Origin of the sequence: Leisingera sp. MMG026 (assembly GCF_021654205.1) — a bacterium.
Lineage (GTDB): Bacteria > Pseudomonadota > Alphaproteobacteria > Rhodobacterales > Rhodobacteraceae > Leisingera.
In genome coordinates this window covers 1-57,671 of sequence record NZ_JAKFZM010000023.1, presented here as the reverse complement: position 1 = coordinate 57,671, position 57,671 = coordinate 1, and the positions used below count along the sequence as shown (strand labels likewise).

Here is a 57,671-nt window from a genome sequence, read left to right as displayed (position 1 = left end):
AACTGGCCGAATAGCTGGAAAACTTGAGTGTTGACAAAGGCTTCGCTTGTCGCAGCTAGAGGTGGCAATAAAGCTCCGGAAGGGCGCGGGCAGCGGGAATTGTTAAACGTGGTAAAGGCATCATTAACGCCCCGGTAAGATTTTCGGCGGTAGGGTGCCGAAGAGGCGGCAATGCTATGCCGATGCCAAGGGGCGGATGCCGGGTAGTATCCGGGGCGGATGCCCGGCAGAATCCGGGGCAGGCTGCCCCGCAAAAAACAGCCGGACCTAACCGGCGCAAAGACATAATGCGGGCCTGTTCCAGGCTCCCAGAAACAGGGGCGCAAAGCCCCGCATGTATTGAGGCGCTTCGTGGTGAGTAAGTCGAGCAGGACACTCCCGAAAGTCGCGGTGCTGATGGGTGGCCCGTCAGCCGAACGCGACGTATCGCTGTCCAGCGGCCGTGAATGCACGGTTGCTTTGCGCGGTGAGGGGTTCGAGGTCATTGAGATTGATGCAGGCCGGGACCTGCACGCGCGTCTGGCGGATATCAAACCGGATGTGGTGTTCAACGCGTTGCACGGGCGCTGGGGCGAGGACGGCTGCGTGCAGGGCGTGCTGGAATGGCTGGGGCTGCCCTATACCCATTCCGGGGTGCTGGCCTCGGCGCTGGCAATGGACAAGCAGCGCTCCAAGGAAGTGTACCGCGCCGCCGGCCTGCCGGTCGTCGAAAGCGGGCTGTTTGCCAAGGCCGACGTGATGGCGGGCCACGTGATGGCGCCGCCTTATGTGGTGAAGCCCAACAATGAAGGCTCCAGCGTCGGCATCTATATCGTGCATGAGGCCGCCAACGGCCCGCCGCAGCTGTCGGAGCAGATGCCTGCCGAAGTGATGGTTGAAACCTACGCGCCGGGCCGCGAGCTGACCACCACCGTGGTGGGGGACAAGGCGCTGACCGTGACCGACATTCTAACCGACGGCTGGTATGATTACGACGCCAAATACAAGCCGGGCGGATCGCGCCATGTGCTGCCCGCCGACCTGCCGCGGGAAATCCATGACCTGTGCCTGGAATATGCGCTGAAGGCGCATGAGGTGCTGGGCTGCCGCGGCGTGAGCCGCACCGATTTCCGCTGGGATGAGGCGTGCGGCGCCGGCGGGCTGATCCTGTTGGAGACCAACACCCAGCCCGGAATGACGCCCACCTCGCTGGTGCCGGAGCAGGCAGCACATCTGGGCATGACATTCGGCGAACTCTGCGCCTGGATGGTGGAGGATGCCTCATGCAACCGCTGAAGGGGCGCTTGCGCCGCAGCAGCGGCGGCGAGGGACGGGCGGATCCGGCGCCGTCGCGGCTGAAGTACCGGCTGCAGCGCTGGATGCTGACGCCGGGTATCCGGTTCGGCCTGCGCGTCGGGGTACCGTTCTGCCTGATTTTTGCAGCCGGCAGCGCCTATCTTGCGGATGAGAGCCGTCGGGCCGCGCTGCAGGGGCTGGTCAGCGATGCCCGCGCCGCAATCGAGGAGCGGCCCGAGTTTATGGTCAATGTGATGGCGGTGGACGGGGCGGGCCCCAGCGTGGCACAGGACATCCGCGTGGTGGTGCCGGCAGATTTTCCCGTCAGCTCCTTTGATCTGGATCTGGAGCAGATCCGCGATGTGATCACCGGACTGGACCCGGTCAAGACTGCAAGCGTGCGGATCCGCCCGGGCGGCATCCTGCAGGTGGACGTCGAGGAGCGCACGCCGGCGCTGATCTGGCGCAGCCGCGAGGGGCTGGCGCTGCTGGATGAGAACGGCATTCACGTGGCCGAGCTGGGCCGCCGCAACCTGCACCCGGACCTGCCGCTGATCGCGGGCAAGGGGGCCGGGCAACACGCGTCACAGGCGCTGCAGCTGTTTGTGGCGGCCAAGCCGCTGGGGCCGCGGCTGCGCGGACTGGTCCGGGTGGGCGAGCGGCGCTGGGACGTGGTGCTCGACCGCAAGCAGCGTATCATGCTGCCGGCAGAGCAGCCGGTGCGGGCGCTGGAGCGGGTGCTGGCGGTAAGTGAAGTGCAGGATTTGCTGGAACGCGATGTGGCAGCGGTGGATATGCGCCTGGCTGGGCGCCCGACCGTGCGTATGACCGAAAACTCAGTGGAAAACTGGTGGCGGATCCGGCAGCTGAATGGGGGCGGGCAGTAGCATGACAGATCTCTATCAATCGCAGCGGGCGATGCGGCAGATGCGGCGCCAGGCGATGCAGCGCGGCGTGGTGGCCATTCTGGATGTGGGCAGCTCTAAAATCGCTTGCCTGGTGCTGCGCTTTGACGGCACCGGCCGCTTAAGCGAGGACGGGTCCATCGGTGCGCTGGCCGGGCAGTCGGGGTTCCGGGTGATCGGGGCGGCGACCACGCGGTCGCGCGGGGTCCAGTTCGGCGAAATCAATGCCATGCAGGAAACCGAACGCGCCATCCGAACCGCAGTGCAGGCGGCGCAGAAGATGGCAGAAGTGCGGGTTGACCACGTGATCGCCTGTTTCTCGGGCGCCAATCCGCGCTCATACGGGCTGGATGCCAAGCTGGATCTTGAAGGTCAGGTGGTCTCGGAGCATGAGGTGGCGCAGGTGCTGGCGTCCTGCGAGGTGCCGGAATACGGCGCGGGCCGCGAGGTGATACATGCGCAGCCGGTGAACTTTGCGCTGGATAACCGGTCCGGCCTGGGGGATCCGCGCGGTCAGATGGGGCAGACGCTGGCGGTCGACATGCATATGCTGACGGTGGATGCCATCGCGGTGCAAAACCTGGTGCGCTGCATCCAGCGCTGCGATCTGGAGCTGGCGGGGATTGCCTCCTCGGCTTATGCCTCGGGGTTTTCGGCGCTGGTCGAGGACGAGCAGGAGCTGGGAGCGGCCTGTATCGATATGGGCGGCGGCTCAACCTCGATCTCGGTCTTTATGAAGAAACATATGATCTATGCCGATGCGGTGCGTCTGGGCGGCGATCACATCACCAGCGATATTTCGATGGGGCTGGGGGTGCCGCTGACCAACGCGGAGCGGATCAAGACCTTTTGCGGCGGGGTGCATGCCACCGGTGCCGACGACCGTGATATGATCGACATCGGCGGTGATACCGGCGATTGGGAGCATGACCGGCGCACTGTCAGCCGGGCCGAGCTGATCGGCATCATGCGGCCCCGCGTCGAAGAAATCCTGGAAGAGGTGCGGGCACGGCTGGATGCGGCGGGTTTCGAATACCTCCCCAGCCAGCAGATCGTGCTGACCGGCGGCTCCAGCCAGATCATGGGGCTGGACGGGCTGGCCAGCCGTATCCTGGGCCAGCAGGTGCGTCTGGGGCGGCCCTTGCGCGTTCACGGCCTGCCGCAATCGGCGACCGGTCCGGGCTTTGCCTCAGCCGTGGGTCTGTGCCTGTTTGCGGCGCATCCGCAGGACGAATGGTGGGACTTCGAGATGCCCGCCAGCCGCCATCCGGCGGGCACTTTGGGCCGTGCCGTGCGCTGGTTCCGGGACAACTGGTAAGCCGCTTTTCAATTCTGCCTGACGGGTCAAAGAGGGCGTGACAGCGCCGGCAGGACCCGTTAGGTTGTTCTTAACGTCCGCGGCAAACGCGGCGATTCAGCAGGCCGGGCAGTGGCCAGCCACGTATCAGGAAAGATGTCTTCTGCAGAAGTGATTTTGCGGATGCGACAGCTGTGTTGTGTGTGGCTTGTGTTGAATCCCCCATATCTGCTAGGGACGGCGAAATACCGCGGTTTAGACCTCAGAATGAGGCCGTATTTTGTGGCACATTGTGCTTTTTGGGATGACGAAACTCCCTCTGCGCGGTAGGATTATGGTGAATAGCACAGGAAAAAGCCCTTTGCGGGAAGGGCGGGTAACACAGGCGGTATGAGCATGACGTTGAATCTTTCGATGCCCGGGCAAGAAGAGTTAAAGCCGAAGATCACGGTATTTGGTGTCGGCGGGGCCGGCGGCAACGCCGTCAACAACATGATTGCCAAGGAGTTGGACGGCGTTGAATTCGTCGTGGCCAACACCGACGCGCAGGCGCTGCAGCAGGCCTCGGCCAAGAGCCGCATCCAGCTGGGTGTAAAGGTCACCGAAGGCCTGGGCGCAGGCGCCCGTCCGCAGGTGGGCTCGGCTGCGGCTGAGGAAAGCATTGAGCAGATCGTCGACCATCTGGCCGGCGCGCATATGTGCTTTATCACTGCCGGCATGGGCGGCGGCACCGGCACTGGCGCGGCGCCGATCATCGCACAGGCCGCGCGCGAATTGGGCGTGCTGACAGTCGGAGTTGTCACCAAGCCGTTCCAGTTCGAGGGTCTAAAGCGGATGCGCCAGGCTGAGGCGGGTGTCGAAAGCCTGCAAAAGGTTGTCGATACGCTGATCATCATTCCGAACCAGAACCTGTTCCGTCTGGCCAATGAGAAGACCACCTTCACCGAAGCGTTCTCGATGGCGGATGATGTGCTGTATCAGGGCGTCAAAGGCGTGACTGACCTGATGGTGCGCCCGGGCCTGATCAACCTCGACTTTGCCGACGTGCGCGCGGTGATGGACGAGATGGGCAAGGCGATGATGGGCACCGGCGAAGGCGAGGGCGAGGACCGCGCGGTCCAGGCCGCCGAAAAGGCGATTGCCAACCCGCTGCTGGACGAAATCAGCCTGCGCGGTGCGCGCGGCGTGCTGATCAACATCACCGGCTCGCATGATTTGACCCTGTTTGAACTGGATGAAGCCGCCAACCGCATCCGCGAGGAAGTGGACCCGGACGCCAACATCATCGTCGGCTCGACCCTGGATACCGGTATGGAAGGCAAGATGCGGGTCTCCGTTGTTGCCACCGGAATCGACGCTGTGGATGTGAACACCGAAATGCCGGTGCCGCGCCGTCCGATGTCGGCACCGCTGCGCCAGACCGTCAGTGTCGAAGACACCCGTCCGGCGCCGCTGGAGCTGGAAACCCCGGTTGCCCAGCCCGCCGCTGCGGCCGCCCCGGCCCCGGAGCCTGTTCAGCCCGAAGCTGCCGCGCAGTTGGAAGAGCCTTCGCTGTTCGAAGAGATGAACGCGCAGCAGGCCGCCGCGCAGGAGCAGGCTGAAGACATCTTTGAGGAGCCGGAACTGGTGGACAATGACGGTCTGCCGCCGCCGGCCTATCAGCCGCAGGTTCCGGAGTTCCGCCCGCAGGCAACAACACCCGAGCCGCAGCCCGATGCTTTTGTGGCGCCGCGGGCACCCGCTCCGGGCACCCCGTCGCCGCAAGCGCTGGAGCGCCTGCAGGCGGCAGCGCAGCGGGTCCAGCAGCCGCGTGCTGCTGCGGCCCCTGCCGCGCCGGCACCGCAGCAGCAACAGCAGCAGAATGCACAGCAGCAGCCCGACGGGCAGCGCCGCTTCGGGCTGAATTCGCTGATCCACCGGATGACCGGCACAGCCGATGCTCCGGCAGGCAAACAACCGCCGCAGGCCGCACGCCAGCAGCCGGCCATGCAGGCCCCGGCCGCCGCAGCCCAGCAGCAGCCGGTGCAGACGCAGCAGCATGACCCGGACCAGGAACGCATCGAAATCCCCGCTTTCCTGCGCCGCCAGGCAAACTGACGGATCACAAAACAGTTTTAAAAAGCCGCCTTCGGGCGGCTTTTTATTTTTGAATTTCAGCTAATTAGGCTGTTTTGAGCGGTGTTTTGCTTATCTGTTACAGCCATGTTTCAATCCGTTACAAAGATTGAGTTGTAGGTTTTTTTGCAAAACCTTAACTCTCGTTCGCAACACGGTCCCATGAGGCCGGAAACAGTGAAACGAGGCTCAACGTGCAGAATACGCTCAAAGCATCGGTAGCATTTGAAGGGCCCGGCCTGCATTCCGGCCAGCCTGCACGTATGGTCCTGATCCCGGCTCCGGCAGGGCATGGCATCGTCTTCAAGCGCACCGACATTGCATTGGGCAACACTCTGGTTCCGGCGCGCTGGGATCTGGTTGAGCGCAGCCCGCTGTGCACCCGGCTGATCAACACTTCCGGTGTCAGCGTTTCCACCGTCGAACATATCATGGCCGCATTGGCCGGTTGCGGCGTGCACAACGCGCTGATTGAAATCGACGGGCCGGAAGTGCCGATCGTTGACGGCTCCTCGGCGCCGTTTGTGCGCGGCATCATGCAATACGGCGTGCGCCGGCTGGGTGTGCCGATCATGGCATATGAAGTACTGAAGCCGGTGACGGTGGAGAAGGACGGCGCCCGTGCCACCCTGCTGCCCAGCGACCGGCTGAGCATTGAATTCCATATCGACTTTGCCGAGGCCGCCATCGGCCGTCAGAGCAAAACCTTGGATATGCGCAATGGCAGCTTTGCACGCGAGCTGTGCGACAGCCGCACCTTCTGCCGTCAGGCAGACGTGGAAGCGATGCAGGCCAATGGCCTTGCTCTGGGCGGTGTGCCGGGTGAAAACGCGGTTGTGTTTGACGGAGAACGGGTTGAGAGCGGCGCGGGTCTGCGCCATTCGGATGAGCCTGTGCGCCACAAGATGCTGGATGCCCTTGGGGATCTGGCGCTGGCTGGGGGGCCGATCTTGGGGCGGTATGTTGGCGAGCGCGCGGGGCATGCGCTGACCAACACATTGCTGCGTGCCTTGTTTGCGGAGCCGGGCGCGGTCCGGGCCGTCGCCTGCGATGCGGCGATGACTGCGCGGCTGCCGGGGCAGGGTCTGATCTGGTCGGAAATTCCGGCCGAACAGCGGCGCGTGGCATAAGGCAAAAAACCAGGAACGAGCGGCAGACTGGCCCGGGGCGTGAGCGTCCCGGGTCTTTTCCTGTGCTGAGGGCGGCAGAAGGGAGCGGGAACAGCAGGGCGGACTTGACCATTGCCCGCTTTCTCTGCCATGTGAACGCGGAAGTGGCGAAAGGCGTTTTGCACGCCATTTGAATGTGCTAGAGACGGCATAACCGGGGCGGACACCCGTAAGTAAAGACGGTGAGGTTAGGCACTATGAACGGCATCAGGGCGGGAGCCAAAACCCTCGGCGCGGTCCTTCTGATGGCGGCCCTTGCGGGCTGCGGCGGAGACGGCGGCGCGGTCAAGAAAGGCGAGTCGCTGGAAGCCTTCACGCCCGAGCAGATCTATGGGCGCGGCGAGTTTGAGCTGGCCCAGAAACAGCCCAAGGACGCGGCCTATTACTTCTCCGAGATTGAGCGCCTGTACCCCTATTCCGAATGGGCCAAGCAAGCGGTGATCATGCAGGCCTTTGCCTATCACAGCACCAAGGATTACGAGAACAGCCGCGCCGCTGCGCAGCGGTTCATCGACTTTTACCCGGCGGATGAAGATGCGGCTTATGCCCAGTATCTGCTTGCCCTCAGCTATTACGATCAGATCGACGAGGTTGGCCGCGACCAGGGCCTGACCTTCCAGGCGCTGCAGGCGCTGCGCACGGTGATCGAGGTCTATCCCGACAGTGAATATGCCACTTCGGCGATTCTGAAATTCGACCTGGCCTTTGACCATCTGGCGGGCAAGGAAATGGAGATCGGCCGCTATTATCTGCGCCGGGGCCATTACACCTCTGCAATCAACCGGTTCCGGGTGGTGGTCGAGGATTTCCAGACCACCAGCCACACAGCCGAAGCGCTGCACCGGCTGGTTGAGGGGTATTTGTCGCTGGGCCTGACCGGCGAGGCGCAGACCGCGGGTGCCATTCTGGGTCATAACTTCCAGTCCACCGAATGGTATGACAGCAGCTATAAGCTGCTGACTGCAAACGGGCTTAAAATGCGGGACCGCGGCAATAACTGGCTGAGCCAGATCTACCGTCAGACGGTCAAAGGGCAGTGGCTGTAACGGCTGCTGCTGCACGGAGGCGGGGCTATGCTGCGCGCGCTTGATATCCGGGATATCCTGATCATTGATCATCTGGAGCTGAATTTTCAGCCCGGTCTCAATGTGCTGACCGGCGAGACCGGCGCCGGCAAATCCATTCTTCTGGACAGTCTGGGGTTTGTGCTGGGCTGGCGCGGCCGCGCCGAACTGGTGCGCCAGGGCGCCGCGCAGGGCGAGGTTCTGGCTGAGTTTGATCTGGCCGAGGGTCATCCGGCGCATGCGATCCTGGAAGAGGCCGGGCTGCCCGGCGGCGAGACACTGATCCTGCGCCGGGTGAACACGGCAGAGGGGCGCAAGACCGCTTGGGTCAACGACCGGCGCTGCTCGGGCGAGGTGCTTCGGGCCTTGTCGGAAACTCTGGTGGAGCTGCACGGCCAGCATGACGACCGGGGGCTGCTGAACCCGCGCGGGCATATGGCGCTGCTGGACCAATATGCCAATGTGCAGGGATTGCTGGCCTTGGTGCGGGCGGCCTGGACCGGCGCGGCCAAGGCGCGCAAGACCGTCGGGGCCACGCGGGCGGCACTGGATGCGGTGCGGGCCGAGGAGGAATTCCTGCGCCATGCGGTGGGCGAGCTGGACAAGCTGGACCCGCAGCCGGGCGAAGACGATGCGTTGGATACCCGCCGCCGCCAGATGCAGGCGGCAGAGCGCATCCGCGGCGACATCACCCGCGCCCATGCCCTGCTGAGCGAGGGTGCCGAGGGCGCCATGGGCGAGGCACAGCGCTGGCTTGAGGGTGTTGCAAGCCAGGAGAGCGATACCGGGCTGGAGGAACCGCTGGCGGCCCTTAGCCGCGCGATGATCGAACTGGGTGATGCCCAGGACGGGGTTGAGCGGGTGCTGGGCTATCTGGAATTCAATCCGGGCGAGCTGGAAGACTGTGAAGAACGGCTTTTTGCGATCCGCGGGCTGGCGCGCAAGCATGATGTGCAAGCGGACGAACTGGCGGGCTATGCCGAAACCCTGCGCAGCAAGCTGGCCGCACTGGATGCCGGCGATCAGGACCTGGCCGATCAGGAGGCCGCTTTGAAGGCCGCCGAGGCCGCCTATACCCAAGCCGCAGAACAGCTGAGCGCCGCCCGCCGGGAAAGTGCTGCGGCGCTGGATCAGGCGGTGATGGCGGAACTGGCGCCGCTCAAGATGGAACGGGCGGTGTTTGAAACCCGCATTTCCAGCTGCGCACCGGGGCCCGAGGGCATTGACGCGGTGGCCTTTACCGTCGCCACCAATCCGGGCGCCCCGGCAGGGGCCTTGAACAAGATCGCCTCGGGCGGCGAGCTTAGCCGGTTTTTGCTGGCGCTGAAGGTCTGCCTGCGCGGCGAAGATGCCAGCAAGACCTTGATTTTCGATGAAATCGACCGCGGTGTCGGCGGTGCGACTGCGGATGCCGTGGGCCGCCGCCTGCGCAGTCTGGCGGCCAGCGGCCAGGTGCTGGTGGTGACCCATTCGCCGCAGGTGGCAGCGCTTGGCGGCCATCACTGGCAGGTGCGCAAACAGGTTGTGGACGGCATGACCCTGTCGCAGGTGGTGCCGCTGGCCGATACTGCGCGGGTGGATGAGCTGGCCCGCATGGTGTCGGGTGATACTATCACCGAAGAAGCCCGCGCTGCGGCCCGTGCCTTGCTGGCCGGGTAACCAGCCGGAATACTGCGACCGGAAAACTGTTGCGGGTGAGGGTTCTTTAACTGGCTTATGACAGTTGTAGGCTATTAAATAAGAAAAGACCCGCTGACAGGTTATGGTAGAAGAAATCCGTTCATCGCTTTCCTCAATTTCTGTGCAATGGCTGGCTGGCCTGAAAGACATCTGGCGGGTGCTGCGCCATCGCGGCCCCAGCCAGTTCCAGTTCTGGCTGATCGCCCTGCTGATCGGCGTCGCTGCCGGTTTTGCCGCGCTGTTCTTCCGCAAGGGGATCTCGGCATTGCAGGCCTGGATCTATGGTGCGCCGGATCTTGATTATCTGCATTCCCATGCGCAAGAGCTTCCCTGGTATGTTCTGGTTGCCATTGCCGCCGGCGGCGGGCTGGTGGTCGGCCTGATCCTGGACCGCTTTACGCCGGACGGGCGGGTGCGCTCGGTTGCGGATGTGATCGAAGGCGCCGCACTGCATGACGGCAGGGTCGAGCACAAAGAGGGGCTGGCCTCGGCGCTGGCGTCTTTCATTACGCTGTCCACCGGCGGATCCACGGGCCGGGAAGGGCCGGTGGTGCATATGGCGGGGGTGATTTCGGCCTGGGTCAGCAACCGGATCAACGCTGATGGCATTACCGGGCGCGACCTGTTGGGCTGTGCAGTTGCGGCGGGTGTTTCGGCCAGTTTCAACGCGCCGATTGCTGGCGCGCTGTTTGCGATGGAGGTGGTGCTGCGGCATTTCTCGGTCAACGCCTTTGCGCCGATCGTGGTGGCCTCGGTTGCTGGAACAGTCATCAACCGGCTGGAATACGGCGATGTTACAGAATTCACCCTGAACACCCCCGGTGCGTTGCAGTTCTATGTGGAGCTGCCGGCCTTTCTGATCCTGGGCCTGATCTGCGGCCTGGTGGCGGTGGCGCTGATGCGGGCGATCTTCTTTGCCGACAAGGTGGGCAACACTGTGCAAGAGCGGCTGGGCCTGCCGCGCTGGCTGCGGCCTGCGGTCTCCGGCGCGATGCTGGGGGTGATCGCTGTCTGGTATCCGCATATCATCGGTGTCGGTTATGAAACCACCGTGCTGGCGCTGACCGGCGGGCTGCTGCTGGGGCAGGCGGTGATTTTCACCGCAGTCAAAACCGCCGCCGTGGCGATCACCATGGGCGGGCGTATGGGCGGCGGGGTGTTTTCGCCGTCGCTGATGATCGGCGCGCTGACCGGGCTGGCCTTTGGCCTGATCGCGACTGCGGTGCTGCCGGATGTGTCCGGCACCCACACGCTTTATGCCTTTGCCGGCATGGGGGCTGTTGCCGCTGCGGTGCTGGGGGCGCCGATCTCCACCACCTTGATTGTGTTTGAACTGACCGGCGACTGGCAGATCGGCCTGGCGGTGATGGTGTCGGTGTCGATGTCCACGGCTCTGGCCTCGCGGCTGGTGGACCGCTCTTTCTTCCTGACCCAGCTGGAAAAGCGCAATATTCATTGCGCCGCCGGACCGCAGGCCTATTTGCTGGCACTGATCCGCGCCGGTGCGGTGATGCGGCCGATGGGCGACAGCCGCTGTGCGCCGCTGGAGGACTGCCAAGCGCTGGTTGAGGAAGGGCTGTGCATCCGTGCTTCGGCGTCGCTGGAGGCTGCAATGCCGGTGTTCGACCGGGCCGAAGCGGCCTTTCTCCCAGTGATGATGGAGGAGGGGGGGACGGAGGAAATCATCGGCGCGCTGTATCATGTGGACGCGTTAAAGGCCTACAACCGTGCCTTGGCTGCAACCGCAGCGGAGGAGCACAGATAGGCGGGACCGGGCTGCTGTGTATCTGATCACCGCATCCCGACCGGTGCATCCCTCGCCTAATACGGGGAAAAACACAGATTCCGTCCCCAAAGCTGTGCGATATCGGTGACACGTAAAGGTAAAGTTAAATACCCCATTGCCCTACAGCGGAGCCTGAACCAACACTGTAAGCGGATTATTGCTTAGCTTACTCAAACGGTAGGGAATCATGCGCAATTTCGAAATCGGCTCGCAAGAGGCTGGTGCGAACAACAAGGCAGACGAACGGGCAAACGAACGGGCAGCGCTGGAAGCAGTGATCAACTATGCGATCCAATGCGCCCGCGAAACCGACATTCTAGGCGCAGGTGATGCGCTGGAGGAAGCCAGGCTGAACCTCAGCCGCGCCGTTTTGGCTTGAACCCCGGCCTTTGCGGTACAATAGCCGCCCCAGCGGCGCCGGCTCCCGTTGCGGAACCGGGCCGGCTGTTGCTGCAGCGGGCATCTGGCCGCGGGAACGGGTTCCCCGCAAATGAAAAACACCGGCGCTGGTGCACCGGTGGGGGATCTTTTTTACGGGACGTTCTGCTCCTGCGGCCCGGGTGCGGCGCGTTCCGTGAAACGGCCCCGCAACCCGGATAACCGGCTTAGACTTGTTCAACCTTGACAGAGTCGCTCAGCACGAACGCCAGGCAGCCCTTGATTTCGGCCGCCGCTTCAGCCGGGTCTTCATAGCTCCACGCCGCGTTTTCGGTGACAGACGACTTGTTGGCGATCGAAAAATAGCTGGCCTCGCCCTTGTGCCGGCACTGGGCGGTTTTGCTGGTGCGGTCCAGGAAGGCCATGGCGATGTCTTCGCGCGGGAAATAGATGACCGGATCCATATCGCCCTCTGTCAGCTCCAAAGCATTGGAGCTTTCCCCCAGTACGGCGCCGCCGGAGCGGACGGTCCAGGTGCCTTCGGCCTTACGGATACGGATAGTGGTCATGCGTGTTTTTCCATTCTCTTCGTGCGTGTCGACGTTGGTTCAGTCTATGTAGCAGCCTATGTAACACCTCAGTGTCACAAGGGGGCGGTTGCGGCATCAAGCCACGCCTTTGCGGCGGGGCTGAGCAGCGGTCCGGTCTTTGCCGAAACCTCTTGGTGATAGCTGTCGAGCCAGTCTTTCTCGGTGGCTGACAGCATCGCGGTGTTCACCAGCCGCCGGTCAATGGGGGCAAAGGTGAGCGTGCGCCAGCACAGCATTTCGCGCTCGGCGTCGCTGGTGTCAAGGGCCGGGGCCTGTTCAACCACCAGAAGGTTCTCGATCCGGATGCCAAAGGCGCCTTCGCGGTAATACCCCGGCTCGTTCGACAGGATCATGCCGGGTTCCAGCGGCACGTGGCTGGTGCGTGCCAGCCGCTGCGGGCCTTCATGCACGCTGAGGTAGGCGCCGACGCCATGGCCAAGACCGTGGTTGAAATCCTGGCCTGCCAGCCACAGCGGCATCCGGCCGATGCATTCGATATCGCGGCCCGCCAGCCCCTTGGGCCAGCGCAGGCGGGACATGGCGATCATGCCCTGCAGCACGCGGGTATAGGCGTCGCTTTCCTCGGCTCCGGGGGTGCCGATGGCGATGGTGCGGGTGATGTCGGTGGTGCCGTCGAGATACTGGCCGCCGCTGTCCAGCACCAAAAGATGCCCGTCTTCCAGCCGCGTGTCGGTTTCCTCGGTCACCCGGTAGTGCATCACCGCGCCGTTCTCTCCGGTGCCTGCAATGGTCTCGAAACTGATGTCGCGCAGAGCTTGGTCTTCACGGCGCAGCGCTTCCAGTTTCGTGACCGCGCCGATTTCGGTGATGGTGCCAGGGGGCTGCGCGTCGAGCCAGGCCAGCATTTCGACAATTGCCGCGCCATCGCGCAGATGGGCGGCGGCGCTGCCTGCAATCTCGGCTGCGTTTTTGCGCGCCTTGGGCAGGGCGCAGGGATCGCCTGCGGGCACCATCCGGCTGCCTAACGCGTCCGCCACGATCTGCGGCAGGGTTCCGGCGTCTGCGGCGACGGAGCCGTTGAGCGCCGCTGCGCCCTTGAGGAACGCTTCGGGCGGGTGCAGGGTGATGGTGCTGTCAAAATGATCCTGCAGTCCTGCCAGCTTGTCCGCGGCCATGAACAAATCCACCCGCGCGTCGCTGTGCAGGATGGCAAAGCCGTGTGCCACCGGGTTGCGGGCCACATCGGCGCCGCGGATGTTCAGCAGCCACATGATGCTGTCGGGCAGGGTAATGACCGCCGCCGCCTGGCCTGCACCGTGCAGGTCCTTGGCCAGCCGCGCGCATTTCTCGGCAGCGCTTTCGCCCGCGTAATCAAAAGGGTGCGCGGCAACAGGCTGCATCGGCGGTGCGGGCTGGTCCTGCCAGATCCGGTCCACCAGGTTGCCGCATTGTGTCAGGGTGATGCCGCTGCCCTTCAGATCCTGGGTCAACGCGGTGATCTGGCCCGCTGCATGCAGCCAGGGGTCAAATCCGATTTTGCCGCCTTCGGGAAGCTGTGCCTTCAACCAGCCGGCCAGCTGCACCTCGGGCCAGGGCACCGGCGTGAAATCGGCGGCCACCTGGCGTTTCACCTGGGTGCGGTAGCGTCCGTCGATAAATACACCGGCAATGTCCGTGAGGGCGGCACAGAAGCCTGCCGAGCCGGTGAAACCGGTGAGCCAGGCAAGCCGGTCATCCCGCGGCGCCACGTATTCGCCCTGATGGGCGTCGGCACGGGGCACCAGGAACCCATCCAGATTTTCGGCCGCCAGCTCCTTGCGCAGGGCCGCCAGCCGGGGCGGGCCCTGTTCCGGGCGGGCGGTCACATCGAATGTCTGGAACATGGGTATCTCTCCTGCTGAAAGGCGGGGCGGATTGGGGCGGATGGCCCTGGCAGCGCAAATGAAAAGGCGCAGCAGCGGTGCGCCCCTTCTTGTCCCAAATCGCTTTGCTGCTGGCAAGCCTGACAGCATGGGTTTGCTGCAGACCTTGCGGCACTGGACAAGCGGGGCGCTCCCGCCCGGTCTCAGGGTATCTTGCGATGCCCTTCGCCCCGTTGGGCCAAGCACCGGATGCTGCGCATCCGGTGCCGCCGCGCGCGTCTGCGCGCGGCCACGCCCAAGGCTGAGGGCAGTATCCTGGATGCCGGCCAAAGGCGCGGGAGGGCACATTTGGCTGAAGGGAGAAGGCTGAGGTCAGCTGGCGCGTTTGATGCCCATCACCCGGGCGCGGGCGCGCGGGTCGCTGTCGAACAGCGCCGCCAGCTGCTCGGTCATTGCGCCGGCCAGTTGCTCAACGTCCGTGATCGTCACCGCACGTTCGTAATAGCGGGTTACGTCGTGGCCTATGCCGATCGCCAGCAGTTCAACCTGCTTGCGCCGCTCGACCATTGCGATCACATCGCGCAGATGTTTCTCCAGGTAGTTCGCCGGGTTCACGGAAAGCGTCGAATCATCCACTGGCGCCCCATCCGAGATCACCATCAGGATCTTGCGCGCTTCCTGCCGCGCCGTCATCCGCCGGTGCGCCCATTCCAGCGCCTCGCCGTCAATGTTTTCCTTCAGCAGGCCCTCTTTCATCATCAGGCCCAGATTGGTGCGGGTCCGGCGCATCGGCGCATCGGCGCCCTTGTAGATGATGTGGCGCAGATCGTTGAGGCGTCCGGGCTGCTGCGGGCGGCCCTCGTTCAGCCAGCCCTCGCGCGCCAGGCCGCCTTTCCAGGCACGGGTGGTGAAGCCAAGAACTTCGACCTTCACGTTGCAGCGTTCAAGCGTGCGCGCCAGCACATCGGCGCAGATCGCCGCGATTGAGATCGGACGGCCGCGCATCGAGCCGGAGTTGTCCAGCAGCAGCGTCACCACGGTGTCGCGGAATTCAGTGTCCTTCTCGCGCTTGAAGCTGAGCGGCGTGGTCGGGTTGGCGACGACACGGGCCAGGCGGCCGGCATCCAACGTGCCCTCCTCCAGGTCAAACTCCCATGACCGGTTCTGCTGCGCCTGCAAGCGGCGCTGCAGCTTGTTGGCAAGGCGCGAAACTGCGCCCTTCAGCGGTTCCAGCTGCTGGTCGAGATAGGCGCGCAGGCGCTCCAGTTCGGCAGGCTCGGCCAGGTCCTCGGCGGCAATTTCCTCATCATTGGCGTCCTGAAACACCTTATAGTCCGGATCGGCCTCGGATGCGGGCGGCGGGGCGGGCGGCTCCAGCGGCGCTTCGCCGTCGGGCATTTCGGTGTCCTCGGCGAATTCGTTATCCGCCATCTCGTCCATCGAGACCTGGGCCTGGCTCTCGTCCTGCTGCTGTTCCTGGGATTGCTCGGGGCTGGCGTCGGCCTGTTCGTCCTCAGAGTCGTCCTGGCCGGTGCTGTCCGGATCGTCCTGCTCTTCGGCGTTGTCCTCAGCATCGTCATTTGCGTCGTCGTCCAGCTCATCCGGGTCATCACCCAGCTGGTCGCCATAGCCGAGGTCGGAAATCACCTGCCGCGCCAGTTTGGCGAATGCTGCCTGGTCGGCAATCGTCTCGTCCAGGTTTTCCAGCGTGCCGCCGGCCTGGGATTCGATGAAACCGCGCCACAGCTCCATGATGTTGGAGGCCCCTTCGGGCAGCGGGCGGCCAGTGGCCAGATGGCGGATCAGATAGCCGGCTGAGGCGGCCAGCGGCGCCTCGGAAGACGACTTCATCTGATCATAGCCGCGGCGGATCGACTCATTGCGGATCTTCACGTCGATGTTGGAGGCGGTGCCGGGCATGTGGCGCGCGCCCATCGCCTCGCAGCGGGCGGTTTCCATCGCCTCATAGAGGTCGCGGGCCATTTCGCCCTGCGGAGTATATTTGGCGTGGGTGGCGTCGTCGTGGAATTTGTGGCGCAGCGCCAGCGCGTCGGCGGTGCCGCGGGCCAGCAGAACCTCTTCGCGGGACATCCGGCGCGAAACCTGCGGCAGCCGCATTGAATCACCCGACAAGCCTGACGGGTCAACGGTATAACTGACGGACAGTTCCGGGTCGTTGGCCATCACCTTGGTGGCTTCGGCCAGCGCCTTTTTGAACGGATCGGCTGGGTTGTCTTTGGGCTTTTTCATGGTCGCAAGCAATCCTTAGTCCAAGCATTCCGTCTTGCGCGGCCGTTGTCCAGTATTCTCTCAGGACCTGATTGAGGGCGGTGCCCGGCCGCGGGCGGGAAACGAAGCGCCCGCTCCGCTTTGCCGAAGGCGAACCTTTTGGTTCGGCAGGGCGGTCGGGCACTGCCCGGCCTGCCAGCCGGGCGGCACTTTGCTGTTAGCCCAGCGAAACGCTTGCAGCGCTTTCCGGCAGCTCTTCGTCAAAGCAGCGCTGGTAGAACTCGGCCACGGTCTGGCGCTCCAGCTCGTCGCATTTGTTCAGGAACGACAGGCGGAAAGCATAGCCTACGTTGCGGAAGATCTCGACGTTCTGGGCCCAGTTGATCACGGTCCGCGGCGACATCACGGTCGACAGATCGCCGTTCATGAAGGCGGTGCGGGTGAGGTCGGCAACGGTGACCATCTGGCTGATGGTCTTGCGGCCTTCGGCGGTGTTGTAATGCGGAGCCTTGGACAGGATGATTGCGGCCTCGGCATCATGACTCAGGTAGTTCAGGGTCGAGACCAGCGACCAGCGGTCCATCTGGGCCTGGTTGATCTGCTGGGTGCCGTGGTACAGCCCGGTGGTGTCGCCCAGGCCAACGGTATTGGCAGTCGCAAACAGGCGGAAGAACGGGTTCGGGGTGATGATCTCGTTCTGGTCCAGAAGGGTCAGCTTGCCGTCATGCTCCAGCACCCGCTGGATCACAAACATCACGTCGGCGCGGCCCGCGTCATATTCGTCGAACACAATCGCAACCGGGTTGCGCAGCGCCCAGGGCAGGATGCCTTCGTGGAATTCAGTGACCTGCTTGCCGTCGCGCAGCTTGATCGCGTCCTTGCCGATGAGGTCGATCCGGCTGATGTGGCTGTCGAGGTTCACACGCACGGAAGGCCAGTTCAGGCGCGCCGCGACCTGTTCGATATGGGTCGATTTGCCGGTGCCGTGATAGCCCTGGATCATCACCCGGCGGTTGTGGCTGAAACCCGCCAGGATGGCCAGCGTGGTTTCCGGATCAAACTTGTAGGTGGGGTCCACGGCCGGCACCCGGTCCGAGGTCTCGGCAAAGCCCTTGACGGTCATGTCGGTGTCGATCCCGAACACATCGCGCACCGAAACTGTTTCGGTCGGTTTCGCATCCATATCCACAAAGCCGTCGGTCATCGCAGTCGATCCTTATCCCTCATCCCTGCTGTCAGGGGTCAATTCGCGGGATTGGTGCCTGATCTGGCGGGCAAGGGCAAGGGAAAGTAACGCCAGAAACCAGCTGAGGTTGCGATTGTTCCGGATCTGGACGGGCATGAGGGGAAAGGCTGGCAGCGTCCCATCTGAAGCACAGCGCCCCCAGCCGGGCAGCGGGGGGCGCGTTTTGCCGGCTCTTGCTGAGCTTTGGGGGGGTAGGCTGCGGCCGGCACATCTTTGGGTAACCGGTCGTGGCAGCACACGTCAAAGAAATAAAAAGTCTATCTTAACGTTTCGGCGAAAGACCGCCCATAGCAGCCTGGCCTGAGGCGGTTTCCCGTGACACGGGCCGCGGGGCGGCCGGTGCAGGGCGTCAGGCGGCCAGCGCCGGCGGGGTGAACTCCAGCCCGGTCAGCAGGGTGATTTCGCGGCGCATCCCGGCGCCGAGGTTTTCCGGCCTCGCATAGGCCAGGCAGATTTTGTCGAAGACTCGGCAGCTGACTGGCATTGTGCTGGTGACGCCGGCAGACGCGAACAGCGGGCTGGATTTGGCTTGGCCGGCGGTGTTCTGCAAGGCGGCCTGTGGTCCTTCCAGGATGAAATGCACCTGTTCACCGCTGCGGATCATCATGCCGGTGGCGCCGGCATCGCGGAAGGCCGGGCGGTTCCGGCTGATGAATTCGGCGATCTGCTGATGGCTGGTTCCGGCGGTCAGCCGGGCGGTGAGGATGAGGCGGTGCATGGGCTGTCTCCTGTTGGGGGGGTAAGCGGATTTGGTGGAATCAATTTACGCGGGAAATTCCCGCTTTGCCTGCCTGCAAAGGGATAGAAACCCCGCTGCGGCGGCCCCAAAAGCGCTGCTGCCTGACCCAAAGGATAGCTGCCTGACCCTTGGCGCCTGCCATGCCATGGCCGGGGGCCGCCTTCGGCAAAAAAAAGAGCGGCCCCAGGCCGCTCTTGGCGCATCCGTGTTCCGGCCGCCTATTTGAAGCTTTTGCTGTCCTTGATCTGGTCCCAGGCCCACATGACTTCTTGCAGCTGCTCTTCCTGGCTGCGGTCGCCGCCGTTGATGTCGGGGTGCAGCACCTTGATCAGCTTCTTATAGGCCTTGCGGATATCAGCCTTGGTCCAGTCGTCCTTGGCTTCCAGGATCTCGATCGCGCGGCGCTCGGTGGGCGGCAGGCGGCGGCCCGCCTTGGCAGCCCGGCCCGGGTTCTGCGTCGCGTTGACGCCCAGCACCTGATGCGGGTCCTCAATGCCGAGACGGGCCCAGGCGCGGGCCTCGGGGTCGCCCATCGGCTTGGTCTCGCGCTCCCAGACCTTGTCCTTGGACTGCTGCGCGTTCAGCTCGGCCTCGGTGGTGCCTTCAAAGAAGTTCCAGCCGTTGTTGTATTCGCGCACGTGCTCCTGGCAGAACCAGTAGAAATCATCCAGAACATCCGGCGCCTTGGGCGCGCGGAACTTACCGGCTTCTTCGCAACCGTCCTTGTCGCATTGGCGGACGGAGGTTTCGGACGCGCCGGTGGCGGCCCGGCGTCCGCGCGGATTTTTCTTTTTGGCTGAGCGGATGGACATATCAAAGCCAAAGGGATCGGACTTGCTCATGGGGGCGCACCTTCTAGACGCATCTGTTCGACTCGGAGGCAGCAGTTTAGTCTAAGGTGCGCCAGATAGAAGGGGGCGCGCCGAAAAAATTATGGGGATGAGCGGAAAATGAACGTGAAGAAAGAGATGGAAGCAGCGCTGCAGGCGGCCTTTGCCCCCAGCGCGCTGGAGGTGGTGAACGAAAGCCATAAACATGCAGGCCATGCAGGCGACGACGGCTCGGGCGAGAGCCATTTTGCAGTGATGATCCGCGCCGGAGCGTTCGAGGGCATGAACCGGGTGGCGCAGCACCGCGCCGTGCATAAGGCGCTGGGGGGTATTGTGCCGCGCATTCACGCGCTGGCGCTGGATATCGGGGTCTAGGCACCCGGGCGCGGGAGGATCAGTCCTCCCCGTCGCCTTTCTGTTCGGCGCGTTTCTTCAGCGCGGCAGTCATGCCGGCAACCGGGCTGAGTTCCTCGACACCGTCATCCGACTGCATCCTGGCGGCGCCCGGACCGGGCACCTGGGTTGCCTCCGGCGGCGCCTCCGGATCGCCGGCCGCCGCGGTGAGCGGTGGTGTGTGCGGCTCGGAATGGCGGAACTCGACTGAGGGGGCAGCGGGTTCCTTGCGGCCTGGTGCCGGCAATTCTGCCGGCTGATCCGCGGCCAGCGCCCGGCGGAAAACCATCACATTGCGCCAGTTGGTGGTGGAGCCTGTAAGGCCGGACCGCTCCTCGCTTGGCAGCAGTTCGGCGCGCTGGAATTCCCAGCCGCCGGCAGCCATCTCATTCAGCAGACTCTCAACCGAATTGGCAAAGCGCGCCTCCGGAGTCTTGACCCCTTTCGCCTTGGTGCCCTTGGCCGGGGCGGGGACAACTTTGTATTCGTAGGCTTGCATTTGCTTTACTCTTCCTGCTTGAGGGCTTGTAGCAAGCAATTTGGAGCGGGCCAAGACAGGTAATTGGCTTGATGACCGGGGGCGGCCTGCCGGAACGCAATCCTTGATGCCCTGGCGGAAGGCCGTGAAGCCGCCCAGTGGTGTCTGTTCAGACCCCGCCGGGGCAAACAAAAAAGGGCGCCGGCGGCGCCCCTCTTAAAAACTGCGTCCGAAAGCGGTCAGCCGCCCAGTTTCTGGGCCACCAGCTTGTTCACGGCAGCCGGGTTGGCCTTGCCGCCGGTGGCTTTCATCACTTGGCCGACAAACCAGCCTGCCAGTTTCGGGTTCACCTTGGCCTTTTCCACCTGCGCCGGGTTGGCGGCGATGATCTCATCCAGGGCGGTTTCGATGGCGCCGGTGTCGGTCACCTGCTTCATGCCGCGCTCTTCGACGATCTGCGCAGGGTCGCCACCTTCGGTATAGACGATCTCGAACAGGTCCTTGGCGATCTTGCCCGAGATGGCGTCCGAGGAAATCAGATCGATGATACCGCCGAGCTGCACCGGGGAAACCGGCGAATCGCTGATGGCATGATCTTCTTTCTTAAGGCGGCCGAACAGTTCGTTGATCACCCAGTTGGCAGCCAGCTTGCCGTTGCGGCCGTTGGCGGTTTCTTCAAAGTAGGCCGCGGCCTCGACCTCGGCGGTCAGCACCGAGGCGTCATAGTCGCTAAGCCCGAAGTCTTTGATGAAGCGCGCCTTTTTCTCGTCCGGCAGTTCCGGCAGATTGGCGGCGATGTCATTGACCCAGGCTTGTTCGATCTCCAGCGGCAGCAGGTCGGGGTCGGGGAAATAGCGGTAATCGTGCGCTTCTTCCTTGGACCGCATGGAGCGGGTTTCGCCCTTGTCCGGATCATACAGGCGGGTTTCCTGGTCGATCTTGCCGCCCGCTTCGATGATGGCGATCTGGCGGCGGGCCTCGACTTCGATGGCCTGCTGGATGAAGCGCATGGAGTTCATGTTCTTGATCTCGCAGCGGGTGCCGAGATGATCGAAATCCTGAGTTTCCTGGTACTTCTCGTACTGGCCCGGCAGGCAGACCGAGACGTTGACGTCAGCCCGCAGGTTGCCGTTTTGCATGTTGCCGTCGCAGGTGCCCAGATACTGCATGATCTGGCGCAGCTTGGCGATATAGGCGGCGGCTTCTTCCGGCCCGCGGATGTCGGGGCGCGACACGATCTCCATCAGGCAGACGCCGGTCCGGTTCAGGTCGACAAAGGACATGTTGGGATCCATGTCGTGGATCGATTTGCCCGCGTCCTGCTCCATGTGGATGCGCTCGACCCGCACGTTGCGTGCGGTGCCGTCGCCCAGTTCCACCAGCACTTCGCCCTCACCCACAATGGGGTGGTAGAGCTGTGAAATCTGGTAGCCCTGCGGCAGGTCGGGGTAGAAGTAATTCTTGCGGTCAAAGGCCGACCACAGGTTGATATCCGCCTTCAGGCCCAGGCCGGTGCGCACCGCCTGTTCAATGCAGTATTCGTTGATCACCGGCAGCATGCCGGGCATTGCTGCGTCCACAAAAGCCACGTTGGAGTTCGGTTCGGCGCCGAATTTGGTGGAGGCGCCGGAGAACAGCTTGGACTTGGAGCTGATCTGGGCATGCACCTCCATGCCGATGACCAGTTCCCAGTCATGCTTGGCGCCCGCGATCACCTTGGGCTTGGGGAGTTCATATGTCAGGTCGAGCATGGTTTTCCGCCGTATCCGAATGTCCGATGTTGGCAAGCGTTCTAGGCCCGCTGGCGGGCAGGGGCAAGAGGGCAATGGGCACTTGGTGCGGGCTAAAAGACCGGGCCGCGCCCGCCGCTCCCGTCAAACCGCAGGTTTGCCTCCGGCAAAGGGGAAGGCGCGTTCGCAGCCTCTCAGGTTTGGGTGCGGCCCTCCGCCGGGGGCGAAACATTCGCTTGGCGGTGCCCGCCAGCGCGGCTAAGAAAGATGCCCGAGCAGAATTTCAGGAGGCCGCATTGGACACATCCGCCCGCATCAGCCAGACAATCGCCGCAGAAATCGGCGCCGCATCGAAACAGGTGAACGCCGCGGTTTCGCTGCTGGACGAGGGCGCGACGGTGCCCTTTGTCGCGCGCTACCGGAAAGAGGCGACGGGCGGGTTGGATGATACCCAGCTGCGCACCCTGGCGGAACGGCTGGAGTATCTGCGCGAGCTGGAAAAGCGGCGGGCTGCCATCCATGAGTCGATCAAGGGGCAGGACAAGCTGAGCGAAGATCTGGCGGCCTCAATCGCCAAGGCAGAGACCAAAGCGCAGCTGGAGGATATCTATCTGCCTTACAAGCCCAAGCGGCGCACCAAGGCAATGATTGCGCGCGAAAACGGGCTGGAGCCGCTGGCCGATGCCATTCTGGCGGACCGGAGTGCTGACCCGGAACAGCTGGCCGGCGGGTATGTGACCGGGACGGTGGCAACGGTGAAGGATGCGCTGAACGGGGCGCGGGACATTCTGACCGAGCGTCTGACGGAAAAGGCGCATCTGCTGGGGCGGTTGCGGGAGTTCCTGCAGCGGGAGGCGGTGCTCACAGCCAAGGTGATCGAAGGCAAGGAACAGGAAGGCGCCAAGTTTTCGGACTATTTTGCCCATACCGAGCGCTGGGCGGACGTTCCGTCACACCGGGCACTGGCGATGCTGCGCGGCTCAAATGAAGGCGTGCTGACGCTGGATGTGGGGCCGGAGCCGGAGGAAGGCGCGGCCAGGGCCGAGGCGATGGTCGCAGCGGAGCTGGGCGCGGGCGGCAATGGTCCGGGGGATATCTGGCTGCGCAAGGTGGCAGGCTGGACCTGGCGGGTGAAGCTGAGTCTGTCGATGATGCTGGAACTGATGGGCGATCTGCGGGGACGGGCGCAGGAAGATGCCATTCAGGTGTTTGCACGTAACCTGAAGGACTTGTTGTTTGCGGCGCCAGCCGGTGCGCGGCCGACTCTCGGGCTGGACCCGGGCATCCGCACCGGCGTCAAGGCGGCGGTGGTTGATGCTACGGGCAAACTGGTGGCCACCGAGACGCTGTACCCGTTTCAGCCGAAGAATGATCTGCGCGGCGCGCAAGTGTCCATCGTCAAACTGATCGCCGAGCATGGCGTCGAGCTGATCGCCATTGGCAACGGCACTGCCAGCCGCGAGACCGAGCGGATGGTGGCGGAGGTGTTGAACCATCTGCCCGCGAAAGTGAAGGCGCCGACCAAGGTGGTGGTGTCTGAGGCTGGCGCCTCGGTCTATTCCGCGTCCGAGCTGGCAGCGCGGGAATTCCCGGATCTGGACGTGAGCTTGCGCGGGGCGGTGTCGATTGCGCGGCGCCTGCAGGATCCGCTGGCGGAGCTGGTGAAGATCGAACCCAAAAGCATCGGTGTGGGCCAGTATCAGCACGATGTGGACCAGCACAAACTTTCGAAATCGCTGGAGGCGGTGATCGAGGATGTGGTGAACGGGGTGGGTGTGGATCTCAACATGGCATCGGCGCCGCTGCTGGCGCATGTCTCGGGTCTTGGCCCCGGCTTGGCGGAGGCGATTGTGGCGCACCGCGATGTGAATGGTGCGTTTATGTCCCGCAAGGAGCTGCTGAAGGTGGCGCGGCTGGGCCCCAAGGCGTTTGAGCAATGTGCGGGCTTCCTGCGCATCCGCGATGGCAAGGAACCGCTGGATGCGTCCTCGGTCCACCCCGAGGCCTATGATGTGGCGCGCAGGGTGGTTGCGGCGTGCGGGCGCGACATCCGCCAGATCATGGGCGATGAGACCGCCTTGAAAGGGCTGCGGGCAGAGGATTTTGTCAGCGACAGTTTCGGTCTGCCCACCGTGCGGGACATTTTGCAGGAGCTGGAAAAGCCGGGCCGCGACCCGCGTCCTTCTTTTGTGACGGCGTCCTTCAAAGACGGGGTGGAGCAGATCACTGACCTGAAACCGGGCATGGTGCTTGAAGGCACGGTGACAAATGTGGCAGCCTTTGGCGCCTTTGTGGACATTGGCGTGCATCAGGACGGGCTGGTGCATGTCAGCCAGTTGGCGGACCGTTTTGTGAAGGACCCGCATGAGGTTGTGAAGACCGGCCAGGTGGTCAAGGTGACGGTCACCGAAGTCGATGTGCCGCGCAAACGGATTGGACTGACCATGCGCAAGGATGGCGGTGCTTCGGCCAAGGAGGACCGCAGCGCGCGCGGTCCGTCCAAGGGCGCGGGGCCGCGGCGGGGCGGCATGCCTGCCGGGGCAAAAGGCAAAACCTCTGCCAGCCCCAAGGGCAGCCAAGGCAAGGGGCAGGGCACAGGGGCGCTGGGCGCGGCGCTGATGGATGCCTTCAAGAAAACTTAGCAAAGCGGGGCCCTGGCCCCGCTTTTTCCTTGATACCGGCCAGTTACGCCGGGCTGACTTGCAGGCCCCGGCCGGTAAAGGCGATTTGCTGCCCGCCTTCGATCTCTTCGCGGAATTGCCCGGCGATGGCCGCAAGCGCGCCGGCATGGCCACGGGCGGCAAAGCGGCTGACAGAGCGGATGCGGGAGCTGTTGTCAAAGCCTTCGGCGGCATGCGCCCAGACCAGCGGATGCAGTTCCGTCAGGTGATCGCGGATCAGCCAGTTTGCAGCCTCGGCAATCTTCAGCCGCGGCAGGTCGGCTTGCAGGTTTTGCCCCAGACCCTTGCGCAGGGAAACCGTGCAATAGGCGGCCAGCAGGTTGATCATCTCCTGCGAGGGGTTGGCATTGACGATGTCCTTCAGCCCGTCGAGGAAAAGCCGGGAGTCAACACGGGCGCAGGCCTGATCGTCGATGGCAATGGCGTCGAAATAGACCCAAGCGTAGCCGCCGGCCCCCCAGGTTTCAGCGGTGCGCGAGGCGGTGCGGCGGGCCTCCAGTTCGAGGGCCGCATAGGAGCCGGACCGGCGCGGCAGCATATGGGTGCCGAGTGTGCGCATGTGGCGGTGGTTGCCGGGAGCGAGATCAATCAGCGCGGCGAATTCATCCGCCACCCGCAGCGTCCCGGCATTGCGGCCGGCAAACAGCGCGCAGTGTGCGGCTTTCAGGAACGGGCTGTCCTGGCAATCGTTTGCGATTGGATCCAGCAAGGCCGCGGCACGGTCGAAATGGGCGGCGCAGCGGCGCTGGTTCGCCTGCGGGGCAGCAATGGGTCCCTCAGATCCGCGCCAGGCCCAGCCGATGTCGATATGGGCAAGTGCGACCAGCGCTGTCAGATAGGGGTCGTGGCGGTTCTCGGCCCGCAACGCTTCAAACGCCATCAGGCCGCGGATCAATGTGCGGTTGCAGACATCCTGGTTTTCCGTCAGCGCATGTTCGGTTGCGTTCACAACATCAGCCCGTGCACCATAGGCGATGAGGTCTGCCAGCGGCAGCCCGCAGCGTGCGGCGGCGCGGGATTGATCTGCTTCACCGATTTGCCGGGACAGTTCGTCCCAGCGCTCCTGACGGGCCAGAAACTGGCCGCGGTCCTGGGCCTGGATGCAATCCGGATCACCCTGTTCGCGGCTGACCGGGATCGACAGGCTGTCTTCCAGGCGGCGGTTCAGCAGTTCCTCTGCCGGGGCAGGGATCAGGGACGAAACAGGAACAGGAACAGAAGTGGCGGCAGGCTTGGAGCGGTCGGAAACCAGACCTGAAATACGGGACAGAAAATCCCGTGCCTGTCGTGAAGTTGTGAGCATTTGCGCTTCCTGATGAGTGGCAGCTTATCGTTGCTCCCAATGTCGTCAGGCATTGGGGCGCAAAGATGGCGGCACTGGGGAAGTTAACGCCTCAATGGGAACAATCGCGGGTGGCGGCAGCGGCAATGGCGGCTGATGCGCAAGTTCAAGACCAGCGCCGTCAAAACGCAGTGAAATGATGGCGTTCGGTCCTGATGCCGCGGGCCTGGAATGCGGCGTCCGCTTCGGCGTGCGGCGGGGTTGCCTCTTGCGGCAAGCGGATGCGTTTACCGTTGCGCAGGATCAATGTGGCGCGGACTGAGAAATCCCATCGGGTGTCAAAACGCACGCGGTCGATCTCTCCAAGCTCGGCCTTGCCGGTCAGGCCTCCGGTGAACCATTCCAATTGGTTTCCAGAAAACATGAGGCCTGACAGGGGGTTGCGGATCAGGTCCAGCAGCGCAGGAACAACCGGCAGGGCCAGCAGGATCACCAGCCAAACGGCCGCATCCAGCAAGAGCCACAACACCAGCAGCGCCGCCAGCCAGCCGCCGGTTGCCAGCATTGCCGCGGGAGAGCGGCCCCGGCGGGAGAAGCAGTAATCCGCCGCCGGAGAGCGTGTTTCCGGTGTTTCAGGCATCCAGGATCCGGGTGATCATCTCATTGGTGTCCCGGCTGAGACCCGGCGCGCCGGCAATGCGGTTCATCCGGGCGCGGATCAGCGACTGGCGGCCGGCGTCATAGCGTTTCCAAGTCTGGAAGGCGGCGCACATGCGGGCAGTGGTCTGCGGGTTCAGCTTGTCCAATGCAATCAGGTTCTCTGCCAGCAGGGCATAGGCCTCGCCGCTGGCGTGATGGAAGCCCGCGTGGTTGCCCGCCAATGCGCCAAAGACTGCGCGGAAGCGGTTGGGGTTTTTCATGTCGAACAGCGCATGATTGGTCAGGGCGGCTGCGGTGGCTGCGGTTTTCTGTGGCGCCGCGCAGGCGATCTGCAGGGCAAACCACTTGTCCATCACCAGCCGGTCGTCCTGCCACTGATCAAAGAAGGCCTGGGATTGGGCATCGCCTTTTTCAGCCTTCATCAGCGCGGCGAGGGCGGTGTATTGCTGGGTCATGTTGTCCGCAGCTGCGTATTGGCGCGCTGCCTGTTCGCCGCCGTCCAGACGGGTGAGCAGCGACAGGATACGGCCGTTCAGGGCGCGTTTGCCGGCGCTATCGGCGTCCGGCGCATAAGCGCCTTCAACGGTGGTGGCGGCATAAAGCCGGGGCAGGCTGGTTTCCAGCTGCTGCGCCAGGGTTTGGGTAAAGGTCTCAGCCGCGTCATAGATTTTCTGCGGATCGGGGGTATAGCCGCGTTCAAACAGAGTCTGGGCGATGTCGGCCTGGCTGGGCGGCGACAGCACCAGGGCGCGGAAGGCCGGGTCCTGATCGTCATCGCGCACCAGTTTTTCCAGCGCATCCAGATAGGCGCCATCGGGCGCGGCACCGTCCAGCACCATTGCCAAGCGGACCTCCTTGGCCAGCGCGTTGCCTGCCTCCCAGCGGTTGAACGGGTCGGTGTCATGGGCCAGCAGGAAGGCGCGTTCGGCATTGGTGGTGTCGCGCTCCAGGATCACCGGGGCGGAAAACTCGCGCAAGATCGAGGGCACCGGTTTGGCAGCGAGGCCGTCAAAGGTGAAGCTTTGCTTGGCTTCCGTCAGCTCCAGCACCTCTGTCGCGCGGACCTCGTCGCCGTTGGGGGACAACAGGCCCACCGCCATCGGGATCACCCGCGGCGCCTTGTCCGGCTGGCCCGGCGTCGGCGGCGTCGATTGTTCAAGCGTCAGGGTATAGGTGCCGTCGGCGTATTCCTCGGACACTTTCACCCGTGGGGTGCCTGCCTGACTGTACCACAGTTTGAATTGCTGCAGGTCGCGGCCGGTGGCGTCCTCGAACACCTGCAGCCAGTCCTCGATGGTACAGGCTTGGCCGTCGTGGCGCTCAAAATAGAGTTTCAGCGCCTTGTAGTAATTCTCATCCCCTACCAGCCGCTTGAGCATGCCGATCACCTCGGCGCCTTTCTCATAGACGGTGGCGGTATAGAAGTTGTTGATCTCCTGGAATTCCTCGGGGCGCGGCGGATGGGCCAGGGGGCCGCCATCCTCGGGGAATTGGCGGGCACGCAGGGTAATCACATCCTCGATCCGTTTGACCGGTTCCGAACGCATATCTGAGGTAAACTGGGCGTCGCGGAAGACCGTCAAACCTTCCTTGAGGCACAGTTGGAACCAGTCGCGGCAGGTGATGCGGTTCCCGGTCCAGTTGTGAAAATACTCATGGGCGATTATCGCCTCAATACGTTCGAAATTTGCATCTGTGGAGGTTTCCGGGGACGCCAGGACGCAGGAGGAGTTGAAAATGTTCAACCCTTTGTTCTCCATCGCACCCATGTTGAAGTCGTCCACGGCCACGATGTTGAACAGCTCCAGGTCGTATTCGAGGCCATAGACCTCCTCGTCCCATGTCATCGACTTTTTCAGTGCTTCCATGCCAAAGGCGCATTTGCCCTCATCAGGGCCGGGACGGACCCAGATGTTCAGCTCCACCTCTTTGCCGGATTTGGTGGTGAATTGGCCGGGATGGTTGACCAGATCGCCCGCAACCAGAGCAAACAGATAGGCCGGTTTCGGCCAGGGATCGTGCCATTCAGCCCAGCCTTCGCCGTGGCCCATGGGGTTGCCGTTCGACAGCATCACCGGCTCGTCGCCCTCAATCCTGACGGTGAAGGTGGACATCACGTCTGGGCGGTCGGGGTAGTAAGTGATCTTGCGGAAACCCTCAGCCTCGCACTGGGTGCAATACATCCGGTTGGACATATAAAGCCCTTCGAGCGCGGTATTGCCGGCCGGGTTGATCTCCACCTCGGCTTCCCAGGTGAAGGGGGCGCCGGGCACGTCGCAACTGAGGCCTTTGTCTGTCACTTCCGGCGCAACTTCCTGGCCATCGATCTTGGCCGAGATCAGCTGGAGGTCTTCACCGTGCAGGAAGAATGTCTTGTCTGCCGCGTCCGCCTTGGGCGCAAAGCGGATTTTGCTGAGAACCCGGGTGGTTTCCGGCGACAGGCGGAAGGTCAGGTGAACGCTTTCAACGTCGTATCCAAAAGGGGTGTAATCTTTCAGGTAGAAGGTCTGGGGCGTGTCTTTGGCCATTCTCGCTCTCCTCGGCACTGCGTCCTTTTAAGGTGTAGAGGATAGGCAGGTGACTGCAAGCGGATTGGGGGGCCTGAAGGGCGGTCTGGAAAAATCCGCAGCACTTTCTTGATAATCAAGAAATTGAGTTCGGTTTCAGAGGAAGGCTGTTTTGTTGCCGATCGGAAACTTCTCCCCTAGTTAAGAGACAGCATACAGTGGTGTACCGCCCAAAGGAGCAAGTCATGAGCCGGGTCGAAAAGCAGGGAATTCAGGTCGCGCCGGAGCTGGCGGAATTCATCGAAAAGCAGGCGCTGCCGGGCACCGGGGTTGAGGCCGAGGCGTTCTGGGCGGGCCTGGCGGAGCTGGTGAACGGGTTCGGCCCGGAAAACCGTGCGTTGCTGGCCAAGCGGGAACAGATGCAGGCTGAAATTGATGCCTGGCATATTGCCAACCGGGACAAGCCCCATGACCACGAAGGGTATAAGGCGTTCCTGAGTAAGATCGGCTATCTGCTGCCGGAGGGCGGCGATTTCGAGATTGAGACGCAGAACGTGGACCCGGAGATCGCTTTGGTGCCGGGGTCGCAGCTGGTGGTTCCGATCACCAACGCGCGCTATGCGCTGAATGCAGCCAATGCGCGCTGGGGCAGCCTGTATGACGGGTTTTACGGCACCGATGCGATGGGAACCCCGGCGCCCAAGGGCGGCTATGACAAGGGCCGCGGCGCGCGGGTTGTAGCGCGGGCGCGGGTGTTCCTGGATGAAGCCTTCCCGATTGACGGTGCCAGCCATGCCGATGTGCGCCGCTATTACGTGCAGGACGGCCAGTTGCTGGTCGATGACCTGCCGCTGGCGCAGCCGGAGAAGTTTGCAGGCTACCGCGGCAACCCCAAGGCGCCTGAAGCCGTGCTGCTGCGCAACAACGGGCTGCATGTTGAGCTGGTATTCGACCGCGCCCATGCGATTGGCGCCCGCGATCAGGCGGGGTTGGCGGATGTGCGGCTGGAAAGCGCAATGTCGGCGATCATGGACTGCGAGGATTCGGTCGCCTGCGTCGATGCCGAAGACAAGGTGCTGGCCTACTCTAATTGGCTGGGCTTGATGCGGGGCGATCTGGAAGCGAAGCTGGACAAGGGCGGCAAGACCATCACCCGCCGTCTGAACCCGGATTTCGGCTTCACTGCGCCGGACGGCTCTGCCATGTCCGTAAAGGGCCGGGCGGTGCTGTGGGTGCGCAATGTCGGCCATCTGATGACCAACCCGGCGGTGCTGGATCAGGACGGCAAGGAGGCTTACGAGGGGCTGCTCGATGCGCTGATCACCGTGATGATTGCCAAGCACGACCTGAAACGCGAGGGCGGCAACTCGGCCCATGGCTCGGTCTATGTGGTGAAGCCCAAGATGCACGGGCCGGACGAAGTCGCCTTTACCGACCGCATTTTCGACAAGGTCGAGGACATCCTGGGCCTGCCGCGCCACACCGTGAAGATCGGTATCATGGACGAAGAGCGCCGCACCTCGGTGAACCTCAAGGAATGCATCCGTGCGGCCAAGCACCGGGTGGCGTTTATCAACACCGGTTTCCTGGACCGAACCGGTGACGAGATCCACACCTCGATGGAGGCAGGCCCGTTCTCCCGTAAGGATTTCATCAAGCGCAAGGGCTGGATCGGTGCCTATGAGAACCTGAATGTGGATATCGGCCTGGAGTGCGGCCTCAGCGGCAAGGCGCAGATCGGCAAAGGCATGTGGGCAATGCCGGACATGATGGCGGCGATGCTCGAGCAGAAGATCGAGCATCCGAAATCCGGCGCCAACTGTGCCTGGGTGCCCAGCCCGACCGCCGCGACCCTGCATGCGCTGCATTACCACAAGGTGGATGTGTTCGCGGTGCAGGAACGGCTTATGGCCGGCGGCCGCCGTGCCCATGTGGACGGCATTCTGGAAATCCCGCTGGCCACTTACCGCAAATGGACGCCGCGCCAGATCGCGCGTGAGGTGGAAAACAATGCGCAGGGCATCCTGGGCTATGTGGTGCGCTGGGTCGATCAGGGGGTGGGATGCTCCAAGGTGCCGGACATCAATGATGTCGGGCTGATGGAGGACCGCGCCACCTGCCGGATTTCCGCCCAGCATATCGCCAACTGGCTGCATCACGGTGTGGTCAGCGAAGAAGAGGTGATGGGCAGCTTGCACAAGATGGTCAAGGTGGTGGATGAGCAGAACCGCGGCGACAACACCTATCGCGCGATGGCGCCGGGGTTCGACACCATCGCCTTCCAGGCGGCCTGCGATCTGGTGTTCCAGGGGCGGGTGCAGCCTTCCGGCTATACCGAGCCGGTTCTGCACGCCCGGCGGCTGGAGCTGAAGGCGCAGCAAGCGTCAAACTGACCGCGGCAAACTGACCGGATGAAACAGTTTCCCCGCAAAAAGGGGTAGTCAAAGGGGGCCTTTTGGCCTCCTTTTCTGTTCCGTGACGTCACGCGAACGGAAGGAAAGACACCCATGGCTGAGATTTCACTGGATCAGGCCCGCACAATCATCCGTGCGGCCTTGGGCAAAGGGCATGAAATGGGGCTGAAACCGCTGTCGGTAGTGGTGCTGGATGCGGGCGGCCATGTGCGGGCATTCGAGCGCGAGGACGGCGCCGCACCGGGCCGGTTCCCCATTGCCCATGGCAAGGCTTATGGCTCGGTCATGCTGGGTATGGCCGGCAGCGCGCAGATGGCCCGGGCAGAAGCACAGGCCTATTTCATGGCGGCGGTGAACGGGGTCTATGGCGGCCAAGTGGTGCCGGTGCCGGGCGGGGTGCTGGTACGCGGTGCGGGCGGTGCTGTGATCGGCGCGGTTGGTGTCACCGGCGACAGCTCGGACAATGATGCCGTCGCGGCCATGGCCGGTATCGAGGCGGCGGGTTTGCAGGGCGAGGTCTGACTTCGCACGGACATTTCGCAGCGTTGTGCGCGGCTGAACAGTCTGTTGCGCCGCGCTCCCCGTTGATGTGGCGCCCGCAGGGGGCTAGGTTCTTCTTTATACAGCACAAGAAGAGCGGAAAATGGCGCGACCCAAAGTTGGCATCATCGGAAATTCCTACCTGATCAACGATCAGTACCCTGTCCACGCGGGCGGGACCATGAACTCCGAGGCGATCGCCGAAGTGGCGGGTTGCATGCCGCTGATGATCCCTTCGGACCCCCGTTTTGTGACGGTTGAGGAACTGCTGGAGAGTTTTGACGGCTTCTTGCTGACAGGCGGCCGCCCGAACGTGCACCCGCATGAATACGGCGAGGCCGAGACCGAAGCGCATGGCGCCTTTGACCGGGCGCGCGATGCGATCACTTTGCCGCTGATCCGCGCCTGTGTTGACCGCGGCCAGCCGTTTCTGGGCATCTGCCGCGGCTTTCAGGAGGTCAACGTGGCAATGGGGGGCACGCTGCACCCGGAAATCCGCGATCTGCCGGGGCGGATGAACCATCGGATGCCGCCGGATGGCACGCTGGAAGAAAAATTTGCCCTGCGCCACACGGTGAAATTCAGCTCCGGCGGTGTGTTCCACCGCTTGTTCGGGGCCGAAGAGGTCATGACCAACACGCTGCACGGGCAGGGGATCAAACGCCCGGGCACCCGCGTGGTGATTGACGGGCAGGCGCCCGATGGCACAGCCGAAGCGGTCTATATCAAGGACGCAGCCGGGTTTACCATGTCTGTGCAGTGGCACCCGGAATGGGATGCGGCCAGCGATCCGGTGTCGCGCCCGCTGTTCGAGGCGTTCGGCGATGCGGTCAGAGCCTGGGCGGCTGGCAAGGCGCAGGCTGGTTTGCAGCGGTCAGCGTAAAAGGTTCGAATATGGCAAGCAATGCACGGTTTGAGGCCGATGGCAGGCCGGTATGCTGCGGAATCAGGCAATTCAGAGCCGGTGATGCAGCGGTGTTGACGGATGTTTTTGCATCCGCTGTTCATGGTATTGCCAGCCGGTTTTATTCTCCTGCGCAAATCCGCGCATGGTGCCCGGAGGCGCCGTCAAGCGAAGCTTTCCTGCGGAAGCTGTCCGATGGCCGGGCAGTCTGGGTGGCGGCGGATGATGCGGATGTGCCGGCGGCTTTCATTGATCTTGAGGCGGACGGCCATATCGACATGCTGTTCTGCCACCCCCGTGCGGCAGGGCAGGGCGTTGCGGCGATGCTCTACGGCAAACTGGAAGAGACTGCGCTGCGTCAGGGGATCGGACTATTGTATACCGAGGCGAGCGAAGCGGCGCGAGGCTTTTTCGAGCGGATGGGATTTGTCTTGGAAAAACGGTGCGAATTTGAGCGTGGCGGCGTGAAAATTCACAACTACCGGATGGTTAAGATCCTGGACTAGGCGAAGAACCTGCGGCCCGCCCGCGCGGCAGGCCGCAAACTGTTTCAAACCAGCAGATCAAACTCGTGCATCAAAGGCAGGCGACGCGCGCGTTTGCCAGTGAGGTCGAACAGCGCGTTGGCCAGCGCCGGCGCCGCTGGCGGGGTGCCGGGCTCGCCGGCGCCGCCCATATGGGCCTGGGTTTCCAGCACCTGCACCTCGGTTTCGGGCATCGTGTGCATGCGCAGGGCGTCATAGTCCGGGAAGTTGCCCTGTTCGGCGGCGCCATCGGCAAAGGTGATCTCGCCAAAGCAGGCTGCCGACAGCCCGTATGCCATACCGCCGAACATCTGCGCCTTGACGATTTCCGGGTCGATCACCCGGCCCATGTCGCAGGCGATCCAGGCCTTGGCGATGCGGATGCTGCCGTCTTCCTCCGCCACCTCGATCACCTCGGCCACCGGCGTGCCAAAGCTGTAGCACAGGGCAACGCCGCGTCCCACGCCATCGGGTGTTTTGCCGGCCCAGCCTGACATCTCCCTGACCGCCTCCAGCACGCCTGCAGCGGGCGCCCATTCGCGGCGGGCAAGGTCCAAGCGGAATTCCAGCGGATCGGTGCCGGCCGCATGGGCCATCTCATCCATGAAACTTTCGACGAAGAAGGCGTTGAAGCTGTTGCCGACAGAGCGCCAGAAACCAACCGGGATCTGCAGGTCCGAGATATGGCCGGCCATCCGGTAATTCGGGATCGCGTATGGGGAGTTGAAGAACCCCTCGACATGCACCTTGTCCGGGCCTGCGGGGGTGAAATCCGCCAGCCGTTTCATCGCCTGTTCGGTGGGCGAGGCCGCTGCCACTTTGCCGTCCATCAGCACCGCCGTGCCATCCTTTACCGCGCCGCGCATCCGCGCCATGGCGCCGGGGCGGTACATGTCGTGCCGCATGTCTTCCTCGCGGCTCCATGTCAGCTGCACCGGCACGCCGGGCATGTCCTTGGCGATGCGGGTGGCGAACACTGCATAGTCGAACTCGACCCGGCGCCCGAACCCGCCGCCCAGATAGGTGGTGCGGATGTCCACCTGTTCGGCGTCCAGCCCGGCCTCGGCGGCGCATTTTGACTGGGTGAACGTGGGCATCTGGTTGCCGCACCAGACGGTCAGCCTGCCATCCTCCAGCAGGGCAGTGGCATTCATCGGCTCCATTGTGGCATGCGCCAGATAGGGCACCTGGTAGTCTGCCGTCAGTTCAGTTGCGCCTGCGGGCAGCTGATCCGCATCGCCGTCATCGCGCAGCACCGAATTCGGAGCGTCTTCAAAGGCCGATGCAATGCGGGCGAAGATCTGATCTGTTTCCGGCGGATAGGGGGCGTCCTGCCAGTTTACCTCGATGGCATCCACCGCCTGCATGGCGAGCCAAGTATTGCTGGCCATCACTGCGACGCCGGTGCCCATATCTATTACCTTTTCCACACCAGGCATTGCTGCGGCGGCTGCGGCGTCAAAACCTGCCATACCGCCGCCCTGGCGCGGGTTCATGCGCAATGCGGCAAACTTCATACCCGGCAACCGCACGTCGATGCCGAATTCGGCGGTGCCGGTGGATTTTTCCGCCATGTCGACGCGGGGCTGGGATTTTCCGATCAGCCGCCATTCATGGCGCGGGCGGAGGTCCGCTTCCACCGGGTCCAGCTTGGCGGCGTCCATTGCGAGCTCGCTGTAGGGGATCTGCGTGCCATCCGGTGCAATCACCGCCCCCTTGGCGGTGGAGAACTGGCTGCGGCTGAGGCCGAGCCGGTCCGCAGCCGCCTGTTTCAGTGTCTCGCGGGCTGTTGCACCGGCTTGGCGCATCCGCTTATAGCCGTCCTTCATCGAGGTGGAACCGCCGGTGCCATGCAGGTTCAGCACCTTGCCGAGATGCCCCAGTGCCTCGCCGATGGAATGCTTGAAAGTGCTGCTGTCATAGCCTTTGCCCGGCAGCGCATCCGCCATGAATGCAGAGTTGTAATATGCCTTGGCGGCCGGCCCGTGCAGCACCCGCACCTGATCCAGTTCCACATCCAGCTCTTCCGCGATCAGCGCCGCCCAGCTGGTTTTAACCCCCTGGCCCATTTCAGCACGCGGGGCAAACAGGGTGATGCCGTTCTGATCAATCAGAACAAACGGGTTCAGTGCTGCCTCGCCGTCGCCCGGTTGCAGCGGGTTAGGGGCGGGAAGGCTGACGTAATAGGCGCCGAAAGCAACGCCGCCGACGATAGCGGCAGAGCCGATGAGGAAGGTCCGGCGGGCGATTTTTGCGATGCTGGCCATGGGATTACGCCTCCTGCATCTGTTTCGCGGCGGAATGGATGGCAGCCCGGATACGCGGATAGGTGCCGCAGCGGCAAAGGTTGCCCTGCATGGCCTCGTCAATCTCGGCGTCTGATGGGGCCGGGTTTTCCGCCAATAGGCTGGCCGCCTGCATGATCTGGCCGGACTGGCAATAGCCGCATTGCGCCACCTGATGCTTAACCCAGGCCTGCTGGATTGCCGCCATGGCATCGGGCGTGCCGAGACCTTCGATTGTGATGACCTCGCCCCAGACATCCGACAGCGCCACTTGGCACGAGCGCACCGCCGCGCCGTCGATATGCACCGTACAGGCGCCGCAAGCGGCAACGCCGCAGCCGAATTTGGTTCCGGTCAGGCCAACCTCATCGCGCAGAACCCACAGGAGGGGCACGTTATCCGGCAGGTCCACTTGATGTGTCTTTCCGTTGATGCGCAGGTCTGTTGGCATGGCGGGGCTCCCTTGCTGTGGTTCTGACAAAATGTATCAATTATGTCAGGGTGTCAATTGACATTTTGCGCTGAGAATGTCAGAAGCAAAAACATGAACATGGCAGGCATTGATCCGAAACAGCAGGTAATCCTGGGCGCCGCATGGGCAGCGTTCTCTACCTATGGGTTCCGCAAGACCTCGATGGATGACATTGCCAAGAGTGCGGGCATGTCGCGGCCGGCGCTGTATTTGCATTTCAGGAACAAAGAGGCGATTTTCCGGGCGCTTGTCGCCGCGTATTATGACAATACTGCGGAGAATGTCCGGGCCGGGCTGGCCTCCGAAGGAACCCTGGCCAAGCGCCTTTTGGCGGCCTTTGAGGGGCAGGGCGGCGAAGCGATTGAGTCGATGATGGCCTCGCCGCACGGAATGGAGCTGTTCGAAGTCACTAAGAACGTCGCCGGTAAGGAAATCGAAGAGGGCGAAGCAGCTTTGCGCGGGCTTTATGCCACTTGGTTGCAACAGCAGGCAGAGACCGGGCAGGCGGTGCTGAACGGGCAGGCCGAAGTGATTGCCCGGACCATTTGCGCGTCCCTCAAGGGTATCAAGCAATCAGCCGGGGATTACGCCACCTACCTGGAAGGCGTGCGCCAGCTGGCGGCGCTGTTCGGGGCCGGGCTGACGCCGCGCTGACGGGCGGGCCGGACGAACCGGCCCGCGTGCGCATCAAAGCTCGGTGCGCAGGTGCCACAGCTCGGGGAACAACTCCACCTCCAGCATCCGTTTCAGATAGCTGACGCCGCCGGTGCCGCCGGTGCCGCGCTTGAAGCCGATCACCCGCTCCACTGTGGTCACATGGTTGAAGCGCCAGCGGCGGAAACAATCCTCGAAGTCCACCAGCTTCTCGGCCAGTTCATACAGCTCCCAATGTGTTTCGGTGTCGCGGTAGACTTCGGTCCAGGCGGTTTGCACGGCCTCATGCGGTACATATGCCCCGGCCAGATCCCGGTTCAGCACTTCGTCCGGTAGCGGGAAGCTGCGCGCCAGCGCCTTCAACGCTACGTCATAGAGCGAGGGCTGCGCCAGCTCTGCCTCCAGCAGTGCCAGGATGTCCGGGCGGTGGACGTGCGGGCGCAGCATCGCCGTGTTGCGGTTGCCCAGCATGAATTCGATCTGCCGGTACTGGTGCGACTGGAAGCCGGAGCTTTGGCCCAGCTCGTCCCGGAACGCGGTGTAGTCCGAGGGCGTCATGGTGCGCAGCACGTCCCAGGCAGAGTTCAGCTGCTCAAAAATGCGCGCCACACGGGCCAGCATTTTGAAGGCCTGATGCGCCTTGCCGCCCAGCAGGCGTTCACGGGCGGCGGTCAGTTCGTGAATGGCCAGCCGCATCCACAGTTCCGAGGTCTGGTGCTGAATGATGAACAGCATCTCGTCATGGGTATTGGTCCATGTCTTCTGCGCGTTCAGCAGCATGTCCAGCGACAGGTAATCGCCATAAGACATCCGCCCGTCAAAGGACATCTGCGCTCCGTCGTCGGCGGGATCATAGGGTTTTGTCATCAAAGTCTTCCTTTTCCAAAGTGTATCACGGTTCAGGGAAAGGAAGGGTTTCTCCGGTTCAGGGTGCCGCATTGGGCCAGCCGGCGCCACAGCGCGACCCAGCCCGCCGGGCGGCACAGCGGCAGATGGTATGAGCGGGTGGTTCGCATCAGGTAACCGCGTTGCGCACTTTGTATTCGGCACGGTCCCACAGGGCGTTGTTCATGACATCGGCAATGATCCGGGCCGCTGCGCGCACGTCGTCCTCGTTAATATAGAGCGGCGTAAAGCCGAAGCGCATAATATCGGGTGCGCGGAAATCGCCGATCACGCCGCGGCCGATCAGCGCCTGCATGGCGGCATAGCCGTAAGTGAATTTGAACGACACCTGGCTGCCGCGGAACTCCGGGTCGCGCGGCGAGGCCAGTTCCAGCTGCGGGCAGGTTTTCTCTACCTCGGTGATGAACAGATCGCACAGTGCGATGGATTTGGCACGCACGGTTTCCATGTCCGCCATGTCCCAGATATCCATTGCCGCCTCCAGCGCGGTCAGCTGCAGGATCGGCGGAGTACCGACGCGCATCCGGTCGATGCCATTGCCGGGGCGGTAGTCGAGGTCAAAGGCAAAAGGCGCTTCATGCCCCAGCCAGCCGGACAGCGCCGGGCGGACGTGTTCCGCGTGGCGGGGGGCAACATAAATGAAGGCCGGCGCGCCGGGGCCGCCATTGAGGTATTTGTAGCTGCAGCCAACCGCAAAATCGGCGCGGCAACCCGCCAGATCCACGGGAACAGCACCGGCTGAGTGGGCCAGATCCCAGACCGTCAGCACGCCGTTGGCATGGGCCTTTTCGGTCAGCGCTTTCATCTCGTGCTTGCGGCCGGTGCGGTAGTCAACTTCGGTGATCATCAGAACCGCGATCTCGTCGGTGATGTTTTCCTCCACCGCTTCCGGGTCCACCACCCGCAGCTCATAGTCCGGCCCCAGCGATTTCAGCAGCCCGCCCGCCATATAGAGATCGGTGGGGAAGTTGCCATTGTCTGACAGCACCACCTTGCGGCCCGGGTTCAGCTCCAGTGCCGAAGCCACCGCCTGATAGACTTTGATCGACAGCGTGTCGCCCATCACCACATGGCCCGGCTCCGCCCCGATCAGCCGCCCGATGCGATCTCCCAGCGCCTTGGGCTTGTCCATCCAGCCGGCCTTGTTCCAGCCGGTGATCAGCATCCGGCCCCATTCGTCCTGCATCATCGCGCCAACACGGTCCTTGGCGGCACGGGGCAGCGGCCCCAGCGAGTTTCCGTCCAGATAGATCATGCCTTCCGGCAAGTCGAACATCGCCTTGGTCGCTGCAAAATCGGTCATCAGGGCCTCGCGTCAGGTGGGTATTTCAAGCTTAAAGCTTTGCGGTTTGCTATCGTATCCATTGCATTCTGTCCAGAGGCCGGCTGCCTGCGTCAGCCCTGACCGGCGGCGGGCTGGGGATCGGGAATGCCGAACTCAGCCCGTTTGCGTTTGGACAATCCTGCAGTGACCATCTGGTAGGACAGGGTGATCTGTTCCTGCAGCTCAGCATCTGACAGGCCGGGGGCTTCAAAATGCTGCAACCACTTCATCCCGCGTGATGCCAAATAGGGTGCCGGACGGACGCCGGGACGTTCCTGCAGCACTTCAAAGGCAATTTCTCCTGCCTTGAATGTGAAGGCATCCTTGCCGCCGGCCCAGCCGCAGACCGCAAACAGCTTGCCGCCTGCTTTCCAGACGTCGGAGTTACCCCATTGGACCACATGTTCAGCGGCGGGGAAGGTGGCGCAGAATGTGTTGAATTCCTTGCGGTCCATCAGGTTTGCCCTCCTGAAATCTCGATGCACTGGCCATTGATGGATCCCGACCCCGGTCCGCACAACCAAAGCGCCGCGGCGGCGACTTCGCCGGGTTCGATCAGCCGCTTGTGGCGGTTGGCGTTGACCATCACGTCCAGCGCCTCCACCGCGCTCATCCCGGCGCGCTGGGCGATTGATGTGATGTTGCGCTCGACAATCGGCGTGTCCACGTATCCGGGGCATAGCGCGTTAAAGGTGAAGGGCGTGCCCAGATAATCCTCGCTCAGCGCGCGGGTGAGGCCGATCATCCCGTGTTTGCTGGCGGAATAGCAGGCGGCGCCTTTCAGCCCCCGCAGCCCGGCGATGGATGAAACGGTGATGACCCGGCCCCAATCGGTCTGCCGCATCGATTTGAAACATTCGCGGATGGTCAGAAAGGCCCCGTCCAGATTGGTCGCCATCATGTTGCGCCAGAACTCCATCGTTGTCTTGTGCAGCGCAGCGCCCTCGGCAACGCCGGCATTGGCCACGCAGATCTGAATGGGGCCGCGCGCCTCAACCGCGGCGGCAATCCTGGCCGCCACGTCCTCCTCGCTGCGTACATCCATGGCCAGGGGATGCAGGTTCTCCGTTGCGGCTTCTTCCAGAACCTCTTGCCGCCGTCCGGTGATGGTGACGTGTGCTCCCTCCGCTGCCAGCCCTTGGGCGATGGCCCGCCCGATCCCGGTGCCGCCGCCGGTCACCAGCGCGTGTTTGCCTGTCAATGTCATGAACGTCCGGCCTCCCTGTTTTGCGGCACAGCCTATCCGGGCAGAGCGCTCAGGCAAGCCCGCCGTGCCGTCACGCCGCATGGGTCTGGCGTTTACAGTTATATTCACATGTGTGAATGTTGCGGCAAACGTTCAGGGAGATACCAATGAAAGCTTTTGCCGCCGCTGCCTGCGCAGCCCTGCTGATGCCCATTGCCGCGCAGGCAAGCGAAGACATTGCCGACCAATACCCCCAGTCCGAACTCTACTCCAAACCGGTGGAGGTCATCCCGCATGTGTTCTCCGCCATCGGCGCCACGGCCCCGCCGACCTATGAGAATGCAGGCCACAACAACAACCTGTCCTTCATCGTGACCGGCGAAGGAGTGGTGGTGGTGAATGCCGGTGCCTCGGACGCGCTGGCCAAGGCGCTGCATCAGGAAATCAGGCAAGTGACCGATCAGCCCGTGGTGCTGGTGATCAATGAAAACGGCCAGGGCCATGCCATGCTGGGCAATGGCTATTGGCGCGACCAGGGCGTGGATGTACTGGCCCATGCCGAGGCAATTGCAGAAACGCAGGAAAACAGCGATATGATCCTGCAGCGCATGCGCGGCTACAACAAGGACCGGGCCGGCGATACGCGGGTGGAACATGCCAACCTGTCCTTTGACGACCGCTATGAGCTTAGCCTTGGGGAGGTGGAAATTCAGGTTCTGAACCTGGGCCCGGCGCATGATCCCGGCGACATCCAGGTCTGGATTCCCGCGTGGAACCTGATGATCGCCGGCGACATCGCCTTTCACGAACGGATGCTGCCGGTCTTTCCGCACACCTGCACCAAATGCTGGGTTGAGACCTGGCAGGACAAGCTGGAACCGCTCAACCCCGCCTATGTCATCCCGGGCCATGGCCACCCGACCAATTTGCCGCAGCTGCGCCGCTATACCTTTGACTATCTGGTGGACCTGCGGGCCAAGGTCGGCGCCCATATCGAGGACGGCGGAGACCTCGCCAGCGCCTACTATGTGGATCAGGAGCAATGGAAGGGGTTGGACACATTCGAGGAACTGGCTACCAAAAACGCAGGCCGGGTGTTCGAGGAAATGGAATGGGAATAAGCCCCTCCGCTTCAGTACACATAAATATACGTAGGCTTTCGGGCAAATCTATGCAGGATCATGCCGCAAGCCGGAACAGATTCGTCGTTTCTGCAGCATCGGGGGCAATTTGTCCTTTTCTGAAAGTCCCGCCCGAACAGGTCTGGACGAGCAAGCCGGATAAGGAAAGATTGCCCGAAATGCGTATGATTTCAGGACATATTCTGCAAAAGAGCAGGGCGTGATGCGGTGGCTGGATGTGCCGCCCGTCTGGCTGGCAGGCTTTGTTCTGACGGCCTGGCTGCAGTCGGTTCATGCCGCATTCGGGCTTTCTTTCGGGGGGGCATGGGCCGGGTTCCTGGGTGGTATTCTGCTGGGTGGCGGCCTCTTGCTGGCTTTGCTCGCCATAACCGAGATGCGGCGGCAAAAAACCACGGTCATTCCGCACCAGACACCCAGCCGGCTGGTGCAGTCAGGGATCTTCAGCCGCAGCCGCAACCCGATCTATTTGGGCGATGTTCTGATCCTCGCGGGCCTTGTGCTGTGGTTTGACGCAGTGCTGGCGCTGCCGTTGATCCCCATCTTCCTGTGGCTACTGGAAAGCCGGTTTGTCATTCCCGAAGAAGACAGGCTGCGGCGGACCTTCCGGGCGGACTGGGCCCGCTATGAGAAAAAGGTGCGCCGCTGGATCTGATCGGAACGCGGCATTGCAGCATGACTTTGCGGCAATGCAGCAAAATCCTTGCGCAACAATCTTGCGCATAGTAAAGAAAATCATTGTGATCCGTACCTAGGCATTGCTGGCACGGGCAAGACGAGGGGGACCCATAAGGTGAAAATAGGGACACCAAAAGAAACATTTGCGGGCGAGAACCGGGTCGGCATGACGCCGGACTCTGCCAAGCAGTTGCAGAAACTCGGCTATGATTGCGCGATCGAAGCCGGGGCCGGTGCGGCTGCAGGTTTTTCTGACGCAGTCTATGAAGCGGCGGGCGTCGAGATCATCAAGACACCGGCAGCGTTGTGGAAAGCATCCGATATCATCGCCAAGGTGCGCCAGCCGGATGCGACCGAGCTGAAACGGCTGACCAAGGGCAAGACGCTGATCTCCTTCTTCAACCCCGCCGGGAATGAAGAGGGCATGGAGCTGGCCAAATCCAAGGGCGCCAATGTGATCGCCATGGAAATGGTGCCGCGGATCAGCCGCGCGCAGAAGATGGATGCGCTCAGCTCAATGGCCAATATCGCGGGCTACCGCGCTGTGATTGAAGCGGGCAACAACTTCGGCCGCTTCTTCACCGGCCAGATCACCGCGGCGGGCAAAGTGCCCCCGGCCAAGGTTCTGGTGGTTGGCGCCGGTGTTGCCGGTCTGGCGGCCATCGGCACCTCAACCTCGCTTGGCGCGATCACCCTGGCGTTTGACGTGCGCCCGGAAGTGGCCGAGCAGGTCGAGAGCATGGGCGCCGAATTTGTCTATCTCGACTTTGAGGAAGCCCAGCAGGACGGTGCCGCCACCGGCGGTTATGCCTCGGTCTCCTCGCCGGAATTCCGCGAGGCGCAGCTGGCCAAATTCCGCGAGCTGGCGCCTGAGGTGGACATCGTCATCACCACCGCGCTGATCCCCAACCGCGAAGCACCTGAGCTGTGGACCGAGGATATGGTCGCGGCGATGAAGCCCGGCTCGGTCATTGTCGACCTTGCGGCGGAAAAGGGCGGCAACTGCAAGCTGACCGTGGCGGACGATAAGATCGTTACAGACAATGGCGTGACGATCATTGGCTATACCGACTTCCCCAGCCGGATGGCGGCGCAGGCCTCGACGCTATATGCCACCAACATCCGCCATATGATGACGGATCTGACACCGGAAAAAGACGGCCAGGTCAATCACGACATGGAGGACGACGTGATCCGCGGCGCCACCGTGGCCTTTGCGGGTGAGATCACCTTCCCGCCGCCGCCGCCCAAAGTGCAGGCAATTGCCGCCAAGCCCAAGGAAACCGTGCCGGAGCTGACACCGGAAGAAAAACGCGCCCAGGAGGTTGCGGCCTTCAAGGCGCAGACCAAAAGCCAGGTGATTTTGCTGGCAGGCGGCGGCGCGCTCTTGCTGCTGGTGGGGCTCTTTGCGCCGGTCAGCTTCATGCAGCATTTCATCGTCTTTGCGCTGGCCTGCTTTGTGGGCTTCCAGGTGATCTGGGGCGTGGCGCACAGCTTGCACACACCGCTGATGGCGGTGACCAACGCGATCTCCTCGATCATCATCCTCGGCGCCTTGATGCAGATCGGCTCAGGCAGCTGGCTGGTGATCCTCTTGGCGGCGCTTTCGGTCTTCATGGCCGGGATCAACATCTTCGGCGGCTTCCTCGTCACCCGGCGCATGCTTGCCATGTTCCAGAAATCTTAAAGCGAGGCAGGTACAATGGATTACGGTTTCACCACCGCCGCCTATGTTGTTGCGGCAGTTCTTTTCATCCTGTCCTTGGGCGGCCTGTCCAACCAGGAAAGCGCCAAACGCGCGGTCTGGTACGGCATTGCCGGCATGGGGCTGGCGGTTTTTGCCACGATTATCGGCCCCGGCTCGGGCCTGTGGCTGTTGTCGCTCTTGCTGATTGCCGGCGGCGGCCTCATCGGCACCTATGTCGCCAAGAAGGTCCAGATGACCGAGATGCCGCAGCTGGTGGCGGCGATGCATTCGCTGGTGGGCCTGGCCGCGGTGTTTGTGGGCTTCATCGCTCACATTGAGCTTGGCAATGTTGCTGCAATCTTTGCCGATGCTGGATTAAACTATCCTCAGGCGTCGCCGGATTGGAGTAAAACGGGGGGCGAAATTGCTGACCAAGTTGTCGCCAAGACGAATATAGTCAATGAACTTGGTGGGTTCGCTGGGCTTCTGGCAAAGAAAACTGGTGCCGAAATCGCCTTCCTGCGGGTTGAGCTGTTCCTGGGCATCTTCATCGGCGCGATCACCTTCACCGGCTCGGTTGTCGCCTTTGGCAAGCTGGCGGGCAAGCTCACCTCGGCGGCCACCAAACTGCCGGGCGGCCATATGCTGAACGCCGGTGCCGCGGGCCTCTCCTTCCTCAGCCTGATCTGGTACTTCAACACAGGCGGCTTCTTCCCGCTGTTCCTGATGACCCTGGCGGCGCTGTTCATCGGCTACCATCTGATCATGGGCATCGGCGGCGCCGACATGCCGGTGGTGGTGTCGATGCTGAACAGCTACTCGGGCTGGGCCGCGGCGGCGATCGGCTTCAGCCTCGGCAATGATCTCCTGATCGTGGTCGGCGCGCTGGTCGGCTCTTCGGGTGCGATCCTCTCCTACATCATGTGCAAGGCGATGAACCGGTCGTTTGTGTCGGTGATCCTGGGCGGCTTCGGCGGCACTGCGGGCCCGGCGATGGAAATCGACGGCGAGCAGATCGCCATCGATGCCGACGGTGTGGCGACGGCGCTGGACGAGGCCGACTCTGTGGTGATCATCCCCGGCTACGGCATGGCGGTGGCGCAGGCGCAGCAGAACGTGGCCGAACTGACCCGCCGCCTGCGCGCCAAAGGGAAGACCGTGCGCTTTGCCATCCACCCGGTGGCCGGCCGTCTGCCGGGGCACATGAACGTGCTGCTGGCGGAAGCGAAAGTTCCTTACGACATCGTGCTGGAAATGGACGAGATCAACGAGGACTTCCCGGAGACCGACGTGGCCATCGTGATCGGCTCCAACGACATCGTCAACCCGGCCGCCCAGGAGGACCCCAACTCGCCGATCGCCGGCATGCCGGTTCTGGAGTGCTGGAAAGCGAAACAGGTGTTTGTCTCCAAACGCGGCCAGGGCACCGGCTACTCCGGTATCGAGAACCCGCTGTTCTTCAAGGAAAACACCCGCATGTTCTACGGCGACGCAAAGGCAAGCCTCGATAATCTGCTGACCATGATCAGCTAAGAGAACAGATAACCTGTAAAAGGCGCTCCAACCGGGGCGCCTTTTTTCTGCGCTGCTTCTTTCTGGTCCAAAATACTCCGGGGGAAGCCGCAGGCTGGGGGCAGAGCCCCTTTGGATGGCCTCTGTATACCGTGGCATCCACATAACATATTGAAATACCAGTGTTCTTTACATGCATTTCCTCAGGCTTTATGGTCCGCGGCATTGCCCGGGAGACCCCAATGCGCCTGATCCAGGATCACCCTTTACGTTATCAGCTCACCAATGAGCTGCACGCGCGGCCCTTTCCCGCGATGTCCAGCCCCTGCACAGTGGTTTACCTGGCGGTAAAACAGCCGCAGGAAGCCGAACATCGCGACAGGCAACAGGATGTCCAGCATCTGACGGACCTTCTGGACCGCCATGGCGCAGCGCATCCGCAGCCGGGGGCAACGCATCACACGGCGCAAATCGGGCGGCACATGATCAAATGGGAGCAGCACACGGAATTCGTCAGCTACACGGTCTACCGGGACGGCGTCAGCACACGTGCCTTTGATCCGGCGGATTTCGATGTCTTCCCCGAGGACTGGCTGGCACAGGCGCCGAGGCAGCGGATCACCTCTGCGCTGATCCGGGTGGTGCCGCGCACGGCTCCGGCCAGGCTGAAGGCTACCCTGCACGACTGGTTTGTGCCGGAAAGCGTGGCGGTGTCGCCGGTACTGGATGACAGCGCCGTGGTCGCCGGGGACTTTCGCATTGACCCCGCCGGGCACATGCGGTTTGCCGTGCTGCCGGGTGCGGGGACCGGAAGCCAGCGCATCGGCCGGATAGTGCAGCGGCTGTGCGAGATCGAGACATACCGGGCTATGGCGATGCTGGGCTTTTCCCGCGCCCGCGGCCTGACACCAACCATCAGTGCGCTGGACACGCATCTCAGCGAGATGATGGTGGAGATGACCAGCGGCACCGTGCCTGCCGAACAAACGCTGTCGCAGCTGCTGACAGTATCGGCGGAGCTGGAGGCAATGGCAGCCCGCTCTGCCTTCCGCTTTGGCGCAACGGGTGCTTACGAGGCTTTGGTCAATCAGCGCGTCAGCCTGCTGCGCGAAGGCCGCCACGAAGGATTTCAGACGCTGGCGGAATTCATGCTGCGGCGGTTTGAGCCGGCCATGCGCACGGTGAAATCGGCGGAAAAACGGCTGGAGGCGCTGGCGGGCAGGGCGCGCCGGGCAGGCGAGCTGCTGCGGACCCGGGTGGATGTGGAACGGTCTGCGCAGAATCAGGCGCTGCTTGCCAGTATGGACCGCCGCGCCGATCTTGCGCTGCGTCTGCAGCACACGGTCGAGGGGCTGTCAGTGGTGGCAGTCAGCTATTACGCGGTCTCGTTGGTGTCCGACTTCTTCCTGCCGCTGGCCGAACGTTACGGGCTGAATAAAAAGCTGCTGATCACGGCGGTCACTCTGCCGGTTGTTGGTTTGGTGTGGCTGGGGATCCAGCGGATTCGGAAGAAGCTGCATTAAGCAGGGCATTCATGCCGATGCCGCCAAGTGCGATAAAGGCCAGCGCCAGCACTGCAGCGATGCTTAGCGTGGGGATGCCGGCCAGCCCCGCACCCACAGTGCAACCGCCTGCCAAAACGCCGCCGGTTCCCATCAGCACGGCGCCGGTCAGATAGCGGCCTGTTTGGCGCGGGCTTTCAAAGCTTTGCCATTGGAAGCTGCCGCTCAGCAGCGAAGCCGCCAGGGCGCCCAGCAGCACACCGCCGATCAGCCCCGGCCCAAAGCCTGCAGGAATGGAGCTGGAGGCGATCACAAAGAACAATGTGTCCGCAGCCGGAGAGGTGAACGACAGGCTCTCCATTGCGATCGGGTCGAATTCGTCAAACAGCACAAAGCCGGTGCCAACCCAGGCCAGGGGCACCAGCAAGCCGATCAAGGCGCCGCCGCCCAGTGTCAGCAAGCGGTTTCCCGAACGCAGCGCAACAGCCAGCGCGGCAGCGGCGATCAATGCGCTCCACAACAGCGCTCCACCGGGCAGGGCAGCCAGCGAAACCTGCTCCCCCAAGGGCAGCGTGACTGAACCAAGCGCGGTTCGAAGCGGCGCCAGTACGCCCTTGAGCGTGGCATGGGCCGTAACAGCGAAAACTGCGATCACCAGCAGTGCCCGCAGATTGCCGCTGCCTGCCAGAACCACCAGCCGCGACGCGCATCCGCGGGTCAGGATCATGCCGCCTCCGAACATCAGCCCGCCTGCGGCGATTGCCAGCAGCGGCAGATCTCCGGTTAGCAACCGGTGGTCCGCAAAACTGATCCAGCCCTGCGCCACAGCAGCTTGCGTGCCCAGGACCGCAACCGCCAAAGCCATCGCCCAGACACCAGCAGCCCGGCGCCGGTCGTCCCCTGCAAGCGCACGGCGGAAGCAGAAACGGGTCAACTGCGCCAGCGCGCCGAACAGCACGCCGATGGCCAACGCGAACAAGACGGAAACCTCCCGTGCTGTGGTGTCTTCAAAACCGAATGTTTCGAACATTGCGCTCTCCTGCTGCGGATTCGGAACGTTTTCCCGAAATGGCGGGTATTCACTGCATAGGCAAGCGGTGCCGGGCATGCTCGCGGTGTCAGGTCGGGACGCTTTTCCCAATTTATGCGGTTCGGGGGGAAATCGGATTTCAAGAAACCGCGGCCAGCAAAACAAACTGGCCGCTTTGGGGAAAGCGGCCAGAAGGTATGTTTTTATTTGAATGTATGCTTGTGTTGCGCCTCAGCGCCCGCGGATCCGCGGGTCCAGCGCATCGCGCAACCCGTCGCCGAGGTAGTTCACGCTTAGCACCGTCAAGGAGATCGCCATGCCGGGCCAGAACACCCGCTCGGGGTGTTGCTGCAGGTAATCTGTGGCATCAAACAGCAACCGCCCCCAGGTCGGGAAGTCCGGCGGGAAGCCGAGGCCGAGGAAGGAGAGCGACGATTCGGTGATGATCGCAGTGGCAATCCCCAGCGTGGCCGAGACCATGATGGGCGACAGCACGTTGGGCAGGATATGCCGGGTGATCAGCCCGCTGTTGGTGGTGCCGATGGATCGCGCCGCCATCACAAACTCGCGCTCCTTCAGGGCCAGCACATCGCCGCGCACGATCCGTGCGGTTGGCATCCAGCTGGTCACCCCGATGGAGACCACGATCAGGATGAAAATCCCCTGTTCCGGCCCAAAGGCCGCATTCAGCGGTTCGCGGAACAGCAGCATCATGACCAGCAGCAGCGGCAACAGCGGCAGCGCCAGGAACAGGTCGGTGAGGCGCATCAGCGGCCCATCCAGCTTTTTGAAAAAACCGGCCATAACCCCGATGAAGGATCCCAGGAACAGTGCCAGCAGCATCGCCGTCAGACCGACGGAAACCGAGGTGGCGCCACCCGCCATCATCCGGGCCAGCATGTCGCGGCCCAGCTGATCGGTGCCAAAGGGATGCGCCCAAGTGGGGCCCTGGTTACGGGCGCGGATGTCGATCTTGGTGGCCTCAAGGTCCCACAGGTAGGGGCCGAGATAGACCGCCAGGATGATAAACAGGAACAAGGCTCCGCCCATCAGCGCACCACGGTGGGATTTGAACTGGTCCCACACGTCCAGCCACTGGCTGCGCGGCGGTTTCGCAGGTTGCGGATTGCTCAACTCAGTCATAGCGGATCCTCGGGTCAAGAATGCCGTACAGCACGTCGGCTATCAGATTGAACAGCACGATCAGCACCGCAAAGATAAAGGTCAGCGTCTGCACCATCGGCAGGTCGTTGGCCTGAATGGCGCCGATCAGCAGCTGGCCGATGCCATTCACCTTGAACACCTGCTCGGTGATGATGGCGCCGCCAAAGATCGCCGGAATCCCCAGCGCAATCACGGTGACCACCGGGATCATCGAATTGCGCAGCACATGTACCATCACCACGACATATTCGCTGAGACCCTTGGCCCGCGCGGTACGCACATAATCCTGGTTCAGGTTGTCCAGCATCGAGGCGCGCATAAAGCGGCTGAGCTGTGCAGTGATCTGCAGCGCCAGCACCATCACCGGCATGATCATCTGCTTCAGCTGATAGACAAAGCTGTCCCAGCTGTCGACCACATGGGTGGTGTCATAGATCGACGGGAACCAGCCCAGCTGCACTGAAAAGATCACGATCACCAGCACACCTGAGAAGAACGGCGGCACCGAGAAGCCGACCATCGACACGAATGTGCCCAGCTGGTCGAACCAGCTGTATTGACGGTAGGCGGAATAGATGCCGATCGGCAGCGCGATCAGGATGGCGACCACATAGGCGGTGCCGACCACCCACAGGGTCTGCGGCATCCGCTGCACCACGATATCCATCACTGGCGAGCGGGTCTGCCAGGAAATCACCCTGAGCTTGCCGTCAGCCAGGCCGGTGCCGAATATGTTGTCGATCAGCACCTGCGGTTCGATCCAAAAGAACTGCACCAGCCATTTCCAAAACCGGATATGCATCGGCTCGCCCAGGCCCAGGGCCAGGCGCATCTTTTCTTTGACTTCAGCGGGGACGGTCAGGGGAACCTGCGCCATCGGATCGCCGGGGGCGAGCTCCAGCAGCAGGAAGATCACGAGGCTGATGAACAGCAGTGTCGGAACTGCCAGGATCAGCCGCCGGATTGTAAAGGTCAGCATCTGCTAAGCGCCTTTGCAACTTGTATTGAATTCGGAACATGCGGGGAGAGGCCCCGCGTCCAGGCCATGCGGGGGGCTGCGGCGCTGCCCTTCCGGATGGCAAGGGGCCCCGGCATGTGCCGGGGCCCCGGAAAAGCAAGCCGGGCTTACTTGATGCGGTACCAGTCAGCTGCGTTCCACAGCTCGCTGTCCCAGACGTTCAGGTTCACACCGCCCAGGGTATTGGAATGCGCCGACAAGCGGCCGCGGTGCACCAGCGGGATCATGCCGCCGTTTTCAACCATAATGTCGTTCAGGCGGCGGCCGATCTCGGCACGCGCTTCCAGACCGGCTGTCTTGCTCAGCTCGGCGTGCAGCTGGTCGAACTCCTCGTTGCAGAAGCGCGAGATGTTCTGGCCCTGCCACTGCGTGTCCGGACGCGGAGCCTGATCGCACAGGCCGTTGCCCAAGTAGGCCTGCGGATCGGTGCCGTCAAAGTTGTTGGCGTACATTTCGACGTCGGCATAGAACTTCTGGAAAGTGTCGGGCGAACCCGGGTCGCCGCCGAAGAACACCGAAGCGTTGATGTTGCGCAGCTCGGATTCGATGCCGATCTGGCTCCACCATTCCTTGATCAGCGCCTGGAAGTCCTGACGCACAGCGTTGGTTGAGGTCTGATACAGGATTTTCATCGGCTTGCCGTCAGGGGTTTCCCGCACGCCGTCGCCATTGGTGTCCTTGTAGCCGGCTTCCTCCAGCATCGCCTTGGCGCCTTCGATGTCCTGGGTGGAGCAGTCAAAGGTGTCGGAGGCAAAGGCCGCAGGTGCGGGCACCCAGTTGCAGCTGACTGCGCCTGCTTTGCCATAGCCGATTTCCACCAGCAGCGGACGGTCGATGGCCATCGACATCGCCTTATAGACAGCCGGGTCCTTCAGGAACGGATGCGGATGCTTGGCAGTCGCGCGCTCGCCCTCGGGCAGGCTTGATGACGGATCGGTCTGGTTCAGCATGATGCGTTCCACCAGCGAACCGAAGCCCGCAACCGGTGTGCCTTTACCGCCCGCTTCCATCTGGGCGATCACTTCCGGCGCCAGTTGCAGGTTCCAGGCATAGTCGAACTCGCCGGTTTCCATTACGGCACGCCCCGCAGCGGTTGCGTCACCGCCGCCTTTGAACAGAACCTTGGCAAAGGCCGGCTTGGCCGGGTCGCGGTAATTTTGGTTGGCCGACATGGTAATCACGTCGTTCGGCTTGAATTCATCGACCACAAACGGGCCGGTGCCGATCGGGCCAAAGTTGGCATCGGTGCATTCCGGCGCCCGGGCACCGGTGCAGTTTTCAAACTGCGCCTTTTGCAGGATCGGGCCTTCGCCGCCCACAAACGGGCCGTAGGGGAAGGGGGTCGGCTTGTCGAAGGTGACCTTGACGGTCAGATCATCCAGCGCTTCGACATTGGTGACACCTTCATATTTGGTCAGCTGGGCGCAGCCGCCCTCGGGATGCATGCAGTAGTCTGCGGTGAACTTGACGTCATGCGCAGTGACACCGCTGCCATCCGACCACTTCATGCCGGGCGCGATTTTCCAGGTTACAGAGGTCAGATCCTCGCTGACCCCGCCATTGTCCACAGTTGGAATTTCTGCGGCAAGATAGGGAACCATGTTGCCCTGCGGGTCGTAGCGCGCTAGCGGTTCAATCACCAGCGACGAGGACTGGATGTCCTTGGTGCCGCTTGACAGATACGGGTTCAGGATCGACGGCGCCTGCCAATAAATGATGTTGACCTGGCCGTCTGACCCGCGTTCGGCAAAGGCCGCCGGCGCGAGGGAGGCAGTGGCAACAGCCCCCATCAATAGGGATTTGAGTTTCATCACACTCTCCTTGTCGGACACGTTTCGTGTCTTTTTTGTTGGCCGGACTCTTTGGCCCGGACGATTGCCGCATCACTGCGGAAATGTAGCATTCGCGCCTGCAGGCAGCCAAAAAACGAAGAAACTAAGCAGTCTTAACATTTTGCCGGGCAGACCGGCGCAGGGCGCATTGCAGGCAGCCACTGGTGGTATCGAAGACCAGTTCACCGGAAATTGCAAATTCCAATTTCGATCACCCTATGCATTATTTGCATGAGCATTTTTGTGCAAAGTAGAGTTTACTCTGAAAGCTGAGGCCTCCGTTCCCGGCAGGCTTGGCAATAATAAGGCAGGGGAGCCGTCATGCTGGACAACACCATTGCGTCCATAAGAAATCTGCGGGTGGAGTTTCAGACCAAGGACGGCCCTGTCACCGGCGTTGAAGATGTCTCCTTTGATGTCAGCCCGGGCGAAACCGTTTGCATCGTGGGCGAATCCGGGTCGGGCAAATCGGTCTCTTCGCTGTCGCTGATGCGGCTGGTGGAGTTCGGCGGTGGAGAGATCGCGGGCGGCGAGCTGCTGTTCAACCGGCGTGAGGGCGGCGAGACCAATCTGGCCAGCACCGAACAGGAGATGATGAAGCAGATCCGAGGCAACGAGATCGGCATGATCTTCCAGGAGCCGATGACCGCGCTGAACCCAGTGTTCACGGTGGGCCGCCAGCTGACCGAGGGTCTGCGCATCCACAAGAACATGTCCAAGTCCCAGGCCGAAGAACGTGCGCTGGAACTGCTGAGCCAGGTCCGCATCCCCGAGCCGGAACGGCGCCTGAAACAATACCCGCATGAATTGTCCGGCGGCATGCGTCAGCGGGTGGTGATTGCCATGGCCATGGCCTGCGAGCCGCGGCTTTTGATCGCCGACGAACCCACAACCGCGCTGGATGTGACTATCCAGGCCGAGATCCTGGCGCTGATGGACCGCCTGAAACGCGAGACCGGCACCGCAGTGATGTTCATCACCCACGACATGGCGGTGGTCGCCCAGATGGCCGACCGCGTCGTTGTTATGTTCCGCGGCAACAAGGTTGAGGAAGGCTCCGTCGAGGAGATTTTTGAGAACCCCAAGCACGACTACACCAAGGCGCTGCTGGCCGCAGTTCCAAAACTCGGCGAGATGCGCGGCAAGAAATACCCCGAGCCGATGAAGCTGCTTGGGGTCGAAGGCCAGAAGATCGAACCGATCAAGGGCACGGAGGAGGTGCTGCTGGACGTGCAGAACCTGACAACCCGTTTCCCGGTCAAAGGCGGGCTGTTTCGCCGCACGATTTCTAATGTCCACGCAGTAGAAGATGTCTCTTTCAAGGTGTTCAAGGGCCAGACTCTGTCGCTGGTTGGCGAATCCGGCTGCGGCAAATCCTCGGCCGGCCGCTCGATCCTGCGGCTGGTGGAACCTGATTCAGGCAAAGTGGAGTTTGAGGGCCGCGATGTGCTGGGTTTCAACGCCTCCCAGATGCACAAGGCGCGCCAGGACATGCAGATGATCTTTCAGGATCCCTTTGCGTCCCTGAACCCGCAGATGCAGCTGGTGGATCAGGTGGCGGAACCCTTGCGCAACTATGGGCTGGCCTCTGGCTCGGAACTGCACGACCGGGTCGCTGGCCTGTTCGACCGGGTGCACTTGCCGCGCAGCTTCATGCGCCGTTACCCGCACGAGATGTCCGGCGGTCAGCGCCAGCGGATCGCCATCGCCCGCGCGCTGGCCCTGAACCCCAAGCTGATTGTCGCGGACGAGGCTGTCTCGGCGCTTGACGTGTCGGTGCAGGCGCAGGTGCTGAACCTGATGATGGAGCTGCAGGCGGAACTGGGCCTGTCGTTCCTGTTCATCAGCCACGACATGGCAGTGGTGGAGCGCGTCTCGCATCAGGTCGGGGTGATGTACCTGGGCCGCATCGTTGAGCTCGGTCCGCGCGAACGTGTGTTTGAAAACCCGCTGCACGCCTACACCCAGGCGCTGATGAAAGCGGTCCCGATCGCTGATCCGCGCCAGCGCAAGTCCGAGAAAGAGCTGAACTTCAAACCGATCCCCTCGCCGATCCACGAAGTGGGGTATGAGCCGGAACCGTCGGAGTACCTGGAGCTGGAACCCGGCCATTTCGTGCTGACCACAGACAGCGGCTACTGATCATGGCCGCCAGATTGACGCCTTTGGAGATCATGCAAGCGCTGGTCTCCTTCCCGACCGTGAGCCGGGACACCAACCTGCCGCTAGTGGATTGGGTGCAGGAATACCTGTCCTCGCACGGTATCGAAAGCCACCGTTGGGTGGATCCGCAGCAATCGCACAAGGCCGCCGTCTTTGCCCATGTTGGTCCTTGGGAGGAGGGTGCCTTGGTGCTCTCGGGCCACACCGATGTGGTGCCTGTGGACGGCCAGCCCTGGGACACCGATCCTTTCACCGTGGTCGAGAAAGACGGCAAGTACTTCGGCCGCGGCACCTGCGATATGAAGGGCTTTGATGCGCTGGCGATCTGGGCGCTGGTGGAGGCGCAGACCCAAGGCGTTAAGCGACCGCTGCAACTGGCACTGAGTTTCGACGAAGAGATCGGCTGCACCGGCGCTCCGCCTATGATCGCCGCGATGCAGCCTGTTCTGCCCAAGGGGGCGGCGGTGATTGTCGGCGAACCGTCGATGATGCAGGCCGTCACCGGCCACAAGGGCGGCACTGGTTATGACACTCATTTGGTCGGGTTCGAAGTGCATTCGTCGCTGATGCACACCGGTGTCAGCGCTATTATGCAGGGCGCCCGGCTGATCGACTGGGCCAACCTGAAGAACGCTGAGAATATGGCCAAGGAGCCGGGCGAGGTGCAGGCGATGTTCTCCCCGCCCTGGACCACCTGCCACGTCGGCATGATCGAAGGCGGCACCGCCCACAACATCACCGCCAAGGACTGCCGGTTCATGATGGATTTCCGGGTTGTGCCGGGGGAGAGCGCCAGTGATTGGGAAGCCGCCTATATTGCCAAAGTGCGCGAGATCGAAGCGGAGATGCAGATGATCCACCCGGAGGCCCGCATTGACGTGTCCAAGCATTTCGACGTGCCCGGACTGGTTCCGGAACAAAACGGCGAGGCAGAGGCGCTGGTGCGCCGGGTGACCGGCGACAACGGCTCCCATGTGGTCAGCTACGGCACCGAGGCGGGTCAGTTCCAGCAGGCGGGCTACTCTGCGGTGATCTGCGGCCCCGGCGATATCGCGCAGGCGCATCAGCCCAACGAATTTATCACAATCGCCCAATTTAACGCTGGTCACGACTTCATGCGCAAGCTGGTGGAGAAGCTGAGCGGGAACTTTCCGCTGCCTTGAAACCGGGCGTTTCATGCTCAGATTGGTGCTGAAGGTGTACAGATGCTGCACAGGGGGAGCACGGATGCCACCTCCGCCCTGGCGGGTTCCGCCGCGTCCCGGCGGGACCGGATACTTGCGAAGCTAAGTTTTTTCGCGGACAGTCTGCCGCAACGGAACCTGAAACAAAAAGGGGAGGGGAATATGCCGGCCAAGAACCGTTTTGCCGAGATGCACCAGGAGATCACCGCTTGGCGCCATCACCTGCACGAGAACCCCGAACTGATGTACGAGGTGCACGAGACTGCCGCCTTTGTGGTGGAGCGGCTTAAGGAGTTCGGCGTCACCGATATCACCACCGGCGTGGGTAAGACCGGGGTGGTGGCGGTGATCGAGGGCAGGACCAATACGTCGGGCCGCGCTATCGGCCTGCGCGCTGATATGGACGCGCTGCCAATCCCTGAAGCCTCGGGGGTGGACTATGCCTCCAAGACGCCCGGCGTGATGCACGCCTGCGGCCATGACGGCCACACATCGATCCTTCTGGGGGCGGCTAAGTACCTTTCTGAGACACGGAATTTTGACGGCAAGGCGGTGCTGATATTCCAGCCCGCAGAAGAAGGCGGCGCAGGCGGCAAGGCGATGTGCGACGACGGGCTGATGGACCGCTGGGGCATCCAGGAGGTCTATGGCCTGCACAATATGCCCGGCCTGCCAGTGGGTGAATTTGCCATCCGCCCCGGCCCGCTGATGGCGTCTTCGGATGAATTTGTCATCACCGTCACCGGCAAGGGCGGCCATGCCGCCGCCCCGCATGAGGCGATTGATACGACGCTTGTGGCCTCGCAGATCGTGGTCTCGCTGCATTCGATCGTCTCGCGCAACGTCGACCCGGTAAAGCGGGTGGTGCTGACCGTCGGCACGTTTGAGACCGACAGCACGGCTTCGAACGTGATTGCCCATACCGCCAAGCTGCAAGGCACCGTCCGAACCCTGGATCCGGAGTGCCGCACCCAGGCCGGGGATTGGGTGCGCCGGGTTGCCGAAAGCACGGCGGCGGCCTTTGGCGCCACAGCCGAGGTCGAGTGGGTTCCAGGCTACCCCGTTACAATCAATGATGAAAACGGCACCGTCCATGCGGTGGAGGCAGCGCAGGCGGTCTCTGCCAAGGTCGACACTGAGACCCCGCCGATTATGCCATCCGAGGATTTCTCTTACATGCTGGAGCAGCGCCCCGGTGCCTATATCTTCCTCGGCAACGGCGACACCCAGATGTGCCACCACCCGGCCTATGTCTTTGACGACGAGGCGATCCCGCTGGGATGCAGCTGGTTTGCCGAGCTGGTGGAACGAAGAATGCCTGCGGCCTGAGGCTGCGGGGAAAAGACAACCAAAGGAGCGAGAAATGCCGGTCAAGAACCGCTTTGCCGAACTGCAGGATGAAATCACCGCCTGGCGCCGTGACATCCACGAAAACCCGGAAATCCTGTTCGAAACCCACCGTACCAGCGCGCTGGTCGCGGAAAAACTGCAGGAATTCGGTTGCGACGAGGTGGTGACCGGCATCGGCCGCACCGGCGTGGTGGGCGTGATCAAGGGTAAGGCGGACACATCGGGCAAGGTCATCGGCTTGCGCGCCGATATGGACGCGCTGCCGATCCATGAGCAGACCGGGCTGGAGTATGCCTCCAAGACCCCCGGTGCGATGCATGCCTGCGGCCACGACGGCCACACCGCGATGCTGCTGGGCGCGGCTAAGTACCTTTCCGAGACACGGAATTTCGACGGCACCGTGGTGGTGATCTTCCAACCCGCCGAAGAAGGCGGCGGCGGTGCCAAGGTGATGTGCAATGACGGGCTGATGGACCGCTGGAACATCCAGGAAGTCTACGGCCTGCACAATTGGCCGGGCCAGCCGCTGGGCTCCTTCGCCATCCGCCCCGGTTCGTTCTTTGCCGCCACCGACCAGTTCGACATCACTTTCGAGGGCCGCGGCGGCCATGCTGCCAAGCCGCATGAAACCGTGGATACCACCGTTCTGGCAGCCCAGGCCGTGCTGGCGTTGCAGATCATTGCCTCGCGCAACGCCGACCCGGTGCATCAGATTGTGGTCTCGGTGACCTCGTTTGAGACGTCCTCGAAGGCGTTCAACGTGATCCCGCAGAAGGTGCAGATCAAGGGCACCGTGCGCACAATGTCGGGGGAGATGCGCGACCTGGCCGAGAAGCGGATCAACGAGGTCTGCAACGGTATCGCGGCGACCTTTGGCGGCACCGCAGATGTCACCTATCATCGCGGTTACCCGGTGATGGCGAACCACGGCGCGCAGACTGAGTTCGCCGCCAAGGTGGCCGCCAGTGTTTCCGGTTCCTGCGAAGACGCGCCGCTGGTGATGGGCGGCGAGGATTTCGCCTTCATGCTGGAAGAGCGCCCGGGCGCTTATATTCTGATGGGCAACGGCGATACTGCGATGGTGCATCATCCGGAGTATAACTTCAACGATGACGCGATCCCTGCAGGCTGCAGCTGGTGGGCGGAGATCGTCGAGCAGCGGATGCCGGCTGCTTAGCCTTATGCGGGGAGGGGGCTGTTTGCCCCCTCACGAGCCTGCGGTTCAATTCACTTGCCGAGGCAAGGGCCCAGCTCGCGGCTTATCTCCGCGGTCGAAGCTTGCGATCGCTGAATTGCCGCCCGGACCACATGCGTGGCCGTGGCAACAACCAAGAGCGGAAGCGTAA

General features: G+C 62.8%; 47 protein-coding genes (1 of these 47 running past the window's edge). 26 read left to right on the top strand and 21 right to left on the bottom strand.

Going from position 1 to position 57,671, the window contains the following annotated elements:
- The 10 genes from murB to L1069_RS14000 form a co-directional block, all read left to right on the top strand.
- Positions 1 to 2, top strand: a 2-nt sliver of a protein-coding gene (gene murB / locus L1069_RS14045; RefSeq protein WP_237456074.1) for a UDP-N-acetylmuramate dehydrogenase. 940 nt of this gene lie to the left of the window's left edge; only 2 of the gene's 942 nt are visible here; the start codon falls outside the window, past its left edge; only part of the stop codon is in view: it crosses the left edge, with 2 bases visible at positions 1 to 2.
- Positions 3 to 354: 352 nt separating this feature from the next.
- Positions 355 to 1,275, top strand: a complete 921-nt coding sequence (locus L1069_RS14040; RefSeq protein ID WP_237456073.1) for a D-alanine--D-alanine ligase — start codon at positions 355 to 357, stop codon at positions 1,273 to 1,275.
- The gene (locus L1069_RS14035; protein WP_237456072.1) at positions 1,263 to 2,162 is read left to right on the top strand and encodes a cell division protein FtsQ/DivIB; all 900 of its coding nucleotides are present in this window, start codon (positions 1,263 to 1,265) and stop codon (positions 2,160 to 2,162) included. The genes L1069_RS14040 and L1069_RS14035 overlap by 13 nt, the downstream gene beginning before the upstream one ends.
- Before the next feature lies 1 nt (position 2,163).
- Positions 2,164 to 3,498 (top strand): cell division protein FtsA, encoded by a 1,335-nt coding sequence (gene ftsA / locus L1069_RS14030; RefSeq protein WP_129371466.1) that lies wholly within the window; start codon positions 2,164 to 2,166, stop codon positions 3,496 to 3,498.
- Positions 3,499 to 3,873: 375 nt separating this feature from the next.
- Positions 3,874 to 5,574 (top strand): cell division protein FtsZ, encoded by a 1,701-nt coding sequence (gene ftsZ / locus L1069_RS14025; protein WP_237456071.1) that lies wholly within the window; start codon positions 3,874 to 3,876, stop codon positions 5,572 to 5,574.
- A 212-nt stretch (positions 5,575 to 5,786) separates the two neighbouring features.
- Positions 5,787 to 6,722, top strand: a complete 936-nt coding sequence (lpxC, locus tag L1069_RS14020; RefSeq protein ID WP_129371464.1) for a UDP-3-O-acyl-N-acetylglucosamine deacetylase — start codon at positions 5,787 to 5,789, stop codon at positions 6,720 to 6,722.
- Positions 6,723 to 6,958: 236 nt separating this feature from the next.
- A complete protein-coding gene (locus tag L1069_RS14015; RefSeq protein WP_134829504.1) occupies positions 6,959 to 7,807 on the top strand; it encodes an outer membrane protein assembly factor BamD in 849 nt (282 codons plus the stop codon).
- A gap of 27 nt (positions 7,808 to 7,834) precedes the next feature.
- Positions 7,835 to 9,484: a DNA repair protein RecN gene (gene recN / locus L1069_RS14010; RefSeq protein WP_237456070.1), complete on the top strand. Its 1,650-nt coding sequence runs from the start codon at positions 7,835 to 7,837 to the stop codon at positions 9,482 to 9,484.
- Between the two features lie 103 nt (positions 9,485 to 9,587).
- Entirely contained in the window at positions 9,588 to 11,270 is a 1,683-nt protein-coding gene (locus L1069_RS14005) for a chloride channel protein (protein WP_237456069.1), read from the top strand.
- Between the two features lie 208 nt (positions 11,271 to 11,478).
- The gene (locus L1069_RS14000; protein ID WP_129371460.1) at positions 11,479 to 11,670 is read left to right on the top strand and encodes a hypothetical protein; all 192 of its coding nucleotides are present in this window, start codon (positions 11,479 to 11,481) and stop codon (positions 11,668 to 11,670) included.
- Between the two features lie 226 nt (positions 11,671 to 11,896).
- Here the strand turns inward: L1069_RS14000 and L1069_RS13995 are convergent, their stop codons facing one another.
- The 6 genes from L1069_RS13995 to L1069_RS13970 all read right to left on the bottom strand — a co-directional run bounded on the left by L1069_RS13995 (position 11,897) and on the right by L1069_RS13970 (position 19,138).
- Positions 11,897 to 12,238 (bottom strand): DUF427 domain-containing protein, encoded by a 342-nt coding sequence (locus L1069_RS13995; RefSeq protein ID WP_129371459.1) that lies wholly within the window; start codon positions 12,236 to 12,238, stop codon positions 11,897 to 11,899.
- Positions 12,239 to 12,312: 74 nt separating this feature from the next.
- Complete coding sequence (locus tag L1069_RS13990) at positions 12,313 to 14,103, bottom strand: aminopeptidase P family protein (RefSeq protein ID WP_237456068.1); 1,791 nt, start codon at positions 14,101 to 14,103, stop codon at positions 12,313 to 12,315.
- 351 nt (positions 14,104 to 14,454) lie between these two features.
- Positions 14,455 to 16,332, bottom strand: a complete 1,878-nt coding sequence (gene cobT, locus L1069_RS13985) for a cobaltochelatase subunit CobT (protein ID WP_237456067.1) — start codon at positions 16,330 to 16,332, stop codon at positions 14,455 to 14,457.
- A 196-nt stretch (positions 16,333 to 16,528) separates the two neighbouring features.
- Complete coding sequence (cobS, locus tag L1069_RS13980; RefSeq protein ID WP_129371456.1) at positions 16,529 to 17,515, bottom strand: cobaltochelatase subunit CobS; 987 nt, start codon at positions 17,513 to 17,515, stop codon at positions 16,529 to 16,531.
- Positions 17,516 to 17,906: 391 nt separating this feature from the next.
- A complete protein-coding gene (locus tag L1069_RS13975; RefSeq protein ID WP_237456066.1) occupies positions 17,907 to 18,275 on the bottom strand; it encodes a hypothetical protein in 369 nt (122 codons plus the stop codon).
- Between the two features lie 239 nt (positions 18,276 to 18,514).
- On the bottom strand, positions 18,515 to 19,138 hold the full coding sequence (locus L1069_RS13970; protein ID WP_027258359.1) for a DnaJ domain-containing protein: 624 nt from the start codon (positions 19,136 to 19,138) through the stop codon (positions 18,515 to 18,517).
- A gap of 108 nt (positions 19,139 to 19,246) precedes the next feature.
- Between L1069_RS13970 and L1069_RS13965 the strand changes: the two genes are divergently transcribed.
- Entirely contained in the window at positions 19,247 to 19,501 is a 255-nt protein-coding gene (locus tag L1069_RS13965) for a BolA family protein (protein ID WP_129371454.1), read from the top strand.
- 19 nt (positions 19,502 to 19,520) lie between these two features.
- On the opposite strand, the gene L1069_RS13960 is transcribed toward L1069_RS13965, so the two are convergent.
- Both L1069_RS13960 and gatB read right to left on the bottom strand, forming a co-directional pair.
- Complete coding sequence (locus tag L1069_RS13960) at positions 19,521 to 20,018, bottom strand: DUF4177 domain-containing protein (RefSeq protein ID WP_129371453.1); 498 nt, start codon at positions 20,016 to 20,018, stop codon at positions 19,521 to 19,523.
- A 218-nt stretch (positions 20,019 to 20,236) separates the two neighbouring features.
- Positions 20,237 to 21,748 (bottom strand): Asp-tRNA(Asn)/Glu-tRNA(Gln) amidotransferase subunit GatB, encoded by a 1,512-nt coding sequence (gatB, locus tag L1069_RS13955; RefSeq protein WP_237456065.1) that lies wholly within the window; start codon positions 21,746 to 21,748, stop codon positions 20,237 to 20,239.
- 275 nt (positions 21,749 to 22,023) lie between these two features.
- On the opposite strand from gatB, the gene L1069_RS13950 reads away from it, so the two are divergent.
- Positions 22,024 to 24,369 (top strand): Tex family protein, encoded by a 2,346-nt coding sequence (locus L1069_RS13950; RefSeq protein ID WP_237456064.1) that lies wholly within the window; start codon positions 22,024 to 22,026, stop codon positions 24,367 to 24,369.
- A gap of 43 nt (positions 24,370 to 24,412) precedes the next feature.
- Here L1069_RS13950 and L1069_RS13945 read toward each other — a convergent pair whose 3' ends face one another.
- The 3 genes from L1069_RS13945 to pepN all read right to left on the bottom strand — a co-directional run bounded on the left by L1069_RS13945 (position 24,413) and on the right by pepN (position 28,878).
- Complete coding sequence (locus tag L1069_RS13945; protein ID WP_237456063.1) at positions 24,413 to 25,711, bottom strand: hypothetical protein; 1,299 nt, start codon at positions 25,709 to 25,711, stop codon at positions 24,413 to 24,415.
- A gap of 160 nt (positions 25,712 to 25,871) precedes the next feature.
- A complete protein-coding gene (locus L1069_RS13940) occupies positions 25,872 to 26,330 on the bottom strand; it encodes a hypothetical protein (RefSeq protein WP_237456062.1) in 459 nt (152 codons plus the stop codon).
- On the bottom strand, positions 26,323 to 28,878 hold the full coding sequence (pepN, locus tag L1069_RS13935; protein ID WP_237456061.1) for an aminopeptidase N: 2,556 nt from the start codon (positions 28,876 to 28,878) through the stop codon (positions 26,323 to 26,325). Before pepN ends, L1069_RS13940 begins: the two co-directional genes overlap by 8 nt.
- 224 nt (positions 28,879 to 29,102) lie before the next feature.
- Here pepN and L1069_RS13930 point away from each other — a divergent pair, with 224 nt between their 5' ends.
- The 4 genes from L1069_RS13930 to L1069_RS13915 all read left to right on the top strand — a co-directional run bounded on the left by L1069_RS13930 (position 29,103) and on the right by L1069_RS13915 (position 33,221).
- The gene (locus L1069_RS13930; RefSeq protein ID WP_237456060.1) at positions 29,103 to 31,250 is read left to right on the top strand and encodes a malate synthase G; all 2,148 of its coding nucleotides are present in this window, start codon (positions 29,103 to 29,105) and stop codon (positions 31,248 to 31,250) included.
- A 114-nt stretch (positions 31,251 to 31,364) separates the two neighbouring features.
- On the top strand, positions 31,365 to 31,793 hold the full coding sequence (locus L1069_RS13925; RefSeq protein WP_237456059.1) for a heme-binding protein: 429 nt from the start codon (positions 31,365 to 31,367) through the stop codon (positions 31,791 to 31,793).
- A gap of 121 nt (positions 31,794 to 31,914) precedes the next feature.
- On the top strand, positions 31,915 to 32,694 hold the full coding sequence (locus tag L1069_RS13920) for a gamma-glutamyl-gamma-aminobutyrate hydrolase family protein (protein WP_129371445.1): 780 nt from the start codon (positions 31,915 to 31,917) through the stop codon (positions 32,692 to 32,694).
- Positions 32,695 to 32,786: 92 nt separating this feature from the next.
- Complete coding sequence (locus L1069_RS13915) at positions 32,787 to 33,221, top strand: GNAT family N-acetyltransferase (RefSeq protein WP_237456058.1); 435 nt, start codon at positions 32,787 to 32,789, stop codon at positions 33,219 to 33,221.
- Positions 33,222 to 33,265: 44 nt separating this feature from the next.
- Here the strand turns inward: L1069_RS13915 and L1069_RS13910 are convergent, their stop codons facing one another.
- Together L1069_RS13910 and L1069_RS13905 are read right to left on the bottom strand one after the other, a co-directional pair.
- Positions 33,266 to 35,506 carry a molybdopterin cofactor-binding domain-containing protein gene (locus L1069_RS13910; protein WP_237456057.1) on the bottom strand — a complete coding sequence of 747 codons (2,241 nt, stop codon included), beginning with the start codon at positions 35,504 to 35,506 and terminating at the stop codon, positions 33,266 to 33,268.
- Between the two features lie 4 nt (positions 35,507 to 35,510).
- Positions 35,511 to 35,975, bottom strand: coding sequence for a (2Fe-2S)-binding protein (locus L1069_RS13905; protein WP_237456056.1), 465 nt, complete (start codon positions 35,973 to 35,975; stop codon positions 35,511 to 35,513).
- Positions 35,976 to 36,068: 93 nt separating this feature from the next.
- Between L1069_RS13905 and L1069_RS13900 the strand changes: the two genes are divergently transcribed.
- Positions 36,069 to 36,650, top strand: coding sequence for a TetR/AcrR family transcriptional regulator (locus L1069_RS13900; RefSeq protein WP_237456055.1), 582 nt, complete (start codon positions 36,069 to 36,071; stop codon positions 36,648 to 36,650).
- Between the two features lie 33 nt (positions 36,651 to 36,683).
- Here the strand turns inward: L1069_RS13900 and kynA are convergent, their stop codons facing one another.
- The 4 genes from kynA to L1069_RS13880 all read right to left on the bottom strand — a co-directional run bounded on the left by kynA (position 36,684) and on the right by L1069_RS13880 (position 40,087).
- A complete protein-coding gene (kynA, locus tag L1069_RS13895) occupies positions 36,684 to 37,517 on the bottom strand; it encodes a tryptophan 2,3-dioxygenase (RefSeq protein ID WP_237456054.1) in 834 nt (277 codons plus the stop codon).
- Positions 37,518 to 37,665: 148 nt separating this feature from the next.
- Positions 37,666 to 38,859 (bottom strand): kynureninase, encoded by a 1,194-nt coding sequence (gene kynU, locus L1069_RS13890; RefSeq protein ID WP_129371439.1) that lies wholly within the window; start codon positions 38,857 to 38,859, stop codon positions 37,666 to 37,668.
- A gap of 92 nt (positions 38,860 to 38,951) precedes the next feature.
- Positions 38,952 to 39,335 (bottom strand): MmcQ/YjbR family DNA-binding protein, encoded by a 384-nt coding sequence (locus L1069_RS13885; RefSeq protein WP_134829518.1) that lies wholly within the window; start codon positions 39,333 to 39,335, stop codon positions 38,952 to 38,954.
- On the bottom strand, positions 39,335 to 40,087 hold the full coding sequence (locus L1069_RS13880) for an SDR family oxidoreductase (RefSeq protein WP_237456053.1): 753 nt from the start codon (positions 40,085 to 40,087) through the stop codon (positions 39,335 to 39,337). Before L1069_RS13880 ends, L1069_RS13885 begins: the two co-directional genes overlap by 1 nt.
- Before the next feature lie 146 nt (positions 40,088 to 40,233).
- On the opposite strand from L1069_RS13880, the gene L1069_RS13875 reads away from it, so the two are divergent.
- The 5 genes from L1069_RS13875 (at position 40,234) to L1069_RS13855 (ending at position 46,605) form a co-directional block, all read left to right on the top strand.
- Complete coding sequence (locus tag L1069_RS13875) at positions 40,234 to 41,187, top strand: MBL fold metallo-hydrolase (RefSeq protein WP_237456052.1); 954 nt, start codon at positions 40,234 to 40,236, stop codon at positions 41,185 to 41,187.
- A gap of 223 nt (positions 41,188 to 41,410) precedes the next feature.
- Positions 41,411 to 41,860: an isoprenylcysteine carboxylmethyltransferase family protein gene (locus L1069_RS13870; protein ID WP_237456051.1), complete on the top strand. Its 450-nt coding sequence runs from the start codon at positions 41,411 to 41,413 to the stop codon at positions 41,858 to 41,860.
- Between the two features lie 138 nt (positions 41,861 to 41,998).
- Complete coding sequence (locus L1069_RS13865) at positions 41,999 to 43,570, top strand: Re/Si-specific NAD(P)(+) transhydrogenase subunit alpha (RefSeq protein WP_211038021.1); 1,572 nt, start codon at positions 41,999 to 42,001, stop codon at positions 43,568 to 43,570.
- Positions 43,571 to 43,585: 15 nt separating this feature from the next.
- A complete protein-coding gene (locus L1069_RS13860; RefSeq protein WP_237456050.1) occupies positions 43,586 to 45,103 on the top strand; it encodes an NAD(P)(+) transhydrogenase (Re/Si-specific) subunit beta in 1,518 nt (505 codons plus the stop codon).
- Between the two features lie 221 nt (positions 45,104 to 45,324).
- A complete protein-coding gene (locus L1069_RS13855) occupies positions 45,325 to 46,605 on the top strand; it encodes a DUF3422 domain-containing protein (RefSeq protein WP_237456049.1) in 1,281 nt (426 codons plus the stop codon).
- Here L1069_RS13855 and L1069_RS13850 read toward each other — a convergent pair.
- The 4 genes from L1069_RS13850 to L1069_RS13835 all read right to left on the bottom strand — a co-directional run bounded on the left by L1069_RS13850 (position 46,541) and on the right by L1069_RS13835 (position 51,607).
- Positions 46,541 to 47,614 (bottom strand): YeeE/YedE family protein, encoded by a 1,074-nt coding sequence (locus tag L1069_RS13850; protein ID WP_237456048.1) that lies wholly within the window; start codon positions 47,612 to 47,614, stop codon positions 46,541 to 46,543. The genes L1069_RS13855 and L1069_RS13850 overlap by 65 nt on opposite strands.
- A 231-nt stretch (positions 47,615 to 47,845) precedes the next feature.
- Positions 47,846 to 48,757, bottom strand: coding sequence for an ABC transporter permease (locus L1069_RS13845; RefSeq protein ID WP_129371430.1), 912 nt, complete (start codon positions 48,755 to 48,757; stop codon positions 47,846 to 47,848).
- Entirely contained in the window at positions 48,750 to 49,757 is a 1,008-nt protein-coding gene (locus L1069_RS13840; protein ID WP_129371429.1) for an ABC transporter permease, read from the bottom strand. The genes L1069_RS13845 and L1069_RS13840 overlap by 8 nt, the downstream gene beginning before the upstream one ends.
- Positions 49,758 to 49,903: 146 nt before the next feature.
- A complete protein-coding gene (locus L1069_RS13835; RefSeq protein ID WP_129371428.1) occupies positions 49,904 to 51,607 on the bottom strand; it encodes a peptide ABC transporter substrate-binding protein in 1,704 nt (567 codons plus the stop codon).
- A gap of 342 nt (positions 51,608 to 51,949) precedes the next feature.
- Between L1069_RS13835 and L1069_RS13830 the strand changes: the two genes are divergently transcribed.
- From L1069_RS13830 to L1069_RS13815, 4 genes are all read left to right on the top strand, one after another.
- Entirely contained in the window at positions 51,950 to 53,770 is a 1,821-nt protein-coding gene (locus L1069_RS13830; protein ID WP_129371427.1) for an ABC transporter ATP-binding protein, read from the top strand.
- 2 nt (positions 53,771 to 53,772) lie between these two features.
- A complete protein-coding gene (gene argE / locus L1069_RS13825; RefSeq protein ID WP_237456047.1) occupies positions 53,773 to 54,954 on the top strand; it encodes an acetylornithine deacetylase in 1,182 nt (393 codons plus the stop codon).
- A gap of 183 nt (positions 54,955 to 55,137) precedes the next feature.
- On the top strand, positions 55,138 to 56,304 hold the full coding sequence (locus L1069_RS13820) for a M20 aminoacylase family protein (RefSeq protein WP_237456046.1): 1,167 nt from the start codon (positions 55,138 to 55,140) through the stop codon (positions 56,302 to 56,304).
- Positions 56,305 to 56,338: 34 nt separating this feature from the next.
- Positions 56,339 to 57,502, top strand: a complete 1,164-nt coding sequence (locus L1069_RS13815) for a M20 aminoacylase family protein (RefSeq protein ID WP_237456045.1) — start codon at positions 56,339 to 56,341, stop codon at positions 57,500 to 57,502.
- The last annotated feature ends 169 nt before the right edge of the window (positions 57,503 to 57,671 follow it).

What these genes read in the sequence shown, in the direction of transcription:
- L1069_RS14035 (WP_237456072.1), top strand. Translation starts at nt 1,263, where the DNA reads ATGCAACCGCTGAAGGGGCGCTTGCGCCGCAGCAGCGGCGGCGAGGGA.
- ftsA (WP_129371466.1), top strand. Translation starts at nt 2,164, where the DNA reads ATGACAGATCTCTATCAATCGCAGCGGGCGATGCGGCAGATGCGGCGC.
- ftsZ (WP_237456071.1), top strand. Translation starts at nt 3,874, where the DNA reads ATGACGTTGAATCTTTCGATGCCCGGGCAAGAAGAGTTAAAGCCGAAG.
- L1069_RS14015 (WP_134829504.1), top strand. Translation starts at nt 6,959, where the DNA reads ATGAACGGCATCAGGGCGGGAGCCAAAACCCTCGGCGCGGTCCTTCTG.
- recN (WP_237456070.1), top strand. Translation starts at nt 7,835, where the DNA reads ATGCTGCGCGCGCTTGATATCCGGGATATCCTGATCATTGATCATCTG.
- L1069_RS14005 (WP_237456069.1), top strand. Translation starts at nt 9,588, where the DNA reads ATGGTAGAAGAAATCCGTTCATCGCTTTCCTCAATTTCTGTGCAATGG.
- L1069_RS14000 (WP_129371460.1), top strand. Translation starts at nt 11,479, where the DNA reads ATGCGCAATTTCGAAATCGGCTCGCAAGAGGCTGGTGCGAACAACAAG.
- L1069_RS13995 (WP_129371459.1), bottom strand. Translation starts at nt 12,238, where the DNA reads ATGACCACTATCCGTATCCGTAAGGCCGAAGGCACCTGGACCGTCCGC.
- L1069_RS13990 (WP_237456068.1), bottom strand. Translation starts at nt 14,103, where the DNA reads ATGTTCCAGACATTCGATGTGACCGCCCGCCCGGAACAGGGCCCGCCC.
- cobT (WP_237456067.1), bottom strand. Translation starts at nt 16,332, where the DNA reads ATGAAAAAGCCCAAAGACAACCCAGCCGATCCGTTCAAAAAGGCGCTG.
- cobS (WP_129371456.1), bottom strand. Translation starts at nt 17,515, where the DNA reads ATGACCGACGGCTTTGTGGATATGGATGCGAAACCGACCGAAACAGTT.
- L1069_RS13975 (WP_237456066.1), bottom strand. Translation starts at nt 18,275, where the DNA reads ATGCACCGCCTCATCCTCACCGCCCGGCTGACCGCCGGAACCAGCCAT.
- L1069_RS13970 (WP_027258359.1), bottom strand. Translation starts at nt 19,138, where the DNA reads ATGAGCAAGTCCGATCCCTTTGGCTTTGATATGTCCATCCGCTCAGCC.
- L1069_RS13965 (WP_129371454.1), top strand. Translation starts at nt 19,247, where the DNA reads ATGAACGTGAAGAAAGAGATGGAAGCAGCGCTGCAGGCGGCCTTTGCC.
- L1069_RS13960 (WP_129371453.1), bottom strand. Translation starts at nt 20,018, where the DNA reads ATGCAAGCCTACGAATACAAAGTTGTCCCCGCCCCGGCCAAGGGCACC.
- gatB (WP_237456065.1), bottom strand. Translation starts at nt 21,748, where the DNA reads ATGCTCGACCTGACATATGAACTCCCCAAGCCCAAGGTGATCGCGGGC.
- L1069_RS13945 (WP_237456063.1), bottom strand. Translation starts at nt 25,711, where the DNA reads ATGCTCACAACTTCACGACAGGCACGGGATTTTCTGTCCCGTATTTCA.
- L1069_RS13940 (WP_237456062.1), bottom strand. Translation starts at nt 26,330, where the DNA reads ATGCCTGAAACACCGGAAACACGCTCTCCGGCGGCGGATTACTGCTTC.
- pepN (WP_237456061.1), bottom strand. Translation starts at nt 28,878, where the DNA reads ATGGCCAAAGACACGCCCCAGACCTTCTACCTGAAAGATTACACCCCT.
- L1069_RS13930 (WP_237456060.1), top strand. Translation starts at nt 29,103, where the DNA reads ATGAGCCGGGTCGAAAAGCAGGGAATTCAGGTCGCGCCGGAGCTGGCG.
- L1069_RS13925 (WP_237456059.1), top strand. Translation starts at nt 31,365, where the DNA reads ATGGCTGAGATTTCACTGGATCAGGCCCGCACAATCATCCGTGCGGCC.
- L1069_RS13920 (WP_129371445.1), top strand. Translation starts at nt 31,915, where the DNA reads ATGGCGCGACCCAAAGTTGGCATCATCGGAAATTCCTACCTGATCAAC.
- L1069_RS13910 (WP_237456057.1), bottom strand. Translation starts at nt 35,506, where the DNA reads ATGGCCAGCATCGCAAAAATCGCCCGCCGGACCTTCCTCATCGGCTCT.
- L1069_RS13905 (WP_237456056.1), bottom strand. Translation starts at nt 35,975, where the DNA reads ATGCCAACAGACCTGCGCATCAACGGAAAGACACATCAAGTGGACCTG.
- L1069_RS13900 (WP_237456055.1), top strand. Translation starts at nt 36,069, where the DNA reads ATGAACATGGCAGGCATTGATCCGAAACAGCAGGTAATCCTGGGCGCC.
- kynA (WP_237456054.1), bottom strand. Translation starts at nt 37,517, where the DNA reads ATGACAAAACCCTATGATCCCGCCGACGACGGAGCGCAGATGTCCTTT.
- kynU (WP_129371439.1), bottom strand. Translation starts at nt 38,859, where the DNA reads ATGACCGATTTTGCAGCGACCAAGGCGATGTTCGACTTGCCGGAAGGC.
- L1069_RS13885 (WP_134829518.1), bottom strand. Translation starts at nt 39,335, where the DNA reads ATGGACCGCAAGGAATTCAACACATTCTGCGCCACCTTCCCCGCCGCT.
- L1069_RS13880 (WP_237456053.1), bottom strand. Translation starts at nt 40,087, where the DNA reads ATGACATTGACAGGCAAACACGCGCTGGTGACCGGCGGCGGCACCGGG.
- L1069_RS13875 (WP_237456052.1), top strand. Translation starts at nt 40,234, where the DNA reads ATGAAAGCTTTTGCCGCCGCTGCCTGCGCAGCCCTGCTGATGCCCATT.
- L1069_RS13870 (WP_237456051.1), top strand. Translation starts at nt 41,411, where the DNA reads ATGCGGTGGCTGGATGTGCCGCCCGTCTGGCTGGCAGGCTTTGTTCTG.
- L1069_RS13860 (WP_237456050.1), top strand. Translation starts at nt 43,586, where the DNA reads ATGGATTACGGTTTCACCACCGCCGCCTATGTTGTTGCGGCAGTTCTT.
- L1069_RS13855 (WP_237456049.1), top strand. Translation starts at nt 45,325, where the DNA reads ATGCGCCTGATCCAGGATCACCCTTTACGTTATCAGCTCACCAATGAG.
- L1069_RS13850 (WP_237456048.1), bottom strand. Translation starts at nt 47,614, where the DNA reads ATGTTCGAAACATTCGGTTTTGAAGACACCACAGCACGGGAGGTTTCC.
- L1069_RS13845 (WP_129371430.1), bottom strand. Translation starts at nt 48,757, where the DNA reads ATGACTGAGTTGAGCAATCCGCAACCTGCGAAACCGCCGCGCAGCCAG.
- L1069_RS13840 (WP_129371429.1), bottom strand. Translation starts at nt 49,757, where the DNA reads ATGCTGACCTTTACAATCCGGCGGCTGATCCTGGCAGTTCCGACACTG.
- L1069_RS13835 (WP_129371428.1), bottom strand. Translation starts at nt 51,607, where the DNA reads ATGAAACTCAAATCCCTATTGATGGGGGCTGTTGCCACTGCCTCCCTC.
- L1069_RS13830 (WP_129371427.1), top strand. Translation starts at nt 51,950, where the DNA reads ATGCTGGACAACACCATTGCGTCCATAAGAAATCTGCGGGTGGAGTTT.
- argE (WP_237456047.1), top strand. Translation starts at nt 53,773, where the DNA reads ATGGCCGCCAGATTGACGCCTTTGGAGATCATGCAAGCGCTGGTCTCC.
- L1069_RS13820 (WP_237456046.1), top strand. Translation starts at nt 55,138, where the DNA reads ATGCCGGCCAAGAACCGTTTTGCCGAGATGCACCAGGAGATCACCGCT.
- L1069_RS13815 (WP_237456045.1), top strand. Translation starts at nt 56,339, where the DNA reads ATGCCGGTCAAGAACCGCTTTGCCGAACTGCAGGATGAAATCACCGCC.